This window comes from Streptomyces sp. SM11 (assembly GCF_002910905.1).
Taxonomy (GTDB): domain Bacteria; phylum Actinomycetota; class Actinomycetes; order Streptomycetales; family Streptomycetaceae; genus Streptomyces.
This window is the reverse complement of the sequence record NZ_NEUE01000293.1, coordinates 1-54,953: the sequence shown is the minus strand read 5'-3', so window position 1 is coordinate 54,953 and position 54,953 is coordinate 1. Positions and strand designations below refer to the sequence as shown.

Genomic DNA, 54,953 nt, shown 5'->3' with positions numbered 1-54,953 from the left:
CGACGGCTGGGGCTCGGACAACAACATCGAGAACCTCTCCTCGTACGTCTTCGCCGAGCAGGCGCCCTTCGGAGCCGAGCACGTCCGGCAGGCGTACACCCTGGCGGGGGACACGATCGCCCTCGTCGTGCACGAGCGCGCCGGGAAGCGGGAGACGGCCCGCATCCCCTTCCATCAGACGCTGATCCTGCAGCACCAGCTGCTCGTCTGAGACCCGCGGCAGCGGCCCGCGGCCGACACCTGGACGAGAGGGCCGGGCCCCCACCCATTAGGCTGGGGGCCCGGCCCTGCTACTGCCGCCACCCGCTCGTCACGAGGAGCCCCCTGTGCTTGAGGCATTCTTCTCCGCCCTGCTGATCCTGGTCTGCGTGGGCGTCACCGCCTTCGCCGCGCTCACCGTGAAGAAGCTGTACCAGGGCCAGCGCTGACCCTCGTCGTACCCGGCCCGCACCCGGTCCGCACCGGACCGTTCCGCCCCTCCCTCACAGATCGTCTGAGCCGTTCATGATCGAGATTCCGTCCGACCTCCACCCGGACCTCGTCCCGCTGGCCTTCCTCCTCGGCAACTGGGCGGGCGCGGGCGTGTCCGACTTCCCCGGCGCCGAGAAGTGCAACTTCGGCCAGGAAGTCACCTTCAGCCACGACGGCCGTGACTTCCTGGAGTACGTCTCCCGCACCTGGGTCCTGGACGAGGAGGGCAAGCAGGTCCGGCCGCTGGAGACGGAGACCGGCTACTGGCGCATCGACAAGGACCGCAAGGTCGAGGTCGTCATGGCCCGCGACCAGGGCGTCATCGAGATCTGGTACGGCGAGCTGGCCGACCAGAAGCCGCAGATCGACCTGGTCACCGACGCGGTGGCCCGCACGGCGGCCTCCGGCCCGTACAGCGGCGGCAAGCGGCTCTACGGGTACGTCAAGAGCGACCTCATGTGGGTCGGCGAGAAGGCCACGCCCGAGGTCAAGCTGCGCCCGTACATGTCGGCACACCTGAAGAAGGTCGTCACCCCGGAAGAGGTCGCCGAGATGGCGCGGAACCTCGATGACATGCCGGACGACGGCATCGCGTTCTTCAAGTAAGGAGCCCGTCCCGGACGAGCACTGCTGGCAGGTGCTCACCCCGCTCTACACTGGGCCTGTGGTGAGCACCGACTGGAAGACCGATCTTCGGCAGCGCGGTTACCGGCTGACGCCCCAGCGTCAGCTCGTCCTTGAGGCGGTCGACGCCCTGGAGCACGGGACGCCGGACGACATCCTGTGCGAGGTGCGCAGGACCGCGTCCGGCGTGAACATCTCCACGGTGTACCGGACCCTGGAGCTCTTGGAGGAGCTCGGTCTGGTCAGCCACGCCCATCTGGGGCACGGCGCCCCGTCGTACCACCTGGCCGACCGGCACCACCACATCCATCTCGTCTGCCGGGACTGTGCGGACGTCATCGAGGCGGATCTGTCCGTCGTCACCGAGTTCACCGCGAAGCTGCGCGCCGATTTCGGCTTCGAGACGGACATGAAGCACTTCGCGATCTTCGGCCGGTGCGCGGGCTGCACAGCCACGGAAGCTGCTGCGAAGGCGGCTGTGGACGGGGCCGCCGACGGGACCGGGGGCGGCGCCGTCGGCTCCGGTACGAACACGCCAGCGAAGGACGCGTCCGCCAAGTCGTAGGCTGGGCGCATGAAGAGCCCCCTGCTGTCCCTGCCCGGCGCCGTTCCTGCCGAAGGCCGCGACGAAGGTGTCGCCGCGCATTACGGCGACCTGTTCCGCGAGCAACGCGCCCTCGCCGACGGCAACGGCTTCGTCGACCTCTCCCACCGGGGCGTCGTCACCGTCACCGGCGGCGACCGGCTGGCCTGGCTGCACCTGCTGCTCACCCAACACGTCAGCGACCTCGCCCCGCACCAGGCCACCGAGGCGCTCATCCTCACCGCCAACGGGCACATCGAGCACGCGATGTACCTGGTGGACGACGGTACGACGGTGTGGATGCACGTCGAACCGGACACCCAGGACGACCTGATCGCCTACCTGGAGTCGATGAAGTTCTTCTACCGGGTCGAGGTCGCCGACCGCACCGGGGACATCGCGGTCGTCCACCTCCCCGCCGGCTCCATCGCGGAGGTCCCGGACGGAGTGGCCGTACGGGAGACCCCGCAGGGCCGGGACCTGTTCCTGCCGCGCCCGGACCTGGAGGCGTTCGCCGCCGCGGGCGGCCCCGTCGCCGGGATCCTGGCGTACGAGGCGCTGCGCGTCGAGGGGCACCGGCCGCGCGTCGGCTTCGAGACCGACCACCGCACCATCCCGCACGAGCTGGGCTGGATCGGCAGCGCCGTCCACCTCCAGAAGGGCTGCTACCGGGGTCAGGAGACCGTGGCCCGCGTCCACAACCTGGGGAAGCCGCCGCGCCGGCTCGTCTTCCTGCACCTTGACGGCAGCGAGGTGCATCTGCCCGGACACGGGACGCCGGTGCGGCTGGCCGCCGACGGCCAGGAGGGCCGCCAGCTCGGCTTCATCACCACCTCGGCCCGCCACCACGAGCTGGGTCCGATCGCCCTGGCCCTGGTCAAGCGGAACGTGGCCGTCGACGCGGAGTTGCTCGCCGGGGACACGGCGGCCGCCCAGGAGACGGTCGTCGAGCCGTAGCGGGCCGCCCCCGTCCGCGTACGGCTACACCTCGATGATCACTGTGAACGGGCCGTGATTCGTGAGCGAGACCCGCATGTCCGCTCCGAACCGGCCCGTCTCCACCTGCGCCCCCAGCGCCCGCAGCCGCGCCACGACCTCGTCCACCAGCGGCTCGGCGACCTCGCCCGGCGCCGCGGCGTTCCAGGTGGGCCGCCGACCCTTGCGGGCGTCCCCGTAGAGAGTGAACTGAGAAATCACCAGGAGGGGCGCATTCACATCCGAACAGGACTTCTCGCCCTCCAGGATGCGCACCGACCAGAGCTTGCGGGCAAGCTGCGCCGCCTTCTCCGGGGTGTCGTCATGGGTGACCCCCACCAGCACACACAGGCCCTCACCGACGATCTCCCCGACGATCCCGGGGGTCGAGGGGTCGTCCGTCGCACCGGCGACGGAGACGGTCGCGCCGTCCACTCTCTGTACCACTGCACGCATACAGACCAACCTATCTTGGGCTGAACGGGTACAGAGCACCTGCATCGGCACGGTGCGGAGTGGCACGATGCACGATGTCGGTGTGCCGACGCACCGGTCGAGGGGACGGAACAGCATGAGTACATATGGAGCCGGACAATCTCCCGGTGCCGTACCGGGCGCACGTCACCGCACCAGCATCCTGCGGTCACCCGTACAGCGCAGTCTGCCAGGGGAGAGTCCCGTACCCCTGCCGCCGCCAGCTCAGGGTCCCGTGTCCGGCCCCGTGTCCGGCCCCGTGTCCGGCCCCGTGCCCGGGCCCGCCACCGTGCCCGAGCAGGCCGGCGGGGACGCGGGCTTCGGCGGGCTGCGGCTGCCGGAGCTGCGGACGCTGCGCCGGGACGCCCAGCGCGACGAGGCCGATATCGGCTACGTACGCCGGCTGGTGCAGGGACGGATCGACATCCTCCGAGCCGAACTGGCCCGCCGCCGGGATCCGGAGGCGGGGCCCGTGGAGGACGCGGCGGTGGTCGACCGGCTCTCGGAGATCCTGGCCGACACCCCGTCCCGGCACCGCTCCTCCGCCCGGCACGTCACGCTGAGGACACCGCGCGGCGACGAGTTCCGGCAGCTCGCCGCCGAGACCCTCGCCGAGGTCGAACTGTCCGATCTGGACGCCCGGACGGACGAGGAACTGCACACGGCGATGGGGCGGCTCGTCCGCTACGAACAGCAGGTCTCACGTCGCCGTCACGAGCTCCAGCGCACCGCCGACGATTGCAGCGCGGAGATCGCCCGCAGGTACCGTGACGGGGAAGCACAAGTGGACGACCTGCTCGCCTGAAGCGATCCTTCCGGGCGCGGGTCCCGCACCCCGTCCCCGGAAGGCCACCATGACGTCCATCGACGCCCCGTCCGCCATATCCCCCGCATCCTCCGCCCCGGCCCCCGCCCCGCCCGTCCTGGCCGAGGTCGTGCGTTCCGGGTTCACGGAGGGACACCACCGGGGATCGCTGGTCCTGCTGGCCGCCGACGGCAGCGTGCAGCGGGCGATCGGCGATCCGGCGGCGCCGGTCTTCCCCCGGTCCTCCAACAAGCCGATGCAGGCCGCCGCGATCCTCCGGGCCGGCCTCGACCTCTCGGGCGAACGGCTGGCACTGGCCGCCGCGAGCCACTCCGGGGAGCCCTTCCACCTCGGCCTCGTGCGGAAGATGCTCGCCGAGCACGGACTGAGCACCGCCGACCTCCAGACCCCGCCGGACCTGCCGCTGGACGCGGTGGAGGCGGAGGCCTACCTCGCCGCCGGGAACGTACGCGAGCGGATCACGATGAACTGCTCCGGCAAGCACGCGGCCATGCTCGCCGTCTGCGTCCGCAACGGCTGGGACACCGCGACCTACCTCGACCCCGCCCACCCGCTCCAGCAGCTCGTGGGCCAGGTCGTCGCCGAGGCGGCGGGCGAGCCCGTCGCGGCGCTCGGCACGGACGGCTGCGGGGCCCCGCTGATGGCGATCGGGCTGACGGGCCTGGCCCGCGCCTTCCGGTCCTTCGTGCTGGCGGAGCCCGGGAGCGCCGAGCGCCGGGTCGCGGACGCCATGCGCGCCCACCCGGAGTACGTCGCGGGCACCCGGCGTCCGGACACCTGGCTGATGCGCGAGGTACCGGGGACGCTCTCCAAGATGGGTGCCGAGGCGGTCCAAGCGGTGGCCCTGGCCGACGGCCGGGCCCTCGCCTTCAAGATCGACGACGGGGCGGTCCGGGCGCTCGGCCCGGTGCTGGCCCGCGCCCTGGAGACGCTGGGCGTGGACGCCCCGGTGGTCGCCCGGGTCGGACGCTCGCCGCTGCTCGGCGGGGCGGCGGAGGTCGGGGAAATTCGCGCGACATTCTGAGGCGTGCGTGCGTAGCGTGGAGGAATGAGCCTTGATGTCCGCACCGTCACCGCGTCCGAGACCGCCGACTGGATGAGGGCGGTGGGGACCGGTTTCTTCGAGGCCGGCACCCCGAGCGAGGAGCTCGTCGCGGACCGTTTCGCCGACGCCGATCTCTCCCGTGTGCAGGGCGCCTTCGAGGCCGGGCGCTGCGTGGCGACGTTCCGCTCGTTCGCCCAGGAGCTGACCGTGGTCGGCGGGGCCACCGTGCGGGCCGACGCGATCAGCGGGGTGACGGTGACGGCCACACACCGCCGGCGCGGACTGCTCAGCCGGATGATGGCGACGGACCTGGCGGCGGCCAAGGAGCGCGGCGAGCCGGTCGCCTCGCTGATCGCCGCCGAGTATCCGATCTACGGGCGGTACGGCTTCGGCCCCGCCGCCTGGAACGCCGAGTGGGAGGTCTCCGTGCACCGGGCGGGCCTCGACCCGCGCCGCTCCGGGCAGCCGGCGGGCGGCGGCCGCGTCGAGATGGTGGACGGTGCCGACGTCCGCAAGATCGGCCCCGAGGTGCATGGAGCGCTGGCGGCCCGGCAGCCCGGCGTCGTCAACCGCGGCGAGCGCTGGTGGCGGCAGCGCACGGGGGCCGCGCCCCGCCCGGACCACGAGAAGTGGACCGAGCCCTTCTACGTGGTGCACCGTGCCGCCGACGGCAAGGTCGACGGCCTGATGGTGTACGGCGCGGACGGCAAGTGGGGCGACGGGGGGCAGCCACTGAACACCGCCTCCGTACGGGACATGATCGCGCTGAACCCGGCGGCCGAGCGGGCCCTGTGGCACTACGTCTGCTCGATCGACTGGATCACCACCGTCCGCTCCGGCAACCGGGCCCCCGATGACCTGCTCCCGCTGCTGCTCCCCGACCCGCGCGCGGCCCGGCCGGTCACGAACATGGACTGGCTGTGGCTGCGGATGCTGGACGTGCCGCGCGCCCTGGAGGCCCGGAGCTACGGCACCGAGGCGTCGCTCGTCCTGGACGTCCGGGACGAAGCGTGCCTGGCCGGCGGCCGCTTCCTGCTGGACGCCTCGCCCTCCGGCGCGCGCTGCACCCCGACCACCCGGAGCGCCGATCTGACTCTGGGCGTGGCGGAGTTGTCCACGCTGTACCTGGGCGACGAGTCCGTGCGGCGGCTGGTGGACCTGGGCCGGGCCGAGGAGTCGCAGGCGGGCGCGGCGACGACGGCGGATGCCGTGTTCCGTACGGGGCGGCGGCCCTGGTGCCCGGACGTGTTCTGAGTCCCGCCCGCCGGTGGGTTCGGGTCAGCGTGTCCGGATCCGGAACAGCGTCCCCGAGGTGGCGATCGCCACGGCGAGCAGCCCGGCGGCCCAGGCGAGCGCGGTCCAGGGGGTGTTGCCCACCTCCTGGCCGAGCAGCAGCCCGCGCAGGGACTCGATGGCCGGGGTGATCGGCTGGTGGTCGGTGAAGCCGTGCAGCCAGTCCGGCATCTTCTCGGTCGGGACGAACGCGCTGCTCGGGTAGGGCAGGAACGACATGAAGAACGTGAAGCCGCTCGCCGCCTCCGGAGTCCGGGCCAGCAGGCCGATCGCCGCCGAGATCCAGGACAGGGCCACGATGTAGGCCACCAGCACGACAGCCACCAGGAGCCAGCCGCTCCAGGTGGCGGCGGGGCGGAAACCGATCAGCAGCGCGACGCCGAAGACCAGGGCGGTGGCGCAGAGATTGCGGACGGTGCTGGCCGCCACATGTCCGGCGAGCACCGGCGTACCGCCCACGTCCAGGGAGCGGAAGCGGTCGATGATGCCGCCCTTCATGTCCTCGCTGACGGCGGTGGCGGTGGTCGCGGCGCCGAACCCGGCGGACAGGAGCAGCACGCCCGGGACGACGTACATGACGTACGAGTCGTAGTCCGTCCCGGTGTCGATCGCGCCGCCGAAGAAGTAGACGAAGATCAGCATCAGCATGATCGGCAGGGCCAGGGACGTGATCAGCGCGTCGGTGTTGCGGCTGCTGATGCGCAGGGCCCGGACGGCCATGACCGTGGTGTGGGTGAGCGGACCGGGCCCGGAGCCCGGGCGCTTCGCGGCCCCGCCGGTCTGCCGGGCCGGGGTCCTGTGCCGAACGGCGGTGTCAGACATGGGCGGATGCCTCCGGGGTCGTGGGCGTCTTCGAGGTCAGGTCCAGGAAGACGTCGTCGAGGGTCGCGCTGTGCAGGCTGAAGCGGTCGATCTCCCGGCCGGTCGGGTCGATCTCGTCGAGCAGGGCACGCACCTGGGACGCCGAGCCGTCGGTGGGGAGGCCGAGCGTCAGGGTCCCGGGGGAGTGGTGGACGGCCCGGCCGGCGAGAGCGGGCCGGACGACCCGGAGTACGAGTTCACCTTCGGCCTGGGCGTGCTGCTGGACGGGGTGGAGGTGCTGATCCGGAAGACGGCCGACGGCTCCCACTCCGGGGGATGACGTCAAGTCCGCTTGAGGTCAAGGGCGTACGCTTCATGGTCATGAGCGGAGAGAAGGCCGGGAGCACGACCGAGAATGACCCCGGGAACGGCGATGACGGGCAGACCGCCGGTCACGCACGGCAGCGCCCCCGGGCCCCGGCGCCGGGCGGTCTGCGGGAGCGCAAGAAGCAGCTGACCTACCAGGCGGTCTCCGAGGCGGCCATCGCGATGTTCCTGGAGCGCGGCTTCGACAAGGTGTCCGTGGCGGAGGTGGCGGCCGCGGCGGACATCTCCAAGCCGACGCTGTTCCGGTACTTCCCCGCCAAGGAGGACCTGGTGCTGCACCGGTTCGCCGACCACGAGGACGAGCCCGCCCGGGTGGTCGCCGGACGTCCTCCCGCCGACAGCCCGCTGGACGCCCTGCGCCGCCACTTCCTCGACGGCCTCGACCGCCGCGACCCGGTGACCGGCCTGTGCGACGCGCCCGAAGTGCTGGCGTTCCTGCGTCTGTTGTACGGAACGCCGTCGTTGGTGGCCCGCATGTACGCCTACCAGGGCCGCTCCGAGACGGCCCTCGCCCGCGCCCTCGGCGGCGGCCCGCCCGAACGGCTCGCGGCCGGGCAGATCATCGCCGTCCTGCGCATCCTGGCCCTGGACAACTGGCGGCGGATCGACGCGGGGGAGAGCGCGGACCGGGTCTACCCGGGCGCGGTGCAGGCGGCCGAACAGGCGTTCGCCCAGCTGCGGGCGGGGCTGGAGCCTCAGCCGCGTCGCTGAGGGGGATTATGGGGGGCGGCGCCCGTCACCGGCGCGCCCCGGCGTACTCCGCGCACGGCCCCAACGCCTTCCGCAAGTCGGCCGGTTCGCGGTAGACAACGCCGGTCATGCCGAGGGCGGCGGCCGCGTCGACGTTCTCCTGCCGGTCGTCCACGAACAGGCACCGGGCTGGCGGTACGCCCGCCCGGTCGGCCGCGATGCGGTAGATGGCCAGGTCGGGCTTGGCCAGCTGCTCCAGTGCACTGCTCACGACCGCGTCGGCCAGGTCGCTCAGGTCCAGCAGGGCCAGGTCGGCGTCCAGTTGGAGGGTCGCGTTGGTGACGAGCACCAGGGGGACGTGAGTCCTCGCCCGGCGCAGCAGGGACACCACCTCCTCGTCGGCCCGGAACGGCGCGTCCGCGAGGGCCCGGCCCAGTTCGCGGGCCCGGACCACGCCCACCCGCTCCGTGAGCCCCGCGGCTATGGACTCCACCCAGGCGTCCGGGGTGATCCGGCCCAGGAGCAGCGGGAGATCGATCTCGGGCGCGTAGGCGACCTCCGTCGTGGTGCCCTCCGGCAGCCCGGCGGCCCGTTCCAGGGCGGCGAGCGGGGCGGTGTCGTAGAAGCGGACGACGTTGTCGAGGTCGCAGAGCACGGCGTCGAAGGCGCGGCCGGCGGGGGCCGGTGCGGGGGTGCGGTCGTCGCCCGGGGCAGGGGCGTATCGCGTGCTCATGGCTGGTCTCCTACGGCGGCTCTAGGGGCGGCGCTGTGGCGTTGCAGTGGTGTGGTGGTGCGGTGATGCGATGCGTGGTCGACCATGAACGGCCGCCGGACCGTTCATGGTCGACCACAGCCACCCCTTTCGGGCGGCCCGCGGGGTGTCACGCGGCACCGTGCGTCCCACACTCGGAGACGGTCAGCCGGTCAGCGCCCGCCAGGTCACCGGGCCCGCCACGCCGTCGACCACCAGGCGGTTGACGCTCTGGTAGGCGCGTACGGCATTGGTGGTGACGGAACCGAATCCGCCGTCGACCGTCAGCCGGGCGCTGCGCCTGTTCAGCGCGGTCTGCAGGGCTCGGACGTGGGACCCGCCGGCACCCTGCCGCAGGGTGTGGACGAGCACCGGCCAGGTGGCCGGGCCGACCTGGCCGTCGGCCGCCAGCCCCTTGGAGCGCTGGAACCGCTTGACCGCCTCGACCGATACGGAACCGTACTGCCCGTCGGCGACCAGCCCGTGGCCGCGCCGGTTCATCAGGTGCTGGATCACGACGACCGTGGCGCCGCTCGCGCCAGGGTCGATCCTCGACCAGCCGCCGGCCAGGTCCACACCCCGGGCGGCCAGGAAGCCGACGGGGTTCACCGTGGCGCCGAGGCGTCCCGAGTGGGTCTCGAAGTGCAGGTGCGGGCCGGTCACATTGCCGGTGGCGCCCATGTCGGCGATGCGCTGCCCGGCCGAGACCCTGGCGTTGAGCGTGACCCGGTAGGCGTTGAGGTGCCCGTAATAGGTGTACTGGTTGTTGCCGTGCGCGATCACCAGGGCGTTGCCGGTCCGGCCCGGCAGCCCTCCTCCCCACGACCGGCGTACGACCGTGCCCGCGGCCGCGGCGTAGACCGCGGTACCCGTGGAGTTGCTGACGTCCTGACCGGCGTGGGACGCGCCGCCTCTGGGCGCGCCGTAGTGGCCGCCGGCCGGGAACCGCCCGCGGGCGGGATTGGCCCATGCCCCGTTCTTGGCCGCTGCCGCTGCCGCTGTCGTCGCTGTTTTCGTTTCAGCTTCAGCTGCTGTTGACGCCGCGGCCGTGGAGGCTCCGGCCGACAGGTTCACGGCGAGCACGCCCAGGCCCAGGCCGGCCAGCAGCCCCCGACGGGACAGTCCCTGGATCGGGCCCTCCGCGGCCACGGGCGTGTCGGCTGGCGCGGTGGTGGTTGCACAGGATCGGCACATGATGTCTCCCTCGAAGCGGGTCGAGCGCGCGGGATGAGCGGGCTGAGTGGGATGAGCGGGCTGAGTGGGCCGAGCGGGATACGAGGATCTACCCGCATAGACAGTAGGTCCGTCCGGCCGTCCTGTCAGGGGCCCACGGGCCCACGGCGGGGCCCAAAGCACGCTCCGGTTACCGGCGTTGTGCGCGTGGACGTCCCGCTGGTGCGCCCCGGCCGGAGTAGCAGGGCCGCGACGACGGAGGCTGTGACGAGAAGCCCCGCGTCGACGGTGAACGCCGACCGGTAGCCCCGGTCAGCGCCTCGGCCGAGGAGAGTCCGGCGGCGTCGAGCGCCTCGGTCCGGCCGGCGGCCAGGGTCGACAGGACGGCCACGCCGAGGGCCGTGCCGATCTGCTGGGTCGTGTTGAAGGGGCCCGAGGCGAGTTCTGGCGTCGCCTCGTACGGCGCGGACGCGCCCCGCCCTACCGTGCGAGTCCGGCCGGCCCCTGTGCCCGGCCGAGGATTCGGGACGCCAGCTTCTCGGCCAGGCGGCCGCCGGTGCCGCGACGGCGGCGGGAGAGGGCCAGGCCCAGATGGCGGCGCGGGCTCGGCTCGGCCAGCGGGAAGTCGACCAGCTCCGGGTCCCGGGTCAGGCCGATCTCGGGAATCAACGCGATGCCGACGCCGGCGCGGACGAGCGACTGGGCGAAGTCGTAATCCGTCGCCGTGCACGAGATCCGCAGTTCGACGCCGACCAGTTCGGCGTGGCCGGCGAGCTGGTCGGCCGACTTCCGGCAGCCCAGGATCCAGCGCTGTTCGGCGAGTTCGGCCAGATGCGGCGGATCCGGGCGGTCCAGGTAGCGCGCCGCGGCAGGGTGACCGCGCGGCAGGACGACCCGCAGCGGGTCCACTCCGAGGGCCGTCCAGTCCAGGCCGGACCGGTCGCCGGGCCGGGCGGGCGGCGGGCCGTCGAAGTGGTAGGCGAGGGCGACATCGGCCCGCCCCTCGCGGACGTAGGGAAGGCTCTCCTCCGGTTCTGCCTCCAGGATCGTCAGCTCCACCTCGGGGTGATCGACGACGAACCCGGAGAGCGCGGTGGGCAGCAGCCTGCGGCCGCCGCTGGCGAAGGTGGCGACGGTGAGCGCGATCCGCTCGGCGGCCAGCCGATCGATGCGCCGCTGGGTGTCGGACAGTTCGGCGGCGATCGAGTCCGCCGCCTCCACCAGCAGGCGGCCCGCGTCTGTCAACGTGACGCCCCGGGTGGAACGTTCGACCGCGGGCGCGCCGAGGCCGCGCTCCAGCGCGGCGATCTGCTGCGAGACGGCCGAGGGCGTGCAGTGCAGCGCGAGGGCGGCCCGATTGAAGCTGCCGTGACGGGCGACCTCGCGCAGGACGGCCAGCCGCTGAACATCGATCAACAGTTCTCCTAATGATGTGGTGCCCTGATCGATACTACCGCCGTTGACCGGGTCTGAGCAGACTGAACACCGATGGCGCAGGACGACGCGGGACCACACAGGGCGACGCGGGACGACGTACGGGAAAGGGGCCGCGGCATGGACGTGTGCGTGATCGGAGGAAGCCGTCACTTCGGGCGCCGGCTGATCGGGGAACTGCGGGCCTCGGGGGCGGCGGTGACCGTCGTGAACCGGGGGTCGGCGCCCGCACCGCACGGCGTGACCCATCTGCTCGCCGACCGCGACGACGAGGCCGCGTTGCGTGCGGCGCTCGGGGGCCGGCGCTTCGACGTCGTGATCGACCAGGTCTGCTACACGCCGCTCCAGGCGGCCGTCGCCGCCCGGGTCTTCGCCGGCCGCACCCGGCGCTATGTGCTGACCTCCACGGTCGAGGTCTACGCCGAACTCGGCCGGCCGGGCGGACCGGCCGTCCCGGAGGAGGCGGTCGACCCGTCGGCCGGGTCGTTCGACCTGGAACTGCCGTGGGCGAAAGGACGGTTCCTGGAGGACCACTACGGCGAGGGCAAGCGCCAGGCGGAGGCACTGCTCACGCGGGAGGCGCCGTTCGACGTCGCTGTGGTCCGTACGGCGCACGTCCTCGGCGGCGCCGACTTCACCGGGCGGCTCGCGCACTACGTGGAACGGATCGAGCAGGGCCTGCCGGTGGTGGTCCACCCCGCACCGCAGCCCGCGTCATTCGTCCACGAGCCGGAGGTCGCCCGCTTCCTGGCATGGGCCGCGGCGGCGGACTTCACCGGACCCGTCAACGCGGCCTCCCGCGGAACTCTAGACGCACGGGAGTTGTGTACGGCGATCGGCGCGGCGATCGAAGTGGAGCCGAGGCTGACCGACGGGCCGGGCGCGCTTCTCTCCCCGTTCTCCTTCGACCGCTGCTACGCCATGGACACCGACCGGGCATCCCGGCTCGGCTTCGGCTTCTCGTCGGTCGCCGACTGGCTGCCGCTGGTCATCAAGGAGGCCCGAGAGCGATGACGATTCCGCCCACTCCGCCCACTCCACCCGTGCCCACCGCCGTCCGCACCATCGGCGGCATGGCGCTGGGATCCATCGGCCTCGGCGCTATGCCGCTCTCCGTCGAAGGGCGCCCGCACGAGGAGCAGGCGGTCGCCACGATCCATGCCGCACTCGACGCCGGCGTACGGCTGATCGACACCGCCGACTGCTATCAGTGGCACCCCGGCGAACTCGGCCACAACGAACGGCTGATCGCCCGGGCGCTGGCCGCCTACGGGAGTGGCTCGGCGGAGGTGCTGGTGGCGACCAAGGCCGGCCGCGGCCGGCCCGGCGACGGGTCGTGGACGGTGAACGGCGACCCGCGCCACCTGCGCCGTGCGGCCGAGGCATCGGCGGTCCGGCTCGGCGTGGAGGCCATCGGCCTCTACCAGCTGCACAAGCCGGACCCGGCCGTCCCCTTCGCCGAGTCGGTCGGCGCACTGCGGGACCTGGCCGACGCCGGCACAATCCGGGCGGTCGGCCTCTCCAACGTCGGCCGTGAGCAGATCCGTACGGCGTACGAGATACTCGGGCCCCGCCTGGTCTCGGTGCAGAACCGCTTCTCCCCGGCGCACCCGTCCAACCGGGACACCCTCGACCTGTGCACCGGACTCGGCCTGGCCTTCCTGCCGTGGAGCCCGCTCGGCGGGATCTCGCGCAGCGCGGTCGACGCCCAGGGAACCGCCGAACCCGCACCGGACACGCCGTTCCACGCCCTGGCCCGTTCGCGAGGCGTCAGCCCGCAGCAGATCTGCCTCGCCTGGCAGCTGGCCCAGTCGCCGGTCCTGATCCCGATCCCGGGCGCCCGCCGGCCGGCCTCCGTCCGCGACTCGGCCGCGGCGGCCGGGCTCACGCTGTCGGCGGCGGAGGTGGCGGGCCTCCACCTCTGACCGGCGTGGCCGGCCGGCCGGGTGCGTCAGCTCACCGTGAGGCCGGCGAGCAGCTCGGCGGCGGGCTTCGGGTGGACGAGCCAGTGCAGATGACTCCCTTCGAGAGTCCGTACGTCGAAGGGATTGTCCGGTGTGAGTGCGTCGGCTTCGCGGATCATGCGGTCCTGCACGGCGAGCGGAAGGCTGGCATCGGCGGCCAGGCGCACGTAGGTCCTGGGAATCCGTCCCCAGGTCGCGGCCTGTGCCCGGTCGGCGGTCGTACCGGCGTCGAGGTTCTCGTCGGGCTGGAAGGTGTTGAGGAAGGTCCGGAACTCGTCGTCGGTCAGGTCGGCGGCGAAGGCGTGCCGGAACGCGGCGAGGGCCGACGGCTCGGCGGTACGGAAGTTGACCCGGAGCAGACCCAGTTCGGCCGGGTTCCCGGCCATGGCCGGAGCGAAGGCGGCCGGGTCGACGTCGGCCATCTCCGGCTCGGCTTAGTAGTCGCCGACGGCCAGGTCGACCGGGCACCAGGCGGAGACGTACGTGATGCGGTCGACCAGGTCGGGCCGCTGGTTGCCGACCGCGGTGACCGTGGCCCCGCCCCGGCTGTGTCCGACGAGGACGGCGGGTCCGTTCCGTTTGGCCCGTTCGAGGGCCTCGATCACACGGGCGGCGTTGTCCGCGAGGGTGACTCCCTTGATGCTCCCCGGCTCCGTGGCGAGGGCGTCGAGATCCTGGGGAGCTTGGTAGGCCGCGGGGTAGGTCGCCTCGAATCCGTGCCCCGGGAGGTCGACCGCGACCGAACGGTGCCCGAGCAGGCCGAGTTCGGCCTGTAGCGGTGCGAAGGAGAGCGAGTTGGCGAAGGCGCCGTGGACAAGGACGAACGTCGGCAAATTCTGCATGCGTCAGCCTCCAACAGGACGATCTTCGGAGCAAGATCCAGGAACAGGGGCCAGGAAAACATCAACGGGAAGACATCAAACGGGGAGACATCAGCGGTGAGACGTGGAACGGGGAAGCCTCAACCCTGAGGAAGGCCGGCCACCGCCGCAGGGAGAAGTGGGACTCGCCGCATCTGCTGAGAACGGGCGACATCCATCGTGCTCAGCCCCACCGATACCGAGCACGGTAGGTGTCGTCATCTTCCCGTCCCGACCTGGCCTTTCGTGAAGCTCTGAGCGCGGCATCTGTCGCCGAACTCGCATCGTTCCGGACGTGATCCGCGCTCTTTGCATGCAAGTTGTCGTCAACTTCGAAGATGGCCCCTCCCAGGGCAGCCGTACGGCTGCCCTGGGAGGGGCGATACCTGGAGCCCTTTGTGGTCCCACCGCTGTACGTGGACGGACCTGCTGGTCCCGGTCGAGCTGGACGCGGGGCGGGGTGGCTTGGACATCTCCGATGGCCGGCCGGACCGGTGGACGGCGACGTGGAAGTACGCCGGGAACGAGATCATGGGCTTGCCACCGGCACCGGCACCTGGGGCAGGTGCCGGTGGCAAGCCGCGGGCCGATGCGGGGATTCACCCGGCGGCGGGAGCAGCGGCACAGGCCCGGTCTGGAGTCACTGGTGTCGACGAGGCCTGCCCGGGGTGCAGCCCGGTCTGCTTGCCCAGGCTGAAGCAGGCGTGACATTCGGGGAGTTGGCGGTCAACCAGACGTACTGGCCGGTGGCACGGGCGTAGTTGCTGCACCTGCTCTGGCACCGCAGGCTCGGGCTCGACCTTGCTCAGCCGTTGACGGACAGGTCGCGGGTGGTGCTGGCAGGAGGCGTCTCATGATGGGGGCGGCGGTGCTGGATCCCTCGCCTGGCGCGGGCGTGGTGCTCGTCGAGGTGCAGTGGCTGGTCGAGAGGCGGGAGCCGCATCTGGGGTACCGGGCCTTGGAGGCCGACGTCACACCCGCCCTCGAATTCGCCAACAGCGTCGGCTGCACCAATCAGTACTTCATCGACCTGCACACCGTCGCCAGCCTGATCACCCTGACCTGGCCGGCAGCCCGGAACCTCGCTCTCAGCGACGAACACGCCGAAATTCTTGAGCAAGATGCCTTGGACAGAGAAGAGCGCAGGAGCCGCCGGAACGGGGGAGGGGGGAAGGCCCACCACTTCCACGCGCTGGCCAGTCCATCCGCCGACGCCAGGGCCTACGTCGCAGCGACGGCCATCGCCCACCGGATCTTGAAGGGGACCGACAGCGGCGCCTTGATCGCGCTCGCCCCGGTCCATGCACACCTGTAGGAAGTCCAAGGGCTCATGAAGACCGCGGGCGACGGAATGCGCAACTCTCCGAGGAACTCCCCGCCGCTGAGGTTCCTCCTCACGCACAGGACTCCCATCACGATCGAGGGAATCCGCCAGCACGCGACCGCGAGTGGCGCTGCGCGGGTCTGCCAATCGAACAGTCCCTCAATCGGCGGGCTCTTGCAACTGAGCACACAGTGCTCGGTAGCCCCAGAGGATTCAGAGCGTGAGTACAGGCCGAGTGGAGAAGTCCTCGCAGAGGTCTTCACCGTCCGGGCCGTACACGAACTCAGCCATGAAGGGGTTGCGGTTGGCAGTAGCCAGGGGCAGCCACGCCAACATGCAGCCGTACCCCCCGCACACTGACTCGCCACCGTCACCGCCATGGGCCGCAGTGACGTCGCTCGTCAGCTCCGTGCGGTAGGTGTCGTAGGCGATTCGCAGGCCGAAGCCGCTCAGCTGCTGATGCGGGCCGGTGCGGTCCCCGTAGGGGATGCGGTCGAGGGGGCAGTCATTGCCCCACCGGAACAGAGTGCCCGTGCCGGCTCCGCAGGCGTGCTCCCACTCGTCGGAGCTCGGCATCCGCAGGCCACGAGCCGCAAGGACGGCCGGCATGTCGGCAGGCGGTTCGGTCAGATTCTCGTCCTCCACGGCCATGAGCACAGTGGCCAAGATGACGCTCCGGCGGAGGCTGAGCACCTGTGCAAGGTGGGCTCGCAGATCGGGGCCATAGCCAAAGCCCTGATCCAGGCTCTCTGCATAGTCGGCGGCCTGTTCAGGCGTCGGCTGCCAGGTGTTGAGATCGAATCCGAGTGTCACTGCGCCGCCGGGTATCAGGGCGAACTCCTGCCCATCCCGCTCGATCCGAACTCGGTGCAGCGGAGCACCGAGATGCTCAATGGTCTCCACGACGGTCACGTGGCCATCCACCTGGTGCGCCGCCTGTTGGGCGATGCGACGTGCGGCAGGCAGCTCGAAGGACCGCCACTGGTCAAGACTGAGATCAGCAAGAGACATGGGTCGCAGTGTCGCACTCAGGTCTGACACGGCTTGCGACCGACGAACCTCGAAGCCGAGCAGCGGTCACAGTTGGTGCTGATTCGGCAAACGCCCACCGGTGACAACAATCGCTGGAAGGTGACGTCTGTCGCTGGAAGTCACACCACCGTCCAGCAGTGGCGCGCGACACTTTTGCAAGCGTGTGCTTGCAAAAGTTAGCAAGGGTGTCGCAGTATCGAGTCATGGCATCACTCAACGTCGGCAATCTCGGTGAGTACCTGCGGGAGCAGCGCCGTGCAGCGCAGCTCTCGCTGCGGCAGCTCGCCGATGCGACCGGGGTGTCGAACCCGTATCTCAGCCAGATCGAGCGCGGTCTGCGCAAGCCCAGCGCGGACGTGCTCCAGCAGGTCGCCAAGGCGCTGCGGATTTCGGCCGAGACTCTGTACGTGCGTGCGGGGATCCTCGACGAGCGGGAGCGGGAGGAGCTGGAGACACGGGCGGTCATTCTGGCCGATCCGTCGATCAACGAGCGGCAGAAGAACGTGCTGCTGCAGATCTACGACTCCTTTCGCCGCGAGAACGGATTCGTCCCCGGTTCCGACGCGAACGCGGATGCGGATGCGGACGTGAAAGCGGACGTGGAAGCGGATGTGGGTATCAAAGCGGACGCCGCCGCCGACGCGGGCGGCGATGCCGGGCCCCGTAACGGCGACGACGCCGGTGCGGACGCCACCGAAGACCAAGACCCTCACAGCTGAACAGCTGGTTCTGATGATCCGGGAGGACCACAGTCATGGCCGTCACCGATGACCTGCGCAAGACTCTCACCGACCCCACCCCCCTCTACTTCGCCGCTGGCACGGCCGACCTCGCCGTGCAGCAGGCGCGCAGGGTCCCGGCGCTGATCGAGCAGTTGCGGGCCGAGGCGCCCGAGCGGATCGACGCCGTGCGCAACACCGACCCCAAGGCCGTGCAGGAGAAGGTGACCACGCAGGCCAAGGAGGCCCAGGCCACCGTGCAGGCGAAGGTCACCGAGGTGTTCGGTTCGTTCGACGCCGCCGACCTGAGGAAGCTGGGCGAGAACGCGCAGGACCTGGCGCTCCGCAGCGTGGGCGTGGCCGCCGAGTACGCGATCAAGGCCCGGGAGGCGTACGAGAAGGTCGCCGAGCACGGCGAGCAGACCGTACGGACCTGGCGCGGCGAGACGGCGGAGGAGATCGTCGAGATCGCCACCGTCATCGAGGCGGAGCCGAAGGCCGAGGCCAAGGCCGCGCCCACCGAGGTCAAGGCCGCGCCCACCGGGACGAAGGCCGCGTCCGCCGCGACGAAGACCGCGCCCACCGAGGCCGGGCCCGCCGCCCGGGTGAAGTCCGCCGAGGCCAAGTCCGCGCCCGCCAAGAAGACGCCAGCGCCGCGTAAGCCCGCGGCCAGGAAGACCCCGCCGGCCGACGGCAAGTGATCCCACGGGTCCTTCCGGGGCACGGTACGCGTGACCGGGGCGCGGGGCGGGCACCTTTACGGGTGGCCGGCTCGTTGTCCCGGTACCTTGGCCCTCTCGGCCGAAGGGCGCTCATCCACTCACTAGGCGGTACACAGCATGTTGCTCTCAGGATTCGGCACGATTCTCCAGCTGCTCTATCTGGCGATGCTGGTGCTGGCCGTGGTCGCGTTCGTCTTCGCGGCGACCGCCCGTGAGGACGCCTACCGTGCCGCCGACAAGAAGAAGAAGTCCTTCTGGCTGGTGATCCTCGGCGTCGCCGTCGCCGTGAACCTGCTGATCCCGATGCTCTTCCTGCAGCTCGCGGGCGTCGTCGCGTCGATCGTGTTCATGGTCGACGTGCGCCCCGCGCTCAAGGAGGTCTCGGGTGGCGGCGGCGGTGGCGGTCGCAGGGGCGGCTCCAGCAGCGACGGCCCGTACGGTCCCTACAACGGCGGGCGCTGAGCCCTCACCGCTCTCGCGGGCGGGGACGGTGGCCGGTCGACGGACGCGGGGTGGGAGCGCGGTGCGCTGCCGCCCCATCGTCGTATCCGCTCCGGATCGCGGCCCAGCAGCAGGACCGCCACATCGTCGGTCAGCTCGCCGCCGTTCAGTTCCCGCACCTCGGCGACCGCCGCCTCCAGCAGCTCCTCGCCCGCCAGGCCCTGCTCCAGCCGGCTGTTGACCATCGCGACCATGCCGTCCTGGCCGAGCCGCTCGCTGCCGCCGGTTCCCACGCGCCCCTCGATGAGCCCGTCCGTGTACATCATCAGGCTCCACGTGCCGCCCAGCTCGACCTGACGGCGCGGCCAGCGGGCCCGCGGCAGCAGCCCCAGGGCCGGGCCGCCGTCCTCGTACGGGAGCAGCCGGGCCGGCCGTCCGTGGCGGGCGAGCAGCGGCGCGGGGTGTCCGGCCAGGCAGAGTCCGGCCCGTCGCCCGTCGGGCGCGATGTCGACGGTGCAGAGCGTCGCGAAGATCTCCTCGCTCTGCCGTTCGTGCTCCAGCACCTGCTGGAGCGTGGAGAGCAGCTCGTCCCCGCACAGCCCGGCCAGGGTCAGCGCCCGCCAGGCGATCCGCAGCTCGACGCCGAGCGCCGCCTCGTCCGGGCCGTGTCCGCAGACGTCGCCGATCATCGCGTGCACCGTGCCGTCCGGGGTGCGGACGACGTCGTAGAAGTCGCCGCCGAGGAGGGCGCGGCTGCGGCCGGGGCGGTAGCGGGCGGCGAAGCTCAGGCCGGAGCCGTCCAGCAGCGGGGTGGGGAGCAGGCCGCGCTCCAGGCGGGCGTTCTCCTGGGCGCGCAGCCGGGACTCGGTCAGCTGCTGCTGGGCGATGTCGGCACGCTTGCGCTCCACGGCGTACCGGATGGCGCGGCTCAGGACACGCGCGTCCAGCTCGCCCCGGAAGAGGTAGTCCTGCGCCCCGACGCGTACCGCCTCGGCCGCCAGCTCCGTGTCGTCCTGCGCGGTCAGCGCGAGGACCGCGTGCAGCGGAGCGATGCGGAGTACGTGGGTGAGGGCCGCCAGCTCGTCTGCCCGCCCGGAGACGGGCTCGGGCCGGGGCCCGCTGCCACACGTTCCGCTGTCGGGCGTCCCGGCGTCGGCGGTGGGCGTACCGGGACCGGGACCGGTCCCGGTGACCGGCACCGCGAGGTCCAGCAGAATGCAGTCGACGTCGTCGGTGAGCAGCCGCGCGGCCTCGGTGAGGTTGCGGGCGGTACGGATACGGACCCGGGTCCCGGCCGCTGCCGAGAGCTCGGGGACGGTGATGGTGGTGCCCGCCGGGTCGTCCTCGATCACCAGCAGGGTGAGGTCGCCGTGCGAAGTCTCCGCAGCGGGAACGGATCGCTGCTGCGGTACGGGTACGGGCATCGGTTCGGGTTCCTTCCCTCCCCCCGAGGGTGCGGCGGTTCGACGATCGACGATCCGCCAGTCGGGGACGATAGCGGTCCGCGGTGGGGGAACGGAATGGCGCACAGGGACCGTCCCCTGTCGTACGCGGCGTCATAAGCCGCGTCCCGACACGGATCCGACGTGATGGGCCGCCGTACGGGCGGGGAAGCGCCCATGACAAACATCACGCGCCCGCGAACGGCGGCGTGGCCCTGCTCGCGCGGCTCGGGCCGGGGGGCTGCGCGTTTCCGGTTCTACTTGTCCGGGCGGACCACGCCGAGGATCTTCATCGAGCCCGCGCCCGCCAGCGTGACGTCGCGGCCGGGGCGCGGGGCGTGGACGATCGAGCCGTCGCCGACGTACATCCCGACATGGCTGGCGTCGGCGTGGTAGATGATCAGGTCGCCGGGGCGCATGTCCTGGATGTCGATACGCGGCAGCAGCCGCCACTGCTCCTGCGAGGTGCGCGGGATCGGCCGCTTCGCCGCCAGCCAGGCCTGTGACGTCAGACCGGAGCAGTCGTACGACCCGGGGCCCTCGGCTCCCCAGACGTACGGCTTGCCGATCTGGGCCGTCGCGAAGGCCACTGCCGCCGCTCCGCCCTCGCTCGCCTCGCCGCTGACGTCCTTGACCGAGCCGGAGGAGAGCCAGGCCGTCTGCGCCTTGTCCGCGGCGTCCCGCTCCAGCTGGCGGAGCCGGTCGCGCTCTTTCTTCTCCAGCTGCGACTCAAGCTTCTCCGCCGCCCTGATCTGGGCGTTGATCTTCTTCTTGGCCTTGGCCTGCTTGACCCGGTTCGTCTCCAGCTTCTCCCAGTTGGCGCTGGCGTCCTGGGTGTACGTCTCCAGGTCCTCCTGCGTCTGGTTGAGGTCGGTCAGGAGCGACTTGGAGGCATGCTGGCTCTGGCGGACCTTGTTGATCCCGTCCAGGAAGAGCTTCGGGTCGCTGCTCAGGGCCAGCTGCGCGCCGGGCGGGAGGCCGCCGCTGCGGTACTGCTCGCGGGCCTGGGCCCCGGCCTGGTCCTTCAGTGCGGCGATGCGCGCCTGGCCGTCGACGATCGCCTTGGCCAGCTTCACGATCTCGCCGGACTGCTTCTCCGTCTGCTCCTCGGCGAGGTTGTACGCGTCCGTCGCCGCGCCCGCCTTCCGGTACAGCGTCTCGATCTGCTCGCGGACCTTTTCGAGGTCCGCGTTGGAGTAGCGGGGCGGCGAGTCGGCGGGGGAGGAGGACGAGGAGGGCGACGGGTCCGGAACCGGGGCGGCCATGGCCTGGCCCGTGGACGTCAGCAGGGCCAGCGCACAGACCAGCGTGATGGCGGCAGTGGCGCAGTGGCGTCGGTTCACGAGCTCCCCCTCCGGGCGATTACTCCGGGCCCGCCTCCGGACGAAGGCGACGAAGACAACGGCTGCGGCGAATACAGCACATGCGAGAAAAACAACAGAAGCCGGATATCGCACATCTGACTTACCGTCAGTAACTTCCTGGTGACGTCGCGATCGTGCCATGTCGTTCCGTAAAGCAACAGAGGTCGACGGCACCTGACACGTCACATACCGACCCCGGTGGGCTACTTCGTCACGGTTTCCCCCTGGCTCGCGCGACGCTCCGCTCCGCGCCCGTCCTCACTCACTGGGACGAATGATGCCGCCGCGATGTTCCCGGAGCGGAGGAGCTCTGCCCTTACGGGCAATGGTTCAGCCCTTGTCGGCGCCTGTTCGGCGACTGCTGGGCCGCAGGGCGTCCCACTCCACGGTGACCTCGCCCTGCCGCCACCGCCGTACCCCGTCCGTCACCGGCCAGTCGGCCGCCACCGCCCGTACGGCCGCGATCCAGCGCTGCCGCGCGCCGAGCGAGGCGTACGGGGAGGCCGTCGCCCAGGCCCGGTCGAAGTCCCGCAGGAACGCGTGGACCGGCTCGCCCGGCACGTTGCGGTGGATCAGCGCCTTCGGCAGCCGTTCCGCGAGGTCCGAGGGGCGCTCCAGCGAGCCGAGCCGGGCCGCGAAGGTGACCGTGCGCGGCCCCTCGGGCCCCAGGGCCACCCAGACGTGCCGGCGCCCGATCTCGTCGCAGGTCCCTTCCACCAGGAGGCCGTCCGGGGCGAGGCGGGAGCACAGCCGTGCCCAGACCTCGGTGACCTGCTCCTCGTCGTACTGGCGCAGCACGTTCGCCGCCCGGATGAGCAGGGGCCGGACGTCCAGCGGGATCTCGAAGCCGCCGTGCACGAAGGTCAGGCCCTCGCGGGCGTACGGCTGTGCGGCGGTGACCCGCTCCGGGTCGATCTCGATGCCCGCCACCACGGTGCGCGGCTCGGCGGTGCGCAGCCGGTCCAGCAGCTCGACGGCGGTCCAGGGGGCGGCCCCGTACCCGAGATCGACGGCCACGGGCGTCCCGGCGCGGCGCAGGGCGGGCCCGTGCGCGTCGGCGATCCAGCGGTCCATGCGGCGCAGGCGGTTCGGGTTGGTGGTCCCGCGGGTGGCGGTGCCGATGGGGCGCTGGCGCATGGGTCGAGCGTATGCGACGGGGCGGGGCGGATACCCGGAGGTTCCGCCCGGGCCGCGCGACGCGCCGCCGGGCAACGTAATGATTTGGCAAAGCGGAAATGAATGCGGAGATTCCGCTGTTCTCGCCCTTCAGAGGACCCCGTGCCCTCTTCCCAGCATGCCCCGAACGAGGAGGACCGACGAGGTGAGCCAGTACGTCTCCCGGCTCGGCTCCACCCGGACGGCCGCGCGCCTCAGGTTCCCCGGAGGCTTCTCCGGGGTCTCCCGCAGGCCGCGCCGCATCGCGATGCTCTCCGTGCACACGTCCCCGCTCCACCAGCCCGGCACGGGCGACGCGGGCGGGATGAACGTCTACATCGTCGAACTGGCCAAACGTCTCGCCGCGATCAACATCGAGGTCGAGATCTTCACCCGGGCCACCACCGGCTCGCTGGCCCCCTCGGTCGAGCTGGCACCCGGAGTCCTGGTCCGGCACGTCGACGCCGGGCCGTACGAGGGCCTGGCCAAGGAGGACCTGCCCGCCCAGCTCTGCGCGTTCACGCACGGCGTGATGCAGGCCTGGGCCGGTCAGCGCCCCGGCTACTACGACCTCGTGCACTCCCACTACTGGCTCTCCGGCCAGGTCGGCTGGCTCGCCGCGCAGCGCTGGGGCGTCCCGCTCGTACACGCCATGCACACCATGGCCAAGGTCAAGAACGCCGCGCTCGCCGAAGGCGACACCCCCGAGCCGGCCGCCCGGGTCATCGGCGAGACCCAGATCGTGAACGCCTCCGACCGGCTGGTCGCCAACACCGCCGAGGAGGCCGCCGAACTTGTCCGCTTCTACGACGCGGACCCCGCCGCGGTCGCCGTCGTGCACCCCGGCGTCAACCTGGACCGCTTCCGCCCCTTCCCCGAGGGCTCCGACAAGCTCCGTCCAGGGGATGCCCCGTCCGCCCGCGCCGCCGCGCGGGCCCGGCTCGGCCTGCCGCAGGACGCGCTGATCCCGCTCTTCGCGGGCCGCATCCAGCCGCTGAAGGCCCCCGATGTGCTGCTGCGCGCGGTGGCCGTGCTCCTGGACCGGGATCCGTCGCTGCGGTCGCGCATCGTCGTGCCGGTGGTCGGCGGCCCGAGCGGCAGCGGCCTGGCCAAGCCCGAAGGTCTGCAGAAGCTGGCCGCCCGCCTCGGTGTCGCCGACGTCGTACGGTTCCACCCGCCGGTGGGCCAGGACCGGCTCGCCGACTGGTTCCGGGCCGCGTCGGTGCTGGTCATGCCGTCGTACAGCGAGTCCTTCGGCCTGGTCGCCATAGAGGCCCAGGCGGCCGGCACCCCGGTCATCGCGGCAGCCGTGGGCGGGCTGCCGGTGGCGGTGCGCGACGGGGTCAGCGGCTTCCTGGTGCCCGGACACGAGCCGGAGGCGTACGCCCGCGTGCTAGGCCGGTTCGCGGACGCGCCGGAGCTGGTCGAGCGGATGGGGGCGGCCGCCGCGGCGCACGCGCAGTCCTTCGGCTGGGACACGGCCGCGGCGGCGACCGCCGACGTGTACACGGCCGCGCTCTGCGACCACCGCCGCCGGGCCCGGGCGCACCACGGCTGACGCCCGTACGGATCACGGCGGAGCCCGTCCCGTGCGACCCGGTGCTCCTGTCGTACGCTCGCTGCATGGCTGACGTACCGGACGAAACTGCAGCGGCCCAGGTCATCGAGGCGACGCTGAACGACGCCGGACTCGTATGGGAGAGCCCGGGGCGCGGCAACTACGTCGTGACGCTGCCCGGCACCCGCAAGCTGTCGACGACCTGTTCGCTGATCGTCGGCAAGCACTCGCTCTCCCTCAACGCGTTCGTCGTCCGGCACCCCGACGAGAACGACGCCGAGGTGCACCGCTGGCTGCTGGAGCGCAACCTCCGCCTGTTCGGGGTGAGTTACGCGATCGACTCGCTCGGCGACGTCTATCTGGTCGGCAAACTGCCGCTGTCGGTGGTCACCGCCGAGGAGCTGGACCGGCTGCTCGGCGTGGTGCTCGAAGCGGCCGACGGGGCGTTCAACACCCTGCTGGAGCTCGGCTTCGCGAGCTCGATCCGCAAGGAGTACGCGTGGCGGGTGGCGCGCGGCGAGTCCACGCGGAACCTGGACGCGTTCAGCCACCTGACCCAGCGCCCGACTACGGGCTGACTCCCGCACCCCACCCCTCGGACTCTCTCGGCGGCGCACGGGCGTACCCCTGGGCCGACAAGACCAAGCCGACCTCGTACACCCCCTACGAATGGCCGGTCCGCGTCACCGGCGTACGCGGGCGCCGGATCACCCTGGAACGCCCGCTTCCGCTCGATCTGCGCCCCGTATGGGACCCCCGGCTGACCACGCTCGTCACCCCGCTCACCGGGTCCGGCGTCGAGGGCCTCACCCTGGAGGCGGTCGAGCGGCCGCAGGCCCCGCACCTGCTGGACCGGGGATAACGGCCTCGCGTTCCAGTGCGCGTACGACTGCTGGGCCGACGACGTCACCGTCCGGCACGTCGACAACGGCTTCGGCCTGATCGGCGCGTCCGCCTGCACCCTGCACCCTGCGCCGTACGAAGGCCGAGGGGCGCGGTGCGCACCACCCGTACTACTGCCGTGAGGGCTCGCACGACAACCTGATCGAGGACTTCACCATCGCGGCGCGGACCACGCCCGCGCCCTCCGGCACCCGGCTCCACGGCATCAACGCCGAGGGTCTGTCCAGCCACAACGTCTGGTCGCGGGGCCGGATGGAGACGGGGACGTTCGACTCGCACCGGGGGATGCCGTTCGCCAACGTGCGTACCGACATCACGGTGAACAACGACGGCGTCCACGGCGGCGACGCGAGCGCGGGACCGCTCTTCGGGGCGCGCTTCACGCACTGGAACATCCGGGTCACCAACGAACGGGCCGGGCTGATGAGGATCGACGGCATCGCCCCGTACAGCGCGACCGTGGGCATCAGCGAGGTACGGGAGTTCGGCCGGATCGACGTCCCCGACTTCACCGGCGACCTGAACACCCGCCTGGAGGCGTACGGGAGACCGGAGGCGGTCCGGCGGGCCAACCTGTACGCGGCACAGCGCGGCGTGTGCGTGCGTTGAGCGCGGCTTCGGGGCCAGCATCGCGGAATGGTTGCACGGCGGCTCCACTCAGTGTGTTCACAGGGTGATCACAGCAGAATCACGATCACGGGAGGGTGCCGCCGGAGCGATCATCGCTCACAGGTTCGATCATAAAGTGTGGGGCACTGCGACGGTACGTCCCAGACGGCGTCGAAGTGCCGTTCGAGGGTCGGGCTGTTGCTTCCGGACCAGAGATTGTAGGAAGTAGAACCATGCGCGCCACTGCTGTACGCCGTACCGCCCTCGCCGCCTCCGCCGCCGCTCTCGCCCTGCTGGCCACCGCCTGCGGCGGCTCGTCGGACGCCGACGCCAAGGAAGGGAAGGACGACAAGGGCGCCGCGGGCGGGAGCAGCTCGGCCCCGAAGGCCCCGGCCAAGGCGCTCACCGCCGCCGAGCTGGAGAAGGCCACGCTCGCCCAGGGCGATGTGGAGGGCCGCAAGGTCACCGAGGCCGGTCCGGACGACGAGGTCCCGGCCGACGGCGTCACCGTCGACAAGAAGGAGTGCCTGCCGGTCGCCCATGCCATGTACGGCGTGGCGCAGGAGGGTTCGGTGGCCACCACGAAGCGCAAGGTGATCGACGAGCCGAAGAAGACCGACGATAAGAAGTCGCTGGAGGACCTGGCGGACCTGGCGGACGGCGAGATCGAGGACGCGGTCATGGACGCCTTCAACCTGACGTCCACGTTCGTCGCGCTGAACTCGTACGAGGGGACGGCGGGCCCGGACGCGTTCGCCGCGCTCAAGAAGGCCGCGGCGGACTGCGCGGGCGGCTTCACCGCCACGGTCGCCGGTGAGCCGATGAAGGTCGCCTCGGTCACCGAGGAGAAGGTCACCGGCGGCGACGAGTCCGCGGCGTGGACGGTCACCTCCGACGACGACGGCGACCAGGCCCCGTTCAAGCTGGTGGCGCTGCGCAAGGAAGGCACCGTGGCGACGTTCTTCGCCTTCAACCTGGCGGCGGCGGGCGGCGACGTGAAGTTCGAGGTGCCGACTGAGGTCGTGGCGGCGCAGGACAAGAAGCTCGCCTGACGGACGTACGCCGTGCCTCTGGCCTGGCGGAGTCAGGGCAGAGGCACGAGGCGCACGACGGTGACGGTCAGGACGGACCGGGAGACGTAGTACAGGACGATGGCCCCGGAGACCGTCGCCTCACGCCGGTCCCGTTCCCTCTTGACGGCGGACGAGGCGTGGCCGTACGGCTCCTCGCCGAGGGTACGGGCCATCTCGTCCCGGAAGGACTCGCCGCCGCGCATCTTGGCCAGGGTGTCGTCGGCGGGCGGTGCGTAGGAGATGCGGAAGCTCAAGCGACGCTCCGCCTCTCGGCCTCGTCCTGCGCCAGCCGGTCCAGGATCTTCTCGGCCTCGGGATCGGGGACGGCCTCCAGCATCCAGTGCCGCATGACGGCCTGAATCTCGTGCACCCCGGCGTCGTTGATCGCGAGATCGAACTCCTCGCGTCTCTCCTCGGGCAGCGCGGCCCGGATGTCCGGGATGCTGTTGGGCACTTCGACCTCGGCACCGCCGACGAAGGTCTTCAGAGACTCACCCATGATCGCTCTCCTCGATCTCCTCGCCCTGGATGCACTGCGCCGGTCACGGGCGCCGCGATCGCCGCGGAACCGGTGAGGCCGTCACGGACGGCATGGGCCCACCGTAGTCCGTACGAGGGGCACTTCGGCCGGTCCGGCGGGGTCACGGATCGGGCACGGATCGAGGCGCGCCGCAGGTGCGCCCCGGCTCAGCCCGCGCTGTCCGACGGCACCGCCGCACGCGCCGCCACCGGGCCCCGCCCGAGCCTCTCCGCGACCCGGTCGCGCAGAACCGCGTACTCCTCCTGAAGCCGCCGCGACCCGGTCACGGGCGGCCGCACCCATGGTGCAAGGGAGTTGACCGCAGCCAATTGCGTCGACAGAGTCCCGAACACCCGGCACAGTGGTCGCCCGTGACGAGCAGCCAGCTGTGGACCCGAGCGACCGCCGACCGCTACGACGCCGAGGAGGCCGAGAACTCCTCGGCCGCCGCCCTCGAACCGGCCCTCGCCTTCCTTGCCGAACTGGCCGGAGACGGCCGGGCCCTGGAGTTCGCCATCGGGACCGGGCGCGTGGGCGTGCCGCTCCGGGAACGCGGTGTTCCGGTGGTGGGCATCGAACTGTCCGAGCCCATGGCGGCGGTGCTCCGCCGCAAGGTGGACGAGGAGACGCTCCCGGTGACCATCGGGGACATGGCCACCACCGTCGTCCCTGGCGAGTTCACCCTGGTCTACCTCGTCTACAACACCATCTCGAACCTGCTCACCCAGGACGAGCAGGTCGAGTGCTTCCGCAACGCGGCCCGGCATCTGGTACCCGGTGGCCGGTTCGTCATCGAGCTGGGCGTGCCGCCGCTGCGGTTCCTGCCGCCCGGTCAGGTCGCGGTGCCGTTCGACGTGTCCGAGCGGCACCTCGGCTTCGACACCTTCGACCTGGTCGAGCAGACCCTCGTCTCACACCACTTGACCCGAGACGGCGACCACAGCCACTACCGCCGAGCCGCCTCCCGGCACCGGTACGCCTGGCCGGCGGAGCTCGACCTGATGGCCCGCATCGCCGGGCTGGAGCGGGAACGGCGCGTCGCGGACTGGGACGGGGCGCCGTTCGCGGAGGACTCCGGCAAGCACATCTCCGTGTGGCGCAAGCCGGCCTGAGGCCCGCCGGTCCGGAGCACCGACGAGCCCCCTGCCTCGCGGTCCGCGAAACAGGGGGCTCGGGGAGAAGGAGAGGGCGGGTTACTTCTTCTTGCCCTGGGTCTGGCGGGCCTGCTTTCCGGCCCTGGTCACTAGGGTGCCCGCCTTATCTGACCTGCGGTCGGGCTGTCGTCGTTGGTCGTCGTTGGGCGTTGCTTGTCACCCTCGGAGGGCCCAGAGAGGGCCCAGCGGAGATGCCCCGGCTGCTGTGTCGCGAAGAGGAGCAGTCACCGCCGATCCACCGACGGCACCGTTCGGACGACTGTCAGTAACGCTGCCATGTCGTCGGTGAGCACATGCCGCGTTATTGCAGCTCGCACAGAACCGAACGTTCAATCGATTTGGGTTCGCCGCTCCTGCGCATGCCGACCCGCGCCTCCATAACATTTGAGTAACGCTCAGTGGAAGTCTGGAGCAACTGCCTACATCGTTCTATTTCATGAAGTCAAGCTGGTCGCTCAACTTTGTCATCGATCATTTGCGCGGTTAGAAACGTCGGGGGTTATGCGTTGCCTGAATACGACTTCTCCACCTTGTCGCCAGTGGATTTTGAAGCGTTGGCTGCCGATGTCCTCAACGCAGAATTTAAAGTGCACGTAGAGTCTTTTGGCCCTGGCCGCGACAAAGGAGTCGATCTGCGGTGTGCATTGGCGGGGGCGGACGTCATCATCCAATGCAAGCACTATCTGCGGGGAGGTCGTAGCGCTTTGCGCCGATCGGTAAAGAAGGAGGTGCAAAAATGGAGAGGCGCACGGGATGTCAGCCGCTACATCCTCGTTACTAGCGCATCGATGACTGTCGAGTTTAAGGAGGAATTGGCCGGTATTCTACGGCAGCACCTTCCTGTCGCGACCGGCGATATCCTCGGCCGAGAGGACCTCAATGCTCTTTTGCTGCGACATTCAGAGGTTGAGCTCAGGCACTTCAAGCTATGGACTTCTTCTGCTGCGGTGCTCTCTCGGATCATCCACAGTGGCTTGTGGAACCGAACAGAGGAACTGCTGGAAAGCATCGAAAGTCGAGCTAAATTCTATGTTTTAACAGATCACTTTGATCGCACGACCCGTGTTCTAGAAGAACACAATCTCTGTGTTGTTACCGGACCTCCCGGCGTAGGAAAAAGCATCTTGGCTGAGATGGTCCTCCTAGCGCACTGGAAAGAGGGGTGGCAAGTTGTGCAAATTAGCGAGGACGTAAAAGAGGGATTTGAACTATGGAACCCACAACAGCCCCAGATTTTCTACTATGATGATTTTCTCGGTCAGACCGACCTGGCTGAAACTACTGGAAAGAATGAGGATCACCGGATTGCACAGTTTGCTGACAAGGTGCGCAGGGCAGCTCCAGGAACCAAGCGCTTCATCCTGACGACGCGCGAGCAGATTCTTCGGAATGCTCAAGAGCGAAGCGACAGAATCAGAAGAGCGGGTGCATCGCTAGTGCCGTCCGAGGTGAAAGTGGAGGATTATTCTGATTACAATAAGGCTTTGATCTTCTACAATCACCTTTATTTCTCGGACCTGCCGCCGGCGGATAGGAAAGCTCTCGTAGACGATCGCGCTTACCTGGACGTAATCAGGCACGCGAATTACAGTCCCCGCATCCTGGAACAGACTCTGCGGTATCAATCGCATGATCTGGATTCCCTTCTGTCCAACTTGCGTTCAAGCCTCGATGACCCGTCAGAGCTCTGGGCAAGTTCGTACAACCACCTCTCACCGGTTGGTCGGAGAGTTTTGTCCATCCTGGTCACTCATCCCCCCAGGGGAATTAGCGAGAGGGAGTTGCGAAAGTGTGTGCAGGCGAAGGAGCCACACACGTATATCCAAGCGCTTAAGGTGTTGGAAGGGACCTGGCTCACGATCTCTAATGAGTCAGTCCAAAGAGCGGCGCTAGCCAACCCGTCATGCCGTGACTTCTTGCTTCATAAAATAAATGGCTCCCCCGCCATGGCGGATGCTGTTCTGGCGGATTTGCAGGATATTCGGCAAGCGCTGATGCTGCTTCGTTACTCCGGGCTTGACAAATATCGCAAGTCCAAGCAAGACGAGCGTATGACCAAGGCCTGGGAAAAATTGGAGTACATGCGAATTGCGCGGGATAGACACGATGTAATGAAAGTCCCAACTGGCGTGGCTAACGAAGGTTTGCGGGAGGCCTTGCTAGAAAATTCTGCTGACTTCATTGCGCAAATCCGTCGCCTCTACGCAGAGCGGGTATCCGTTTGGAAGGCGACAGTGGGAAAGAAGCGAAATGGCTACAGAGTAATGACTCCAGACCCGCGCCCGGAGATGCTATCTACTGTTATTCATTTCATCTCGGATCATGGCACGCCAGATGACATTTCATGGTGCCGATCAGAGGTGGGAAGTCAAGTGTCTGCAGAAGGTGGATCTCCTATCGCCACTGTTGAATCTTACGTGACGTTGGCTGCAAACGTGCAGGTTCATCCGTTCGGCTTTGAAGATCTAGTGCAGGGAATCCTGAAAAGATCATTCGAAGAATTCTTTGATCCGTCCGACGTGGAGCTCTTTTTCGATATATTTGACCCGGCGGAATTTAGTGATGAAATGCGGAATGCTGCGTACGCAGCATTCATGACTTTTGCGGAAAGCGAGTTCGACCATTGGCGCACTGAGTCGGACTATCAGGAATCTAGAAATGCGGCAGACTTCGTGGAGGGTATGGCGGAGAAATTTGACGCTCCTGTGCAGAGCATGCTTGAGGCGTGGAGACAGTCGGCAGATGAGCGAGAGGCTGATGAGGAAGAGTCTCAACGATTCGCTGAAAGCCCCGGATCCTGGGCCACGGGTAAGAGTTCAGCGGCAGACGGTGGTCGAATTGCGGATCTCTTCTCGACCCTCGTAGAGGATTAGGGGGTTAACTTCGCAGTGCAAGGTTGGTGGAACGGCTTTGGGGTGGTGCTGCTTCGGTGCGAGTGATCATGGCCCCGTAAGCTTCCGGCGCGTTGGGTAGTCTGCCAACCTGCCCGGTAAAGCACGACGTTGGGGCCATGATCTTTCGAGGCTCGCGCCAAAGTGGCTCCGCAAAGCTGCAGAGCCGACCGCTCCAGCCACGACATACCCTTTCTCTGGGCATCAGGTGGCTATCTGCTTTTGAGCGCGATATGGGCGCCGGGCGGGCTGAAGCGGGGCGTTGACAGGAGCGCAAGCCCGGCCGGGGGCCGTGCCGCGCTCGGGGAGCGGAGCGACCCGCCTTGATAAGGCAGAGAATCCTGCAACTGGGTCTCGCTCACATGCTGTTGTCAGCCACCGACCCGGTCGACCGCTGGAACAGGGCGCCTGATCTGCGGTGCGGGAGATCCACGATGCGGAGGAGCGTGAACCCCGCGCCTTTGTAGAACCGGTGCAACCCGTTGTTTTCCTTCCAGGCGTCCAGCCGCAACCATCGCTTGCCCTGTGCTGAGGCACGTTCCGACGCCCAGTCGAGCAGCAGGCTGCCGATACCCGCGCCGGAAGCCGCGCGCGTTACGGCCATGCGGTGAACGTAGAGGGCCGCATCTGGCTGATCCTCCGGGGTCCAAAACTCAGGGTCCGCGAAGTTGTCAACCTGGATGGTCGCGATCGGCTTACCGTCCTCGAACGCGAGGAAGCACACTCCCCGCTCAAGGGCCTCCGTGATGCGGTCACGGTGCGGCGGGTACTGCCACTGGTCGATGCTGCGCGAGGCGAGCCAGGCTGATGCCTCGCGCAGCATCGATTCCACCACGCCCAATTCGTCAGGGCGGCCGGCGCGGACGAGCAGGTCTTTCATGCGTCCTCGTTCGGCTCTTCGCGCTGTCGCTCGTACGAGATCACATGCCTGTCGCCCGGGAGCACAGTCACTGCGACTCTCACAGGTTTCCCCTCGGCTGTGTGGCCGGTGACAACATGAATCCCGACCGGCGTCCCGGGGCCCAGGTCGAGTCGATGCACCTGCTCTGGGGTGGGCATGCGGACGTACAGCTCATCTAGGGCTCGCTCCTGCCGGTACCCGAGCTCGGCTAGAACCTGGTTGGCGCCGCGAGCGATGTCCTCCGGGCGCATGATCTCCGAATCCCGTACGAGGGCGAGTGGGAAGTAGCTGTCGTTGATGTTGAACGGCTCCCCGTCGAGGTAGCGCACTCGTTTCCGCACCGCGACCAGCTCGCCCGGTTCCAGCCGGAGCCTCTTGGACACTTCATCCGGTGGCTCCACGATGGCCACCTCGATCTCCTGCCGTGGCTCGCGTCCCTCAGCCGCGTACTCGGTCGTGAAGGCGTCCATCTCCGGCGAGTACGGCCGCTTCCGGAACTCCGCTTGGGGGCGGAACACCATTGGCCGCCGGCGGCGGACGAAGTGGCCCTGCGGACGCGCCGATACGACGAGCCCCTCGTTCACGAGCAGAGCGAGCGACTTGCGCACGGTCTCTCGTGACACGCCGTACTGCTCGCGCAGCTCAGCTTCAGTCGGGAGCTTCGCATCTGGTTCGAGCTTCCCGGACGTGATCTGCTCCCGCAGCGCGTCCGCGATCTGCTGATACATCGGGTTCCGCCCGAGACGAGTCACTGTCATGCCTCCCATGGAAGCCGCTTGTCGGCTCCATTGTCTAGTCAATGTGGCCAATGCCCTTGCGGTCCGCTAGCCGCTCTGCCAACATCCTGTCTGTAGCCATTGTACGGACAATGGCTACAGCGCATCGGGCATCTCTGTGCTTGTTCAGGGCTGCTCGGGGCGAAGGGGCCCGGGACGGATCGGGCCGAGGGTCCCGGATCCCTGGTCAACCGGAGGGCTTAGACCGAAAGGTCACGTCTCCATACGCCTACCCGGGAGCTCGTGTTCCCGAAGGAGACATCCGCACGTCAAGACCATCCGCAGTGCCCATGACCGCTGCGGCCGGTTGCCTCCCCCGCCCGTCCGCCCCTCTGGGGTCGTACGGGCGGGGCTGAGGGGAGCCGGTTCCTGGTTCCAACGGCGAGAACCCCCGGAGCAGCAACTCCGGGGGTTCGTGTTGAGCCGTTCCTTCCTGAGAGGAACAGACCCATGAAGAGCATCGCAGCACTTCAGGCGGCCGTTACGGCCGCCGCCCCGTTCGAGGGTGAGCCGTCGGACGCGGAGCTGGACGCGATCGACAGGGAGATGCCGCTGATCCTGGCGGACGTCGTTCTGCTGGACGCGCAGATCATGACCATCGACCGCACTCCGACCGAGCTGGACGAGCGGCGTATCCGCCGGGCCCGCCGGCGGGTGCTGGCCGCCCGCCGGGACCTGGCCAACCGTGCCGTTCAGGCGGGCGGTGCGGCATGAGCGCGGCTGACGCGCTCACGGCGCTGATGTCGGTGAGCCGGACCACGGGCCGGTGGCGGCTGTTCGTTGTCGTTCTCGGGGTGCCGGTCTCCCAGTGGCCCGAGTACGTCCTTGACGGGGACGCGGTGCCGAGCGTTCAGGACCGTTCGCGGGCGCTGGAAGCGCTCGGCTACGCGTTCACGGACGCTCCCGGCTGGGAGTGGACCGAGGACCACCTTCCGAGTGACGACGCTGCCGGGCCGGTGCGCCTGATCGCTGCGGCACGGGTGCGGGAGGTGGCGTCGTGAACGCTGTTCAAATCCGTTCAGCGGAGAAGGCGCTGTCGGTCGGCACGTGGCTGATCGTCGGCGGCGCGATGCTGTTCTCCATCCTCACGGTGACGCCGCTGATGGAGCGCCACAGCCCCAAGGGATGGGAGTGGACGGCCCCGATCCTGCCCCTCGTCGTGGACGCGGCGGTGGTGATCGTGGTGCGGCTGGATGCGGTGCTGGCCGGGATGGGCGGGCACGGTGGCCGGTGGCCCATCGCTCTGCGGTGGATGACCGGCTTCATGACGCTGGCCCTGAACGTCGCGGACTCCGCGCTGAAGAAGGACCTGGTCGGGGCCGCTGTCCACGCGGTCGCACCGCTCCTTCTGATCGTTACCGCAGAGACAGGGCTCGCCTACCGGCGGGCCATCACCACCGCCCAGGCGGCCCGCGAAGCCCAGCTCAAAGCCGAGCGCGCTGAGCGCGAGCGGGCCGCCACCGAGCGGCGTGAGGCGCAGGAGCGGCGGGTCCGTGAGGAGCGTGAGCACGCGGCGCAGTTGGCCCGTGAGCAGCGTGAGCATGAAGCGCTGATCGCCCGTGAACAGACCGCCCGAGAAGAGGCGATGCGGCGGGAGGAGCGCGAGCGGGCGGAGGCGCGGGAGCGGGCTGAGCGTGAGGCCCGTGAACGCCGTGAGCAGATGCGTGAACAGCAGCAGGCCGAGCGTGAACGCCTTGAACGCGAGGCCGCCCAGCGCCGCGAACGCGACCGGCTGGAGCGCGAGCAGGAGGCGCGCCGGCAGCAGCAGGAGCGGGCCGAGCGGGAGGCCCGTGAACGCGCGGCGCTCCTCGCCGCTGGTCCGGTGAACGAGAAGCTGCCCGAGGACAAGGCCCGGCGCGTCGTTCACGCCTCGTTCGGTGAAGGGCTGCCCGTGCGGGCGGCTGCGGACCTGTGCGGCTGGTCGATCGGGTGGGTCTCCGCCCGCTACCAGGAACACCGCGACGGCGCCGGACTCGTGCTTGAAGGCGCGTCGTCGTGAGCGCGCTGCCCTGCTACCGGTGGCGTCTCGCCCCCGACGGACTGGCCACCCGCCGTCAGCTCCGCGCGCTGGGGCTGCGGCCGGGTGGTCAGGACGTCGTCGCCGAACTCCACCGGCCTCGGCGTCGCCGGGGCCCGCTGGTCGCCTACCTCTACCGGCTCGACCGGGCCAAGCCCGTACGCCCCATGACCCCCGCCCGCGCCGCTGCTCTGGCTGCGGCGATGCTCGCCCGCCGCACCTGCCCCAACTGCCGCACGGACGTGGGGTATTGCATCCCGCGTTCGCTCGGCATGTGCGTCACCTGCCACGACACCCCGCCCATCCGGAAGGACACCGCCTGATGAACGCCGCCGAGTACCGCGCCGCCGCCGAACGCCTCCTCGCCAAGGACCGGGACCGCTACCAGGCCATCACCCCCTACGACTTCCGCAAGGCCGAGATCCTCGCCCAGCTCGCCGTGTCCGCCGCAACCTCCGAGGCCACCGAGACGCGCACCTCGCAGCCGACGGACGCCTGACCAGCACCGCCCCGGCCACCCGACGAACGCGGGGGTGGTCAGCCGGTTCGACTCCGGCCCGGGGCACTCCCGCACCGCCCAACCGACCAGATCGGAGAAAGGCCATGCAGCACCTCCCCACCCCCGCCCTACAGGTTCCGCCCGGCTGGCCCACCGCGCCGGCCACCCCCACCACCGGCACGGTGCAGCTCCACTCCGAGCAGACGGGGACGGTCGTCTACGTCCCCGGCCCGGACGGGACCATGGTGGCCGTGCTCCGCGAGCACCTGCCCACCGCCACCGCCGTCTACCAGCCGCGCGACCTGACCCCGCAGCTGTTGTTCGACCCGCGCGCCCAGCGCATCGCCGCCGGTGGCCTGCTGGCCGGTGGCGCGGGCTGGGGCGCCGGTCAGCTCCTCCTCGGGGCCGGTCAGCTCGTCAGCGCCGCCGCCGGTCTCGGGTCGCTCGTGATGTGGGCAGCAATCGCCGTCGTCGCCTCCCGCATCGGGTCCGTCGTGCTGAGTGGCGGGCGACCCGCGACGGTGCATCACACCACCGTTCACAACCGGTGGTTCGGCCGCTCCACCCACTGAAACCGCCCAGCGCCCCGCAGGGCGATCGGGGCTCCTTCCGGGTGGGTTGAGACCCCCCGGGCCCTGTTCGGCCGCCAGGACCCCCGTAGCGACGCAGGGTGACGGAAGTTTCCCGTCTCGCGCGCACACGCGTAGGGGCCCCGCCGGAAACCAGGAAACCGGAAACTCCATCACCGCGCGTACACACACCCGCGTGTGGGGGCGGGCCATGCCGGGCCCGCCCCCACCGACTCATAGCCCTTGGAGAGGAACCCGTGAGTCAACCGTCAGCCTGGCAGACCCACCGTCAGTACGCAGCCACCGCCGCCCGCTGGACCGTCGACCGCTGGGCCAAGGAATCCGTCCGCCGCCGCACCCTGCGCGCCGACCGCAAACCGCTCGTCCGCGACGCCCGGCGGGCGCTCGCCAACGCACGGGCGATGGACCCCAACGGCATCACCACCGCCGTCCACACCGCCGAACGCGCCCTGGCGACCACGAAGCGATCGGTGCCCGACCCGCTGTGGCTGTTCGCCTCCAAGGGCGTCATCGTTGCCGCGGTCGGCGCGTACATCGGCCTGCCCCTCGTGCCCGGTCGGGTGTGGGCGTGGTCGGCGCTCGCGGTGACCGTCGCCGCCGTCGGCGCGATCGTCTGGGCCGTCACCCATCGGCCGCCCGCGCCGGACATCGAACCGACCGCCGAGGAAAAGGCGTTGATGAAGCGGCTCCAGCCCGAGCACTGGCGCGAGCACGCCGAACACCGCGGCCTGTCCGGCACGCTCACCGCCCGCCCCACGCTCACCGAGTCCGGCATCGTCTGCGCGATCCGCCTCGACGGCACCTGGACCGCGACCAAGCTCCGCGGGGCCGACGACCACGTCCGGGCGCTACTGGGGGCCCGCACGGATCTCCGCATCGAGACCAAGGCCGGGAAGAAGGGCGGGTGGGCCGAACTCACCATCCGCACCCGCTCCGCCGCCGACGGCATCGACCTGACCGGGTGGGAGCCCGGGGCCCCGTGGGGCATCGACGCCGTGACCGGTGAAACCGTGATGGTGCCGCTCGGCCGGCGGATGCTCATCGCGGGCACCTCCGGATCAGGCAAGAGCTGGTCCACCCGCGCGATCCTCGCGGAAGGATCGGAGTACCCCGACCACCGCCTTGTCGTCCTCGACATGAAGCGCGTGGAAGCCCTGAACTGGGAACACCGGGCCCGCACAGCGGTCGCCCCCGACGACATCCTGACCGTCACTGACGAACTCGTCGCCGAGATGCACGAGCGCCTGGCGCTCATCCCGCGCGGTCACGACGTCGTGGCGATCAGCCCCCAGCGGCCCCGCATCACGGTGTTCGTGGACGAGGGCGGGGAGCTGATCGCAGCCTCCTCCGCGAACAAGGCTCACGGCCGGATCATCGAGAACCTGCGAACCCTGGCAAGGATGGCGCGAGCCGCGGAAATCATCCTCGTGTGGGCCACCCAGAAACCCACCATGTCCGGCGCCGGGGCCGGTATCGACTCCCAGGTCGCAGGACAGATCACCTACCGCGCCTCCCTCGCCCTCAGCACCTCCGGTGAGGCTCAGGTCGTCTTCGGCAGCGACGCCATCGAGAAGGGATGGCACGCACACGAACTCCCCATGCCCGGCGTAGCACTGCTGCGCTCCTCACCCAAGGCCCGGCCCCACCACATCCGCACCCGGGCCTTCTCACCCGCCGACGTCATCGCCCTACCCAACCGGCCCATCTGGTCCCGTGCTACGGCGGCAACCAGCCCCGTGCCCGCGGCGCCGCTCACGCTCGTCAAGCCGCCCGCCCCCGCTCCGGCCGTGCCGGTGGCGACTGCACCGGCCGCGGGCAGCGTGGACGACCGCGTACTGACCGCGCTCCGGGCCGGAGCGGTCCGCCAGGCCGACATCGCCACCGCCACCGGCCTGCCCAAGGGCACCGTGTCCAAAGCCGTCAAGCGCCTCACCCTGGCCGGACACATCACCCGCAACCCCGACGGCGCACTCACCACCAACCGCGCCGCCTGACCCGACCCCCAGGCACGACCGAGGGCGGCCCCCATCTCGCCAAAGAACCGGGGCCGCCCTCGTCTGCCAGTGCTTCTCACAGAACTGGAGAACCCCAGCATGACCCAACCCACCACCATCCCGCGAGCATCTGGCCACAAGTCGCCCTTACCCCGTCATCTGTCCGTTGCCCTCGACCTGGCACAGCACGGCGTTCCGGTCCTGCCCTTGCGGGCCGGGAAAGTCCCGTTCGGGAACTGCCCCGCCTGCCGGGGCAACACGTGTGGCGGTCGGCCGAACATGAAGACCCCCGGCCCGTGCGACTGCCCGCGGCCGTGCCACGCCTGGGCCGCCGCCACCACCGACCCCGCCACCATCACAGGGCCCGCATGGGTACCGGCCTGGAGGCAGGCGGCGGCGGTGGCCTACCACCCCGGCGGTACCGGGCTGACCGTGGTCGACCTCGACCACGCCGACGCCGTCGCCTGGGCCCGCCGGTCGCTCCCCGCCACCCGGACAGTGCCGACCACACGGGGTGAACACTGGATCTACCGCGGGGCCATGCAGTCCGCGAACGCGGTCCGTGACGGCGTCGACATCAAGTCCACGATGGTCTACGCCCGTTGGCTCGGGCCCGGCAACGGCACCATGGCCGCCCTGCCGGACACCGTACGCGCGCTGATCGTCAAGGAACCGTCGCCGGTCCGGTCCATTCCGCGCAGCGTCACGGTGCCCGCCCCGGTCGGTGGCGGGGACTGCCCTCACCGGGTCCCCACCTATCTGGACCGCGGCATTGCCATGGCAGAGCAGCGCATCACCGGGGCAAGCAGCGCGGTCCACGCGACCGTCTACCGGACGTTCCTCGCGGTGCTGTCCGCGCACGGCCGGTGCGGCTGCCTCACCGAAACCCACATGGCGCGGCTGTTCGCCGCCGCGCAGGCCAAGGGCGAGAGCCCCCGGCACTGCACGGACGCCTGGGCCAATGCCCTCACCCGGTTGGGACTGTGACCATGGCTGACGACGAGAAGAACCCCGCCCGCGAGATCATCACCGACTACGCGCAGTCGCACTTCCGGTACTTCCGCACCGCCGACGGCACCGTCTACGCCCAGCGCAACGGGCACCCGGTCGCCCGGCCGATCCGCTCCCAGGGCACCACGGGAAGCCACCGGCAGGAACTCATGGTCGGCATGTTCAAAGACGGGGTCGGCGTCTTCAACGGCACCGCGCTGAAAGAGGCGCTGGACCTGATCGAGGCGCTGGCGCTGACCGAGGACACCCAGGCCGTGAACATCCGCGTCGCCCCTGGCTTCGACGGGGCCACGTGGCTGGACCTGGGCCGTGACGACGGGCAGTCCGTCCGCATCCACCCCACCGGCTGGGACATCGCCATCCCTGACCCGCGGGAGGTGTGCTGGCGGCGCACCCAGCTCACCGGAGAACTCCCCCTGCCGGCCAAAGACACCGACGGCAAGGGAATCGACCTCCTGATGCGGCTGTGCAACTTCGCCAACGCCGAAACCGAGTGCCTGGCCATCGCCTGGCTGATCGGCTGCCTGGGCCCGTCAGTGCCCGTCCCTGCGCCGTTTCTCACCGGGCCGCAGGGCGCGGGGAAGTCCACGGGTGGGCGGATGCTGGTGCGGATTATCGAAGGGATGAGCGGGGACCTGCGGCGGGCGCCGAAGGATGAGGAGAACCTGATCGCGGCCGTGGCCGCCGGGTGGGTCACGGCGCTGGACAACCTGTCCCACATGAGCCCGGAGCTGTCCGACGCCATGTGCTGCATCGTCACCGGAGCCGAGTCCGTGAAGCGCGCCCTGTTCACCGACGGCGACGTCTTCCGCGTCGGCTACCGCCGCCCCCTCCTCCTCACCGGCATCGACGTCGGAATCATCCGCCCCGACTTCGCAGAGCGCCTCCTGCCCCTGCGACTGGAGCGGCCGACCGTCCGGCGCACTGAGGCGGAACTGTGGGCGGAGTACGCGGAGGTGTTGCCCGTCGTCCTCGGCTCGCTCCTGGACCTCACGGTCAAGGTGCGTGCCGCTGAGGCGGAGACGCCCACCGATCTGCGGATGGCGGACTTCGCGCACCTGTGCGCGCAGCTGGACACCGCCACCGGGCTTGGTGCGCTGGCCGCGTACCGGGCGAGTCTGGACGACCTGAACGACGACGTCATCGAAGGCGACCTGTTGGCGCAGACCGTTCTGCAGCACGCCGACACCATGGCGCCCGGCGCAGAGCAGCGGATGACGTCGACGGAGTGGCTGCACTGCCTCAGCCGCCTCTACTGCGGCGACGAACTACGCGCTCTGCCGAAGGGGTGGCCGACCACGGGCAAGGTGCTCTCCGACCGTCTCAAGCGTCTGCAACCCACTCTGGCGGCCCGGGGCGTCCTCATCGACAGCGGACGCACCAAGGCGGGCCGGTACCTCGAAATGACCCGCCAGTCCGCGTCCCCGCCGCCCGAGCAGGCAGCCGCGTTCTGACACGTACCACCCGGTCGACCCGGACAAGCAAGAGGAGCACTCCGCGCCGGGTGCTCCTCTTGCTGTTCGGCGGAACGCCGCCCAAGAGGCGTGCCCGAAGGGCCCCTCACTTCGACTGAAGGATCACTGCCACTACTACAGACGCCCCCCTCTTTTTCCTAAGTAGGGAAGCTCTGCGTCACCTGCGTCACCCGGGACGGAAAACGGCCTCTGAGCTGCACCAACAAGGGTGACGCAGACAGTCATTCCTGCGTCACCCCTGCGTCACCCGCGTCACCCGGTGACGCAGACGATGACGCACCGGTGACGCACCCTCGATCGACTGCGTCACCGAAATCCCCAGGTCACAGGCCCAGATGACGCTGGTGACGCGGTGACGCAGAAATCCGCACCTCGGACAGACACGCTCCCCGACGAGGAGACGCAGTGGCCATGACGACTGCCCCAGACCCTCGCGCGACCCTCCGCAGAGGGCTGCCCGACCGCTACCTCACCCCGGGCGACATCGCCGAGATCTTCGGTGTGCCCCTCGAAACCGTCTACCAGTGGCGCAGGAAGCGCACCGGGCCTCCCGGCTTCCGCATCGGCAAGCACGTGCGCTACGACCCTGCCGAAGTGCAGGCCTACGTCATCCAGCTCAAGAACGTCGACTGCGTCGCGGCCTGACGCAGCCGAACGCACCGCCAGGGGTGGCCGGTCACCGGCCACCCCTGATCCATGTCGAGAAGGGACTCGCCTCCGATGGCAGGCAGCATCCAAGACCGCTGGTTCAAGACCGAGACCGACGCCGACGGCAAGACCGTCCGCGTTAAGACCGAGCGCTACGGGTCCGGCCTGCGCTACCGGGCCCGCTACTTCGCGCCCGACGGAAAGCGCAAGGGGAAGTCCTTCCCCGACGGACAGAAGCGGCTCGCCGAGCAGTGGCTGAGCAAGGTCACGGCGGACGTGGCCCGCGGCGACTACATCGACCCGAACGCGTCCCGGAAGTCGTTCCAGGAGTTTGCCGAAGGGTGGCTTGCGAGCCAGAGCGGGGACCCGAACACCCGGGCATCGATGCAGTCTCAGCTCAAGTTGCACGCCTTCCCGCGCATTGGGACCCGACCCTTGGGATCCTTCCAGCCCAGCCACATGCGCGAGTTCGTGACGCAGCTCGAAGAGTCCGGCATGTCCGGCGCTTACGCCCGTGTGATCTTCTCCAACGTCCGCGCCATCCTCTCCGCCGCTGTCGAGGACGGCTACCTTCGCCGGAACCCCTGCCACTCGCGAACGGTGACACTCCCGGAAATGGGGACCCGCCGAGTTGTCCCGTGGCAGCCGGACCGCGTCTTCGCCATGCGAGGTGCCCTGGTCGAGCGCTTCCGGCCCATGGTCGACATGGGTGCCGGGTGCGGCCTCCGGCAGGGCGAGATCCTCGGACTGTCCGTGGACGAGCTGGACCTCGACAGCGGCATCCTGCACGTGGTGCAGCAGCTCAAACTCAGTCTGAGCAAGCCCGTCTTCGCACCGCCGAAGGGCGGCAAGCTCCGCGATGTCCCGCTTCCCGAGCCCGTAGCCGAAGCGCTCAAGGAGCACATCAAGCGGTTCCCTCCCGTTGAGATCACGCTGCCGTGGATGCGCGCGAACGGCCGGCGGGTGACCAAGCGTCTGATCTTCACCGGGCCCAACGGTGGGCACGTCTGGCGCACCTCACTCAATGAGGACCACTGGAAGCCCGCCCTGGCCGCCGTCGGTGTCATCCCGAAGGCCAAGAGTCGGGAGCACACAGCTGCCCGGGAGCACGGCATGCACGCGCTGAGGCACTTCTACGCCTCCGTTCTGCTGGACGCGGGGGAGAGCATCAAGGCCGTCAGCGAGTACCTCGGGCACTCCGACCCTGGGCTGACGCTGAAGGTGTACGCGCACCTCATGCCGAGCAGCCGGGACCGGGCCCGGAAGGCACTCGGGCAGGCACTTCGGCCGCCGCAGGATTCGGCGCGCTGAGGTCCCACAGTGGGCCCAGGTCGTGAAAATGCCCCCGATCCGCGCCGTATGCGCAGGTCGGGGGCATGATCAGCGAACCTACTTCTTCTTGCCCTGGTTCTTCACGGCCTCGATGGCGGCCTTCGCCGCATCCGGGTCGAGGTACGTGCCGCCCGGCTTCAGCGGCTTGAAGTCGGCGTCCAGCTCGTAGGAGAGCGGGATGCCGGTCGGGATGTTGAGGCCCGAGATCTCCTCGTCCGAGATGCCGTCCAGGTGCTTCACCAGACCGCGCAGGCTGTTGCCGTGGGCGGCGACCAGGACCGTGCGGCCCGTGAGGAGGTCCGGGACGATGCTGTCGAACCAGTACGGGAGCATGCGGACGACGACGTCCTTCAGGCACTCCGTGTCCGGGCGCAGCTCCGGGGGGAGGGTCGCGTAGCGCGGGTCGTCGAACTGGCTGTACTCGTCGTCGCGGGCCAGCGGCGGCGGCGGGGTGTCGTACGAGCGGCGCCACAGCATGAACTGCTCCTCGCCGAACTCGGCGAGCGTCTGCGCCTTGTCCTTGCCCTGGAGCGCACCGTAGTGGCGCTCGTTCAGGCGCCAGGAGCGGCGGACCGGGATCCAGAGGCGGTCGGCGGACTCCAGGGCCAGCTGGGCGGTCCGAATCGCGCGGCGCTGGAGGGAGGTGTGCAGGACGTCGGGGAGCAGACCGGCGTCCTTGAGCAGCTCACCGCCGCGGACTGCTTCCTTCTCGCCCTTTTCGGTGAGGTTGACGTCCACCCAACCGGTGAACAGGTTCTTCGCGTTCCATTCGCTCTCGCCGTGGCGGAGGAGGATCAGCTTGTACGGTGCGTCGGCCATGAGTCCGAGCGTAATCGAACCCGTGCGGCCTCCGCGCGCCCGCCCGCAACGCGGACAGGGCCGGGCCGGAAGGGCCCGACGGCCGGACGATTGACGGCGGGCGTCAATCCGGTGGCGGGCGGGGGCCGGGCTTCGTAATGTCTCGAAGGCTGTCGGGAGTGTTACCCCGAGGCCCTCGTTCCGTACGTCCCGTGGGGGGAATCCTTATGTCCGTCGCCGGTCTGCGCACAGCCGCCCGGGAGACCGTCTCCGGGATGCCCCGCGAGTTCTGGTGGCTGTGGACCAGCACACTGGTCAACCGCCTCGGGGCGTTCGTCGCGACCTTCATGGCCCTGTATCTGACCCTGGACCGGGGCTACTCCGCCTCGTACGCCGGGCTCGTCGCCGCCCTCCACGGGCTCGGCGGGGTCATCTCCTCCCTCGGCGCGGGCGTGATGACCGACCGGCTCGGGCGGCGGCCGACCATGCTGATCGCCCAGGTCTCCACCGCGGTGTCGGTGGCGGTGCTCGGGTTCATGGTGCATCCCTTCGCCATCGCCGCCGTGGCGTTCTTCGTCGGCATGTCGAGCAACGCCTCCCGCCCCGCCGTCCAGGCGATGATGGCGGACATCGTGCCCCCGAAGGACCGGGTCCGGGCCTTCTCGCTCAACTACTGGGCCATCAACCTCGGCTTCGCGCTCTCCTCCGCCGGGGCTGGGTTCATCGCCGAGTACAGCTACCTGGCCGGCTTCATCGGCGAGGCCCTGATGACGCTCGTGTGCGCCGTTCTCGTCTTCCTGAAGGTGCCGGAGTCACGGCCCGAGGAAGCAGCCGTGAAGGCCGTCGGCGGCAAGCGGCCGAAGGACGAGGTGCGGCTTACCACCGTCCTGCGCGACGGGCGTTTCATGGGTGTCGTGGGGCTGTCGTTCCTGGTGTCGCTGATCTTCCAGCAGGGCTATGTGGGGCTGCCGGTGGCGATGGGGACGGACGGGCTCTCCAGCTCCGACTTCGGTACCGCCATCGCCGTCAACGGCGTGCTGATCGTGGTCCTCCAGATCCCCGTCACCCGCTTCATCCAGCACCGCGATCCGCGCCGGCTGCTGATCATCTCCTCGCTGCTCGCCGGGTACGGCTTCGGGCTGACGGCGTTCGCCGGGTCGGTCGCGGCGTACGCCCTGACGGTGTGCGTCTGGACCCTGGCCGAGATCGTGAACGCGCCCACCCAGACGGGACTGGTCGTGCAGCTGTCGCCCGCCCGGGGCCGGGGCCGCTACCAGGGCATGTACACGATGTCGTGGTCGGTGGCCGCGCTCGTCGCGCCGCTGATGTCCGGCTTCGTGATCGACCACTACGGCGCCGCCTGGCTCTGGGCCGCCTGCGCCGTGATCGGCACGGTCGCCGGCCTCGGCTACTGGCTGCTGATGCGCAACCTGCCGCGCGAGGAGCACGACGGGGCGGACGCCCTGCCCGAGCCCGCACCCGTCCCGGCCGAGGCCCGGCCGGACCAGGCCGAGCCGGAGGCCGCACCCGCGGCGGCGGCGGAACGGGCCTGCTGAGCCGGGAGGCCGGTACACGGAACCCGTACGCGGACGGGCCCGGCCCGCGCCCGGGACGCCGGAACCCGTATGCGGACGGCGCCCGCCCGGAGGAAGAACCGGGCGGGCGCCGTCCGTTCCGTACGTGGTGCGGGTCTGCCGGATCAGCCGCCGCACTGGCACGGGGCACCGGACTGGCAGCCGCACCCGCAGCCCGAGCCGCAGCCGCAGGCGCCGAGCACGGTCAGGTGCACCACTTCGGTCGGGGGCTCCTGCTGGGGTTCGGTCATGGGGGAATCGGCCATGGTCCCTCCTCAGGGCGTGCGGCTGGGGCGGCGGTCGGCATGGTGCACCGCCCCATCCCATTGCATGCCCAACCCGGCAGGCGCATCAACGGCGCACGCGCGCAGGAACGTATGTGCGACTCGCGTACGCCGGTGACGCGCCGGTGACGCTCCGGTACGACGTCGCCGTACCGGAGCGGGCCGTTACGCGCCCTCGACCGGTGCCGCCGCCTGGATCTCGTCCGCGTGCTCGCCCGTCACCAGGTAGACCACGCGCTTGGCGACCGACACCGCGTGATCGGCGAAGCGCTCGTAGTAGCGGCCCAGCAGCGTCACGTCGACGGCCGTCTCGATGCCGTGCTTCCAGCGGTCGTCCATCAGGTGCTGGAACAGCGTGCGGTGCAGCAGGTCCATCTCGTCGTCGTCCTGCTCCAGCTGGAGCGCGAGATCGACGTCCTTGGTGATGATGACCTCGGCCGCCTTGGCCATCAGGCGCTGGGCGAGCTGGCCCATCTCCAGAATGGTGGCGTGCAGGTCGTGCGGGACCGCCGCCTGCGGGAAGCGCAGCCGGGCCAGCTTCGCTACGTGCTGGGCGAGGTCGCCCGAGCGCTCCAGGTCGGCGCTCATCCGCAGCGAGGTCACCACGATGCGCAGGTCGGTCGCCACCGGCTGCTGGCGGGCGAGGAGCGCGATGGCACGGGCTTCCAGATCGTGCTGGAGGTCGTCCACCTTCTGGTCGCCGGCGATCACGTTCTCGGCCAGCGTCAGGTCGGCGTCGAGCATGGACGTGGTCGCCCGTCCGATCGCCGAGCCGACCAGCCGGGCCATCTCGACCAGGCCCTCTCCGATCGAATCGAGTTCCTCGTGGTAAGCGTCGCGCATGGGAAGTCCCTCTCCAGTTCCAAACTGAGGCCGGGGTCTCGGACCGACCCCCACGGTTACACGGTGGGGCCGTAACGCGTCCGTATCCGTCCCCCTAAGTGAACCGGCCCCTACCCCTCGGTGAACTCTGGGCGACGAGTGTTCGAGATGGCACTCGGACGGCTGGGAGGGAGTCGTCGCACCCGCATAACCTTGAAGCATGGACGTGAACGCGGCGGTCGCCGCAGCTGCAGCGATCGCCGGGCTGTGCACCGGTGTGATCGCCATGCTGGCGTTCCGCTGGAGCGAGCGCGATCTCAAACGGCCCACGCGTACGTCCCTGCGGCCGGACAGCAACGCCTCCCTTCCCCCCGGGGTGGACACCGTCCTCTCCGTCCTCAGCTCCTCCGCCGTCGTCCTCGACGAGAGCGACAGCGTGGTCAAGGCCAGCTCCGCGGCGTACGCCCTGGGCCTGGTCAGGGGCGGCCGACTGGCCGTCGAGCCGATGCTCAACATGGCCAGGGACACCCGGCGGGACGGGGAGATACGACAGGGCGAGCTGGACCTTCCCCGGCGCGGAACGGGCCGGGGCGACACCCTCGCCGTCTCCGCCCGGGTCGCCCCGCTGGGCTCCCGGCTGGTGCTGCTGCTCGTCGAGGACCTCACCGAGGCCCGCCGGATAGAAGCGGTACGGCGCGACTTCGTCGCCAACGTCAGCCACGAGCTCAAGACGCCGACCGGGGCGCTCTCCCTGCTCTCCGAGGCGGTCATGGACGCCTCCGACGATCCGGAGGCGGTGGAGCGGTTCGCCGGGCGGATGCAGATCGAGGCGACCCGGCTGACCAACCTCGTCCAGGAGCTCATCGACCTCTCCCGGGTGCAGAACGACGACCCGCTGGAGGACGCCGAACCGGTCAAGGTGGAGACGCTGGTCGCCGAGGCGATCGACCGCTGCCGCCAGCAGGCCGGCTCGAAGCAGATCACCATGGCCTCCGCGGGAGCCGAGGGCCTCACGGTCTGGGGCAACCGCGGCCAGCTCGTCGGCGCGCTCGGCAACCTCGTCGAGAACGCCGTCAACTACAGCCCCGCCCACACCCGCGTCGGCATCGCCGCACGCCGTATGGCATCGCCCGGCGGGGACCTCATCGAGATAGCCGTCACCGACCAGGGGATCGGCATCTCCGAGAAGGACCGCGAACGGGTCTTCGAACGGTTCTACCGCGTCGACCCGGCCCGCTCACGGGCCACCGGTGGCACCGGTCTCGGCCTCGCCATCGTCAAACACGTGGCCGCCTCGCACGGCGGGGAGGTCACCGTCTGGAGCTCCGAGGGACAGGGCTCCACCTTCACCCTCCGGCTGCCCGAATCGGGCGCCACGAGGGAGCGCACCACCGGCGGACCGCTTATCGTCAACGGCGACGACGAGGGGCCGTACGAGACCGACACCTTTGACCCCTTCCCTGCCCCGGAGGCTCTTCCGTGACCCGAGTGCTTGTCGTCGAGGATGAGGAATCCTTCAGCGACGCCCTGTCCTACATGCTGCGCAAGGAAGGTTTCGAGGTCGCCATCGCGGCGACCGGCCCCGACGGGCTGGACGAGTTCGAGCGCAACGGCGCCGACCTGGTCCTGCTCGACCTGATGCTGCCCGGTCTGCCCGGCACCGAGGTGTGCCGCCAGCTCCGCAGTCGCTCCAACGTTCCGGTGATCATGGTCACCGCCAAGGACAGCGAGATCGACAAGGTCGTCGGGCTGGAGATAGGAGCCGACGACTACGTCACCAAGCCCTTCTCCTCCCGGGAGCTCGTCGCCCGCATCCGGGCCGTCCTGCGCCGCCGCGGGGAGCCGGAGGAGGTCACCCCGGCCGCCCTGGAGGCGGGCCCGGTCCGGATGGACGTGGACCGCCACGTGGTCACCGTCTCCGGCGGCAAGGTCGACCTCCCGCTCAAGGAGTTCGACCTGCTGGAGATGCTCCTGCGCAACGCGGGCCGCGTGCTGACCCGGATGCAGCTCATCGACCGGGTCTGGGGCGCGGACTACGTCGGCGACACCAAGACGCTCGACGTCCACGTGAAGCGCCTGCGCGCCAAGATCGAGCCCGACCCCGGCGCGCCGCGCTACCTCGTCACCGTGCGGGGCCTGGGGTACAAGTTCGAGCCGTAAACCGCGGGTCCGCATGTGCCGAAGGGGCGCTTCCCGGCCGGGAAGCGCCCCTTCGGCGTGCGTGCTGCGTGCGGTGTGCGCCCGCGTTACGGGGCCGGGGGCCGCCGCGTCAGTTGGCCGCGGGCACCGAGGCGGCGTCGCCCGCGTCGCCCTGCGTGCCCGTCTCGCCCTGGGCGCCCTCGGTGCCGACGCCGTTCGCCGGCGTACCGGACGTCTCGCCCTCGGTCGCGCCGGGGGTCTCCTCGTTGCCGGACGTGTCGTCGGACGGCTTCGGCGCGGGCGCCTCCGCCTTCGGGCTGGGGCCGAAGTCCTTGAAGAAGCCCTCGGCCGGGAAGACGCTGGCGCCGAGGCCGACGTCACCGGTCCGGCTGAGCTTGAAGACGACCTGCTGGACGTCGCCGTTGCGCGCGGCCTCGCCGCTGTTCTCGATCACGGCGGCGGCGTTGCCCTTGCCGCCGATGATGACCTGGCCGCCGGCCGGGACCACGATGGGACCCTTGCCCTCGGCGGCCTGGAGCTTCACCTCGACGTCGCTGCCGGGCAGCGTGACCGCCTCTAGCACCTCGCGCTCGGTGCCGCCGTTGAACAGCGTCGCGGCGACGACGGCGGAGGCGTCCGCACCGCCCTCGGGCTGCGTGAGCACGTTCACGTTCTGGATCTTGATGTCGCCCACCGCGGTGGCCGGGTTGTCCGGCCTGACCTTGAGCGTCTCGGCGTTGTTGCCCGCCGCACAGGCGGACAGGGAGACGATCGAGAGCACGGTGGCGGTGGCGGCGAGGGCGCCGTGTCGAAGGCTGCGGCTCACGGCGGCGGCAACTCCTTGAACGATCGGATCTGCGGGCTTCGGACGTCGGGCGGTGGTGTGAAGCCGCCCCAAGGGTGTGTCAGCGGCCTCAGGCTACCGAGCCGCCGCGCCTGGCCCGCACCCGACCCGCCTCTAGGCGGTTTCTCGTCGATCGGGGTCCGGCCCGCCCTCCTGCGGCAAGCCCGCCGAACGGTCCGCGGGCTGTTCTCGCAAGGTGTTCTACCGGCCGGTACGCCATGTGCCGTTCACATAATCCGCGTGATCAATTCTTCCGCCCGTGTCGTGGCTTCTTCTCCATTCCCCGCTTCGCGGCGGAAAGGTGCCGGGAGGCGCCTGGCTTGATCAATTTCATTGCGGCCCGGCAGTTACGCCCGTACGGGTGAGCGGTCATCGAACGAAGTGCGGAATGATCGCCATCAGCAAACCGACAAAACGGGACTTTCGCCCTCTTCTGTAGGGCTTCCGGACGGTGTGACGTGGATGTTTCGCTCCGGGTGCACAGTGGCTCCGACCTGCGAATACCGTCTTCCGGAAGCCTTCCGCAGCACGTACGTGTCGCTGTTGTCAAGCCCCGAGATATGCCCTGACCTGCGAAAACGCCATTCAGGAGATGCCGTTCTCGTGTTACTCTGGATAGCCACGGAAGGGGTACCTGTCACATGACGTTCAAGGTTGGCGACACCGTGGTCTATCCCCATCACGGGGCCGCGCTGATCGAGGCTATCGAAACTCGCCAGATCAAAGGCGTGGACAAGACCTACTTGGTGCTCAAGGTCGCCCAGGGCGACTTGACGGTTCGTGTGCCGGCGGACAATGCGGAGTTCGTGGGCGTGCGCGACGTGGTCGGGCAGGACGGGCTGGACCGGGTCTTCGAGGTGCTGCGCGCACCGTATGCCGAAGAGCCGACGAACTGGTCGCGGCGGTACAAGGCAAATCTCGAAAAGCTCGCCTCCGGCGATGTCATCAAGGTCGCCGAAGTAGTGCGTGACCTGTGGCGTCGGGAGCGCGAGCGCGGTCTCTCCGCCGGAGAGAAGCGCATGCTCGCCAAGGCCCGCCAGATCCTGGTGAGCGAGCTCGCCCTCGCGGAGAACACGAACGAGGACAAGGCCGAGGCTCTGCTCGACGAGGTCCTCGCGTCCTGAAACCGGATCACACCGGTCGTATGAATATGCCGCGGTGCCCGCTGACCAGCCGTTTTCTCGCTGTGTCGTCGGGCGCTGCGGCATGTTCGGACCCGGATCCACCTGCGTCCCGGATCCATCTGCTCGGACCCGCGTCCGCATCCGGTGCCCGACTGCCGGTCATCCCTCGTGCCCGCGGTGCGACCCGCGTATCCGGTGACCGTCGGTGAGCGGCGGCCCCGGTGCTGCGTGAGCGCCCGGTGCGGCCTGTGCTCGACCGGGTGTCACGGAAGGGGCCCGGTGCGAGTCAGGGCGTCACGCCCGGCTCGCTGGGCCCCTACCCATGTGGGTCGGGCGAACAAACCTGCCGAACCTTCGGACCTTCCCCCTCGGATCTTCCCCCTCGGACCCTCGGACCCTCGGACCCTCGGAGTGCAACCGATGTCATCGACGCCACCCCTGACCGACCGGCCGCGCCCTCCCCGTACCGCCGCGGTGATTCCCGCCGCCGGGCGGGGCGTGCGGCTCGGGCCGGGCGCGCCCAAGGCCCTCCGGGTGCTCGGCGGGACGCCCATGCTGATCCACGCCGTTCGCGCCATGGCCGCGTCCCGCGCCGTCTCCCTCGTGGTGGTCGTCGCCCCGCCGGACGGCGCGCCCGAGGTGAAGCACCTCCTGGACGAGCACGCGCTGCCGGAGCGCACCGACTATCTGGTGGTGCCGGGCGGTGAGACCCGCCAGGAGTCCGTGCGCCTGGGTATCGACGCGCTGCCCGAGGACGTCTCCGTCGTCCTGGTCCACGACGCCGCCCGCCCCCTGGTGCCGGTCGACACGGTCGACGCGGTCGCTGCCGCCGTACGGGACGGAGCGCCCGCCGTCGTTCCCGCGCTGCCCCTCGCGGACACCGTCAAGGAGGTCGAGCCCGCCGGGACGCCCGGGGAGCCGGAGCCGGTGCTCGCCACCCCCGTACGGGCCAGGCTGCGCGCGGTGCAGACGCCGCAGGGCTTCGACCGGGACACGCTGGTGCGGGCACACACCGAGGTCGCGGTCGACGGCGAGGGTGCCACGGACGACGCGGGCATGGTGGAACGCCTCGGGCGGCCGGTGGTGGTCGTCCCCGGCCACGAGGAGGCGTTCAAGGTGACCCGGCCGCTCGACCTCGTTCTGGCCGAAGCGGTACTCGCCCGCAGGAGGGCCAACGATGGTTTCTGAGCAGCGCGCGGCGGGAGCCCCCGCCGCACCCGTCATTCCGCTCGTCGGGATCGGCACCGACATCCACGCCTTCGAGGAGGGCCGCGAGCTGTGGTGCGCGGGCCTGAAGTGGGAGGGTGAGGGCCCCGGTCTCGCCGGTCACTCGGACGCCGACGTCGTCGCGCACGCCGCCTGCAACGCGCTCTTCTCCGCCGCCGGCCTCGGCGACCTCGGGCAGCACTTCGGCACCGGCCGCCCCGAGTGGTCCGGGGCCGCGGGCATCACCCTGCTCACCGAAGCCGCCCGGATCGTCCGCGCCGGGGGCTTCGAGATCGGGAACGTCGCCGTCCAGGTCGTCGGCCTCCGCCCGAAGATCGGCAAGCGGCGCGAGGAGGCCCAGCAGGTGCTGTCCGCCGCCGTGGGCGCCCCGGTCTCGCTCTCCGCCGCCACCTCCGACGGGCTCGGCTTCACCGGCCGCGGCGAGGGCATCGCCGGCATCGCGACCGCCCTGGTCTACCGGACCGGCTGACGCGTAGAGGCCGCCCGGGACCACGCCTGCCGCACATCACTTGCACGTACGCTGCAGTCGCAAGTGATGTGCAGTACGAGGCGGGAGGGGTTCGGGTGACCAGCGCGACCACGGTGATGACGGGAACGGTGGCCGGCCGGACCCGGGCCGACACCGACGGGGGCCACGAGGGTGCCGGATACGTCCTGCGCACCGCCACCGCCGGTGACCTCGGCGGGGCCCGGGCCGTGATGCTCGACACCGTCTACCGCGACCTGAAGTCCGGCTACGTACCCCGCTGGCACGCCGACATCATCGACCCCGAGGCCGCCTACCTGCGCCCGGAACGCTGCACCCTGCTCGTCGTCGAGCACCGCGGCGAGATCGTCGCCACCGGCGCGGTGCGCGACCGGGGGCCACAGGCGCCGCCCAATCCGCAGTGGGTCGCCGACCGCTTCCCCTCCGGGACCACCGCCCAGCTCTGCCGGATCTATGTGCGCCCCGAGCACCGCAGGCACGGGTTGGCCCGGCAGCTGGTGCGCGAGCTGGGGGAGTTCGCCGCCCGGGCCGGGGGTTACGAGGCGCTGTACCTGCACACCGACCCCGCCGTCCCGGGCGCGGAGCCCTTCTGGCGTTCGCTGGCCCACGAGGTGTGCGACGAGCGGACGCTGCCCGGCGGCGGGCAGGGGATCGTCCACTTCGAGCTGCCGATGCCCGGGGTCGCCCCGGTGGCCGGCGGTGTCCCGGGTTCCGGCACGACCACCACCCCTGCCGGTTAGATGACAATCATTTTCATATATGGTGGTCGCCGTGCCCGCCTCCCGTCCCCACCCCCACCTCCGCCGTGCCGCCCCTTGCCGCCGCCGCACTCCTCGTGCCCGCCGCCACCGCCTGCACCTCCGCCGGAGGAACCGGAAACTCCGGCGGAGCCGACGGGGACCAGCGGCTGAGGGTGGCCATGGCCTTCCCGTCGGCCCTGGCCATGTCCCCGTACGGCGACGACGCCGTCATCCTGAGCCGGCTCGCCGTCGTCGAAGGGCTCACCCAGCTCGACCGCGACGGAGAGGCCAAGCCCGCGCTCGCCGCCTCCTGGAAGCGCGACGGCGACCGCGCCTGGGAGTTCACGGTCCGCGAGGACACCGTCTTCCAGGACGGGACGAAGTTCGACGCCGCCGCCGTGGTCCGCTCGCTGGCCGCCGAGCAGAAGGCGTCCCCCAAGCCCCGGGTGCTCTCCGACACCACCCTCGCCGCGACGGCCGAGGGCGCGGACACCGTACGGATCACGACGAAGGACGCCGACCCGCTGCTGCCCCAGCGGCTCGCCAACCCCTCCCTCGGCATCCTGTCCGCCGCCGCGTACGAGGAAGGCTCCAAGGTGAACCCCGCCGGGCACGCCACCGGCCCCTTCACCCTCGCCGAGGTCAACGGCGCGGTCAGTGCCACCCTGGAGCGCAACGACACCTACTGAGGCTCCAGGGCGAAGGCCCCCGGCGTGGACGTGAAGTTCGTCGCCGACGGCACCGCCCGCGCCAACGCGCTGCGGACCAGGGACGTCGACGTCGCCGAGTACGTACCGATCTCGCAGGCCCCGCTGCTCGGCGACGGGCTCGTCCACGAGTTCCCGTCCGCCCGCACCAACGGTCTCTCCCTCAACACCGAGCGCGGTGTCTTCGCCGATCCGGCGATGCGCGCCGCCGCCCGCGAGGCCATCGACCCCAAGGCCCTGGTCGACGGCGTCTACGAGGGCCGCGCCGACACCGCTCAGGGGCTGCTGGGCCCCGGTGTCCCCTGGGCCGCCGACCTGCGCGCCGCCCCCACCGGCCGCGCGAAGGCCGCCGCCCCCGCCGAGGTCGCGAAGACGCGGCAGATCGTCCTCGCCACCTACACCAACCGGCCCGAGCTGCCCGAGGCCGCCACCGTCGTCCAGCAGCAGCTGGAGAAGCGCGGCTTCACCGTCAAGCAGGTCGTCCGCGATTACGCGCAGCTGGAGGCCGACGCGCTGGCCGGGAAGTACGACGCGTTCATCCAGGTCCGCAACACCCTCCTGGACACCGCCGACCCGGTCTCCTACCTCGTCTCCGACTTCACCTGCGACGGCAGCTTCAACATCACCCAGCTCTGCGCGAAGCCCGTGGACGCCGCCGTCGACCGGGCCGCCGCCCTCGCCGACACCGACGCCCGCCACCAGGCCGAGATGACCGCCGAGGCCGCGATCCTCGGCTCCGACGCCCTCGTCCCGCTCGTCCACGAACGCTTCGTGCAGGGGTACGACGACACGCGCTTCCAGGGCGTCTCCCTCGACCCGATGGAGCGCACCCTCATCACCGCCGACACCCGCGTCGGGTGACCACGTGAAGTACCTCGCCGGACGGCTCGGCACGCTGCTCGCCGTCGTCGCGGTGCTCGGGCTGCTGCCCTGGCTGACCCGGACCGACCCGGCCCGCACGATCCTGCACGCCCGCTACGCCGACCGGGCCCCCACGCCCGAGACCCTCGCCGCGATCCGCACCGAGACCGGGCTCGACGGCGGACCGCTCCATGTCCTCGGCGACTGGCTGGGCGGGCTCGTACGCGGCGACCTCGGCACGTCCTGGGTCTCCGGGCAGCCCGTCGCCCCCGATGTGACCGCCGCTCTCGGCAACTCCCTCACCCTGATGGGCGTCTCGCTCGCCGTCGCCGTGCTCCTCGCCCTCGCGCTGAGCGCGGCCACCCTGCGGCGCGGGGCCGCGCGCCGGATCGTCCGGGTACGCGCCGGAGCGGGCGCGGCGGTACTCGCCGCGCTGCCGGAGTTCCTGCTCGCCGCCGTGCTGGCCACGGTGTTCGCCGTGCACCTGGAGTGGTTCCCGGTGCTCGGCTGGGGCGCGCCCGACCAGCTCGTGCTGCCCGCGCTCGCCACGGGCGTCCCCGCAGGGGCCCTGCTGGGCCGGCTGCTGGACGACGCCCTGCCCGGCGCGTTCGCCGAACCCTGGGCTCGGTCCGCCGCCGCGAGCGGCATGCCGCGCCGCCGGATCGCCCGGCACGCCCTGCGCCGGGCGCTGCCGGGCCTGCTGCCCCAGCTCGGCCTGATCGTGGTCGGGCTGACCGGCGGAGCGGTCGCCGTCGAGACGCTGTACGCGATCCCCGGCCTCGGCGGTACGGCACTGGCCGCCGCCCTCGCCCAGGACCTGCCCGTCCTCCAGGCGACCGTCCTGA

General features: G+C 70.3%; 55 protein-coding genes and 5 pseudogenes (1 of these 60 running past the window's edge). 41 read left to right on the top strand and 19 right to left on the bottom strand.

Translation table 11 applies throughout. The features are described from left to right. From B9S58_RS32400 to B9S58_RS32380, 4 genes are all read left to right on the top strand, one after another. Positions 1 to 211, top strand: the 3' end of a protein-coding gene (locus B9S58_RS32400) for a hypothetical protein (protein ID WP_103535464.1). Its footprint begins 680 nt before the window's first position; 211 of the gene's 891 nt are visible here — the last part of the coding sequence; its start codon lies off the left edge, out of view; its stop codon occupies positions 209 to 211. A 293-nt stretch (positions 212 to 504) separates the two neighbouring features. Continuing rightward, on the top strand, positions 505 to 1,077 hold the full coding sequence (locus B9S58_RS32390) for an FABP family protein (protein ID WP_103535462.1): 573 nt from the start codon (positions 505 to 507) through the stop codon (positions 1,075 to 1,077). 58 nt (positions 1,078 to 1,135) lie between these two features. Beyond that, positions 1,136 to 1,660: a Fur family transcriptional regulator gene (locus B9S58_RS32385; RefSeq protein ID WP_103535497.1), complete on the top strand. Its 525-nt coding sequence runs from the start codon at positions 1,136 to 1,138 to the stop codon at positions 1,658 to 1,660. 9 nt (positions 1,661 to 1,669) lie between these two features. Continuing rightward, a complete protein-coding gene (locus tag B9S58_RS32380) occupies positions 1,670 to 2,635 on the top strand; it encodes a folate-binding protein YgfZ (protein WP_103535461.1) in 966 nt (321 codons plus the stop codon). Between the two features lie 24 nt (positions 2,636 to 2,659). Here the strand turns inward: B9S58_RS32380 and dtd are convergent, their stop codons facing one another. Further along, positions 2,660 to 3,109 (bottom strand): D-aminoacyl-tRNA deacylase, encoded by a 450-nt coding sequence (gene dtd, locus B9S58_RS32375; protein WP_103535460.1) that lies wholly within the window; start codon positions 3,107 to 3,109, stop codon positions 2,660 to 2,662. A 115-nt stretch (positions 3,110 to 3,224) separates the two neighbouring features. Between dtd and B9S58_RS32370 the strand changes: the two genes are divergently transcribed. The 3 genes from B9S58_RS32370 to B9S58_RS32360 are packed head-to-tail and all read left to right on the top strand — an operon-like array spanning position 3,225 to position 6,252. Then, complete coding sequence (locus B9S58_RS32370; protein WP_258045166.1) at positions 3,225 to 3,932, top strand: ABC transporter substrate-binding protein; 708 nt, start codon at positions 3,225 to 3,227, stop codon at positions 3,930 to 3,932. 49 nt (positions 3,933 to 3,981) lie between these two features. Next, a complete protein-coding gene (locus B9S58_RS32365; protein ID WP_103535459.1) occupies positions 3,982 to 4,977 on the top strand; it encodes an asparaginase in 996 nt (331 codons plus the stop codon). Positions 4,978 to 5,001: 24 nt separating this feature from the next. Next, on the top strand, positions 5,002 to 6,252 hold the full coding sequence (locus B9S58_RS32360) for a GNAT family N-acetyltransferase (protein ID WP_103535458.1): 1,251 nt from the start codon (positions 5,002 to 5,004) through the stop codon (positions 6,250 to 6,252). A gap of 24 nt (positions 6,253 to 6,276) precedes the next feature. Here the strand turns inward: B9S58_RS32360 and B9S58_RS32355 are convergent, their stop codons facing one another. Together B9S58_RS32355 and B9S58_RS32350 are read right to left on the bottom strand one after the other, a co-directional pair. Continuing rightward, complete coding sequence (locus tag B9S58_RS32355; RefSeq protein WP_103535457.1) at positions 6,277 to 7,113, bottom strand: ABC transporter permease; 837 nt, start codon at positions 7,111 to 7,113, stop codon at positions 6,277 to 6,279. Next, positions 7,106 to 7,321: pseudogene (locus tag B9S58_RS32350) on the bottom strand (ABC transporter); the annotation flags it as partial. The pseudogene B9S58_RS32350 and the gene B9S58_RS32355, both read right to left, overlap by 8 nt. Here B9S58_RS32350 and B9S58_RS39700 point away from each other — a divergent pair. Together B9S58_RS39700 and B9S58_RS32340 are read left to right on the top strand one after the other, a co-directional pair. After that, positions 7,322 to 7,432, top strand: a pseudogene (locus B9S58_RS39700) (TetR/AcrR family transcriptional regulator); the annotation flags it as partial. It lies immediately after the preceding pseudogene. A 35-nt stretch (positions 7,433 to 7,467) separates the two neighbouring features. After that, positions 7,468 to 8,190, top strand: a complete 723-nt coding sequence (locus tag B9S58_RS32340) for a TetR/AcrR family transcriptional regulator (protein ID WP_103535495.1) — start codon at positions 7,468 to 7,470, stop codon at positions 8,188 to 8,190. 25 nt (positions 8,191 to 8,215) lie between these two features. Here the strand turns inward: B9S58_RS32340 and B9S58_RS32335 are convergent, their stop codons facing one another. From B9S58_RS32335 to B9S58_RS32325, 3 genes are all read right to left on the bottom strand, one after another. Further along, on the bottom strand, positions 8,216 to 8,902 hold the full coding sequence (locus tag B9S58_RS32335) for an HAD-IA family hydrolase (protein ID WP_103535456.1): 687 nt from the start codon (positions 8,900 to 8,902) through the stop codon (positions 8,216 to 8,218). Between the two features lie 183 nt (positions 8,903 to 9,085). Then, positions 9,086 to 10,114 carry a peptidoglycan-binding protein gene (locus tag B9S58_RS32330; RefSeq protein WP_181009533.1) on the bottom strand — a complete coding sequence of 343 codons (1,029 nt, stop codon included), beginning with the start codon at positions 10,112 to 10,114 and terminating at the stop codon, positions 9,086 to 9,088. A 459-nt stretch (positions 10,115 to 10,573) separates the two neighbouring features. Next, positions 10,574 to 11,509 (bottom strand): LysR family transcriptional regulator, encoded by a 936-nt coding sequence (locus B9S58_RS32325; protein ID WP_103535455.1) that lies wholly within the window; start codon positions 11,507 to 11,509, stop codon positions 10,574 to 10,576. 138 nt (positions 11,510 to 11,647) lie between these two features. Here B9S58_RS32325 and B9S58_RS32320 point away from each other — a divergent pair, with 138 nt between their 5' ends. Both B9S58_RS32320 and B9S58_RS32315 read left to right on the top strand, forming a co-directional pair. Then, complete coding sequence (locus B9S58_RS32320; protein ID WP_103535454.1) at positions 11,648 to 12,541, top strand: reductase; 894 nt, start codon at positions 11,648 to 11,650, stop codon at positions 12,539 to 12,541. Further along, positions 12,538 to 13,452 (top strand): aldo/keto reductase, encoded by a 915-nt coding sequence (locus tag B9S58_RS32315; protein ID WP_258045165.1) that lies wholly within the window; start codon positions 12,538 to 12,540, stop codon positions 13,450 to 13,452. Before B9S58_RS32320 ends, B9S58_RS32315 begins: the two co-directional genes overlap by 4 nt. Positions 13,453 to 13,478: 26 nt before the next feature. Here B9S58_RS32315 and B9S58_RS32310 read toward each other — a convergent pair. Then, a pseudogene (locus tag B9S58_RS32310) lies at positions 13,479 to 14,333 on the bottom strand (alpha/beta fold hydrolase). Between the two features lie 871 nt (positions 14,334 to 15,204). Between B9S58_RS32310 and B9S58_RS32300 the strand changes: the two are divergent. Further along, entirely contained in the window at positions 15,205 to 15,666 is a 462-nt protein-coding gene (locus tag B9S58_RS32300; protein ID WP_103535453.1) for a hypothetical protein, read from the top strand. Between the two features lie 222 nt (positions 15,667 to 15,888). On the opposite strand, the gene B9S58_RS32295 is transcribed toward B9S58_RS32300, so the two are convergent. Beyond that, positions 15,889 to 16,686 carry a hypothetical protein gene (locus B9S58_RS32295; protein ID WP_103535452.1) on the bottom strand — a complete coding sequence of 266 codons (798 nt, stop codon included), beginning with the start codon at positions 16,684 to 16,686 and terminating at the stop codon, positions 15,889 to 15,891. Between the two features lie 224 nt (positions 16,687 to 16,910). On the opposite strand from B9S58_RS32295, the gene B9S58_RS32290 reads away from it, so the two are divergent. From B9S58_RS32290 to B9S58_RS32280, 3 genes are all read left to right on the top strand, one after another. After that, complete coding sequence (locus B9S58_RS32290) at positions 16,911 to 17,426, top strand: helix-turn-helix domain-containing protein (RefSeq protein ID WP_103535451.1); 516 nt, start codon at positions 16,911 to 16,913, stop codon at positions 17,424 to 17,426. 35 nt (positions 17,427 to 17,461) lie between these two features. After that, positions 17,462 to 18,127 (top strand): hypothetical protein, encoded by a 666-nt coding sequence (locus B9S58_RS32285; protein WP_103535450.1) that lies wholly within the window; start codon positions 17,462 to 17,464, stop codon positions 18,125 to 18,127. Between the two features lie 138 nt (positions 18,128 to 18,265). Next, positions 18,266 to 18,610: a DUF2516 family protein gene (locus B9S58_RS32280; protein WP_030590517.1), complete on the top strand. Its 345-nt coding sequence runs from the start codon at positions 18,266 to 18,268 to the stop codon at positions 18,608 to 18,610. On the opposite strand, the gene B9S58_RS32275 is transcribed toward B9S58_RS32280, so the two are convergent. The 3 genes from B9S58_RS32275 to B9S58_RS32265 form a co-directional block, all read right to left on the bottom strand. Further along, complete coding sequence (locus B9S58_RS32275) at positions 18,592 to 20,013, bottom strand: PP2C family protein-serine/threonine phosphatase (RefSeq protein WP_103535449.1); 1,422 nt, start codon at positions 20,011 to 20,013, stop codon at positions 18,592 to 18,594. The genes B9S58_RS32280 and B9S58_RS32275 overlap by 19 nt on opposite strands. Positions 20,014 to 20,288: 275 nt before the next feature. Further along, positions 20,289 to 21,374, bottom strand: a complete 1,086-nt coding sequence (locus B9S58_RS32270; protein WP_103535448.1) for a C40 family peptidase — start codon at positions 21,372 to 21,374, stop codon at positions 20,289 to 20,291. A 351-nt stretch (positions 21,375 to 21,725) separates the two neighbouring features. Then, entirely contained in the window at positions 21,726 to 22,532 is an 807-nt protein-coding gene (locus B9S58_RS32265) for an SAM-dependent methyltransferase (RefSeq protein ID WP_103535447.1), read from the bottom strand. 184 nt (positions 22,533 to 22,716) lie between these two features. Here B9S58_RS32265 and mshA point away from each other — a divergent pair, with 184 nt between their 5' ends. The 4 genes and pseudogenes from mshA to B9S58_RS32245 all read left to right on the top strand — a co-directional run bounded on the left by mshA (position 22,717) and on the right by B9S58_RS32245 (position 26,672). Further along, the gene (gene mshA, locus B9S58_RS32260) at positions 22,717 to 24,108 is read left to right on the top strand and encodes a D-inositol-3-phosphate glycosyltransferase (RefSeq protein WP_103535446.1); all 1,392 of its coding nucleotides are present in this window, start codon (positions 22,717 to 22,719) and stop codon (positions 24,106 to 24,108) included. A 65-nt stretch (positions 24,109 to 24,173) separates the two neighbouring features. Then, positions 24,174 to 24,686 (top strand): YbjN domain-containing protein, encoded by a 513-nt coding sequence (locus tag B9S58_RS32255; protein ID WP_103535492.1) that lies wholly within the window; start codon positions 24,174 to 24,176, stop codon positions 24,684 to 24,686. Between the two features lie 32 nt (positions 24,687 to 24,718). Next, positions 24,719 to 25,620, top strand: a pseudogene (locus B9S58_RS32250) (hypothetical protein); the annotation flags it as partial. Positions 25,621 to 25,853: 233 nt separating this feature from the next. Beyond that, a complete protein-coding gene (locus B9S58_RS32245) occupies positions 25,854 to 26,672 on the top strand; it encodes a hypothetical protein (protein ID WP_103535445.1) in 819 nt (272 codons plus the stop codon). A 32-nt stretch (positions 26,673 to 26,704) separates the two neighbouring features. Here the strand turns inward: B9S58_RS32245 and B9S58_RS32240 are convergent, their stop codons facing one another. After that, positions 26,705 to 26,947, bottom strand: coding sequence for a hypothetical protein (locus B9S58_RS32240; protein ID WP_103535444.1), 243 nt, complete (start codon positions 26,945 to 26,947; stop codon positions 26,705 to 26,707). Next, entirely contained in the window at positions 26,944 to 27,192 is a 249-nt protein-coding gene (locus tag B9S58_RS32235; protein ID WP_103535443.1) for a hypothetical protein, read from the bottom strand. Before B9S58_RS32235 ends, B9S58_RS32240 begins: the two co-directional genes overlap by 4 nt. 392 nt (positions 27,193 to 27,584) lie before the next feature. Here B9S58_RS32235 and B9S58_RS32225 point away from each other — a divergent pair, with 392 nt between their 5' ends. Both B9S58_RS32225 and B9S58_RS32220 read left to right on the top strand, forming a co-directional pair. Then, complete coding sequence (locus B9S58_RS32225; RefSeq protein ID WP_103535441.1) at positions 27,585 to 28,325, top strand: class I SAM-dependent methyltransferase; 741 nt, start codon at positions 27,585 to 27,587, stop codon at positions 28,323 to 28,325. Positions 28,326 to 28,906: 581 nt separating this feature from the next. Beyond that, entirely contained in the window at positions 28,907 to 31,240 is a 2,334-nt protein-coding gene (locus tag B9S58_RS32220; protein WP_181009532.1) for a restriction endonuclease, read from the top strand. Positions 31,241 to 31,616: 376 nt separating this feature from the next. On the opposite strand, the gene B9S58_RS32215 is transcribed toward B9S58_RS32220, so the two are convergent. Together B9S58_RS32215 and B9S58_RS32210 are read right to left on the bottom strand one after the other, a co-directional pair. Further along, the gene (locus B9S58_RS32215; RefSeq protein ID WP_103535439.1) at positions 31,617 to 32,138 is read right to left on the bottom strand and encodes a GNAT family N-acetyltransferase; all 522 of its coding nucleotides are present in this window, start codon (positions 32,136 to 32,138) and stop codon (positions 31,617 to 31,619) included. Continuing rightward, positions 32,135 to 32,887, bottom strand: a complete 753-nt coding sequence (locus tag B9S58_RS32210; RefSeq protein WP_103535438.1) for a GntR family transcriptional regulator — start codon at positions 32,885 to 32,887, stop codon at positions 32,135 to 32,137. Before B9S58_RS32210 ends, B9S58_RS32215 begins: the two co-directional genes overlap by 4 nt. A 498-nt stretch (positions 32,888 to 33,385) precedes the next feature. Here B9S58_RS32210 and B9S58_RS32205 point away from each other — a divergent pair, with 498 nt between their 5' ends. From B9S58_RS32205 to B9S58_RS32160, 11 genes are all read left to right on the top strand, one after another. Beyond that, positions 33,386 to 33,649 carry a DUF6284 family protein gene (locus tag B9S58_RS32205; RefSeq protein WP_103535437.1) on the top strand — a complete coding sequence of 88 codons (264 nt, stop codon included), beginning with the start codon at positions 33,386 to 33,388 and terminating at the stop codon, positions 33,647 to 33,649. Then, complete coding sequence (locus B9S58_RS32200) at positions 33,646 to 33,936, top strand: DUF6303 family protein (protein WP_103535436.1); 291 nt, start codon at positions 33,646 to 33,648, stop codon at positions 33,934 to 33,936. Before B9S58_RS32205 ends, B9S58_RS32200 begins: the two co-directional genes overlap by 4 nt. Beyond that, entirely contained in the window at positions 33,933 to 34,934 is a 1,002-nt protein-coding gene (locus tag B9S58_RS32195; protein WP_103535435.1) for a DUF2637 domain-containing protein, read from the top strand. Before B9S58_RS32200 ends, B9S58_RS32195 begins: the two co-directional genes overlap by 4 nt. After that, entirely contained in the window at positions 34,931 to 35,275 is a 345-nt protein-coding gene (locus B9S58_RS32190; protein ID WP_103535434.1) for an RRQRL motif-containing zinc-binding protein, read from the top strand. The genes B9S58_RS32195 and B9S58_RS32190 overlap by 4 nt, the downstream gene beginning before the upstream one ends. Then, positions 35,275 to 35,451: a hypothetical protein gene (locus tag B9S58_RS38320; protein ID WP_181009531.1), complete on the top strand. Its 177-nt coding sequence runs from the start codon at positions 35,275 to 35,277 to the stop codon at positions 35,449 to 35,451. The genes B9S58_RS32190 and B9S58_RS38320 overlap by 1 nt, the downstream gene beginning before the upstream one ends. Before the next feature lie 104 nt (positions 35,452 to 35,555). Continuing rightward, on the top strand, positions 35,556 to 36,023 hold the full coding sequence (locus B9S58_RS32185) for a hypothetical protein (RefSeq protein ID WP_103535433.1): 468 nt from the start codon (positions 35,556 to 35,558) through the stop codon (positions 36,021 to 36,023). A gap of 254 nt (positions 36,024 to 36,277) precedes the next feature. Beyond that, the gene (locus tag B9S58_RS32180) at positions 36,278 to 38,035 is read left to right on the top strand and encodes a helix-turn-helix domain-containing protein (protein ID WP_103535432.1); all 1,758 of its coding nucleotides are present in this window, start codon (positions 36,278 to 36,280) and stop codon (positions 38,033 to 38,035) included. A gap of 99 nt (positions 38,036 to 38,134) precedes the next feature. Then, positions 38,135 to 39,022: a bifunctional DNA primase/polymerase gene (locus tag B9S58_RS32175; protein WP_103535431.1), complete on the top strand. Its 888-nt coding sequence runs from the start codon at positions 38,135 to 38,137 to the stop codon at positions 39,020 to 39,022. A 2-nt stretch (positions 39,023 to 39,024) separates the two neighbouring features. Further along, positions 39,025 to 40,500 (top strand): ATP-binding protein, encoded by a 1,476-nt coding sequence (locus tag B9S58_RS32170; RefSeq protein ID WP_103535430.1) that lies wholly within the window; start codon positions 39,025 to 39,027, stop codon positions 40,498 to 40,500. 432 nt (positions 40,501 to 40,932) lie between these two features. Then, positions 40,933 to 41,166, top strand: a complete 234-nt coding sequence (locus B9S58_RS32165) for a helix-turn-helix domain-containing protein (RefSeq protein ID WP_103535429.1) — start codon at positions 40,933 to 40,935, stop codon at positions 41,164 to 41,166. 75 nt (positions 41,167 to 41,241) lie between these two features. Further along, complete coding sequence (locus B9S58_RS32160; protein WP_103535428.1) at positions 41,242 to 42,480, top strand: tyrosine-type recombinase/integrase; 1,239 nt, start codon at positions 41,242 to 41,244, stop codon at positions 42,478 to 42,480. A 78-nt stretch (positions 42,481 to 42,558) separates the two neighbouring features. Here B9S58_RS32160 and B9S58_RS32155 read toward each other — a convergent pair whose 3' ends face one another. Then, positions 42,559 to 43,320, bottom strand: coding sequence for a phosphoglyceromutase (locus tag B9S58_RS32155; RefSeq protein ID WP_103535427.1), 762 nt, complete (start codon positions 43,318 to 43,320; stop codon positions 42,559 to 42,561). Positions 43,321 to 43,526: 206 nt separating this feature from the next. Here B9S58_RS32155 and B9S58_RS32150 point away from each other — a divergent pair, with 206 nt between their 5' ends. Then, complete coding sequence (locus B9S58_RS32150) at positions 43,527 to 44,855, top strand: MFS transporter (protein ID WP_103535426.1); 1,329 nt, start codon at positions 43,527 to 43,529, stop codon at positions 44,853 to 44,855. Positions 44,856 to 44,998: 143 nt separating this feature from the next. On the opposite strand, the gene B9S58_RS38315 is transcribed toward B9S58_RS32150, so the two are convergent. Together B9S58_RS38315 and phoU are read right to left on the bottom strand one after the other, a co-directional pair. Next, the gene (locus B9S58_RS38315) at positions 44,999 to 45,139 is read right to left on the bottom strand and encodes a hypothetical protein (protein WP_181009530.1); all 141 of its coding nucleotides are present in this window, start codon (positions 45,137 to 45,139) and stop codon (positions 44,999 to 45,001) included. Between the two features lie 183 nt (positions 45,140 to 45,322). Then, positions 45,323 to 46,000: a phosphate signaling complex protein PhoU gene (phoU, locus tag B9S58_RS32145; protein ID WP_030590483.1), complete on the bottom strand. Its 678-nt coding sequence runs from the start codon at positions 45,998 to 46,000 to the stop codon at positions 45,323 to 45,325. 199 nt (positions 46,001 to 46,199) lie between these two features. Here phoU and B9S58_RS32140 point away from each other — a divergent pair, with 199 nt between their 5' ends. Beyond that, complete coding sequence (locus B9S58_RS32140) at positions 46,200 to 47,462, top strand: cell wall metabolism sensor histidine kinase WalK (protein ID WP_103535425.1); 1,263 nt, start codon at positions 46,200 to 46,202, stop codon at positions 47,460 to 47,462. After that, complete coding sequence (locus B9S58_RS32135; RefSeq protein WP_003968183.1) at positions 47,459 to 48,139, top strand: response regulator transcription factor; 681 nt, start codon at positions 47,459 to 47,461, stop codon at positions 48,137 to 48,139. Before B9S58_RS32140 ends, B9S58_RS32135 begins: the two co-directional genes overlap by 4 nt. A 109-nt stretch (positions 48,140 to 48,248) precedes the next feature. Here B9S58_RS32135 and B9S58_RS32130 read toward each other — a convergent pair whose 3' ends face one another. Further along, positions 48,249 to 48,944: a DUF461 domain-containing protein gene (locus B9S58_RS32130; protein ID WP_103535424.1), complete on the bottom strand. Its 696-nt coding sequence runs from the start codon at positions 48,942 to 48,944 to the stop codon at positions 48,249 to 48,251. Positions 48,945 to 49,603: 659 nt separating this feature from the next. On the opposite strand from B9S58_RS32130, the gene B9S58_RS32120 reads away from it, so the two are divergent. The 6 genes and pseudogenes from B9S58_RS32120 to B9S58_RS32095 all read left to right on the top strand — a co-directional run. Further along, complete coding sequence (locus B9S58_RS32120) at positions 49,604 to 50,086, top strand: CarD family transcriptional regulator (protein WP_003953493.1); 483 nt, start codon at positions 49,604 to 49,606, stop codon at positions 50,084 to 50,086. A gap of 420 nt (positions 50,087 to 50,506) precedes the next feature. Continuing rightward, the gene (gene ispD / locus B9S58_RS32115) at positions 50,507 to 51,274 is read left to right on the top strand and encodes a 2-C-methyl-D-erythritol 4-phosphate cytidylyltransferase (protein ID WP_181009529.1); all 768 of its coding nucleotides are present in this window, start codon (positions 50,507 to 50,509) and stop codon (positions 51,272 to 51,274) included. Further along, entirely contained in the window at positions 51,264 to 51,782 is a 519-nt protein-coding gene (gene ispF, locus B9S58_RS32110) for a 2-C-methyl-D-erythritol 2,4-cyclodiphosphate synthase (RefSeq protein ID WP_103535422.1), read from the top strand. The genes ispD and ispF overlap by 11 nt, the downstream gene beginning before the upstream one ends. Before the next feature lie 116 nt (positions 51,783 to 51,898). Next, on the top strand, positions 51,899 to 52,540 hold the full coding sequence (locus B9S58_RS32105) for a GNAT family N-acetyltransferase (protein WP_103535490.1): 642 nt from the start codon (positions 51,899 to 51,901) through the stop codon (positions 52,538 to 52,540). A gap of 17 nt (positions 52,541 to 52,557) precedes the next feature. Further along, positions 52,558 to 54,108, top strand: a pseudogene (locus B9S58_RS32100) (ABC transporter substrate-binding protein). 4 nt (positions 54,109 to 54,112) lie between these two features. After that, a partial coding sequence (locus B9S58_RS32095) for an ABC transporter permease (RefSeq protein ID WP_146063596.1) occupies positions 54,113 to 54,953 on the top strand: 841 nt, incomplete at its 3' end.

What these genes read in the sequence shown, in the direction of transcription:
- B9S58_RS32200 (WP_103535436.1), top strand. Translation starts at nt 33,646, where the DNA reads ATGAGCGCGGCTGACGCGCTCACGGCGCTGATGTCGGTGAGCCGGACC.
- B9S58_RS32265 (WP_103535447.1), bottom strand. Translation starts at nt 22,532, where the DNA reads ATGCGCCAGCGCCCCATCGGCACCGCCACCCGCGGGACCACCAACCCG.
- B9S58_RS32340 (WP_103535495.1), top strand. Translation starts at nt 7,468, where the DNA reads ATGGTCATGAGCGGAGAGAAGGCCGGGAGCACGACCGAGAATGACCCC.
- B9S58_RS32160 (WP_103535428.1), top strand. Translation starts at nt 41,242, where the DNA reads ATGGCAGGCAGCATCCAAGACCGCTGGTTCAAGACCGAGACCGACGCC.
- B9S58_RS32255 (WP_103535492.1), top strand. Translation starts at nt 24,174, where the DNA reads ATGGCTGACGTACCGGACGAAACTGCAGCGGCCCAGGTCATCGAGGCG.
- B9S58_RS32155 (WP_103535427.1), bottom strand. Translation starts at nt 43,320, where the DNA reads ATGGCCGACGCACCGTACAAGCTGATCCTCCTCCGCCACGGCGAGAGC.
- B9S58_RS32365 (WP_103535459.1), top strand. Translation starts at nt 3,982, where the DNA reads ATGACGTCCATCGACGCCCCGTCCGCCATATCCCCCGCATCCTCCGCC.
- B9S58_RS32360 (WP_103535458.1), top strand. Translation starts at nt 5,002, where the DNA reads ATGAGCCTTGATGTCCGCACCGTCACCGCGTCCGAGACCGCCGACTGG.
- B9S58_RS32185 (WP_103535433.1), top strand. Translation starts at nt 35,556, where the DNA reads ATGCAGCACCTCCCCACCCCCGCCCTACAGGTTCCGCCCGGCTGGCCC.
- B9S58_RS32355 (WP_103535457.1), bottom strand. Translation starts at nt 7,113, where the DNA reads ATGTCTGACACCGCCGTTCGGCACAGGACCCCGGCCCGGCAGACCGGC.
- B9S58_RS32300 (WP_103535453.1), top strand. Translation starts at nt 15,205, where the DNA reads ATGATGGGGGCGGCGGTGCTGGATCCCTCGCCTGGCGCGGGCGTGGTG.
- B9S58_RS32370 (WP_258045166.1), top strand. Translation starts at nt 3,225, where the DNA reads ATGAGTACATATGGAGCCGGACAATCTCCCGGTGCCGTACCGGGCGCA.
- B9S58_RS32120 (WP_003953493.1), top strand. Translation starts at nt 49,604, where the DNA reads ATGACGTTCAAGGTTGGCGACACCGTGGTCTATCCCCATCACGGGGCC.
- B9S58_RS32205 (WP_103535437.1), top strand. Translation starts at nt 33,386, where the DNA reads ATGAAGAGCATCGCAGCACTTCAGGCGGCCGTTACGGCCGCCGCCCCG.
- ispF (WP_103535422.1), top strand. Translation starts at nt 51,264, where the DNA reads ATGGTTTCTGAGCAGCGCGCGGCGGGAGCCCCCGCCGCACCCGTCATT.
- B9S58_RS38315 (WP_181009530.1), bottom strand. Translation starts at nt 45,139, where the DNA reads ATGGCCGATTCCCCCATGACCGAACCCCAGCAGGAGCCCCCGACCGAA.
- B9S58_RS38320 (WP_181009531.1), top strand. Translation starts at nt 35,275, where the DNA reads ATGAACGCCGCCGAGTACCGCGCCGCCGCCGAACGCCTCCTCGCCAAG.
- ispD (WP_181009529.1), top strand. Translation starts at nt 50,507, where the DNA reads ATGTCATCGACGCCACCCCTGACCGACCGGCCGCGCCCTCCCCGTACC.
- B9S58_RS32320 (WP_103535454.1), top strand. Translation starts at nt 11,648, where the DNA reads ATGGACGTGTGCGTGATCGGAGGAAGCCGTCACTTCGGGCGCCGGCTG.
- dtd (WP_103535460.1), bottom strand. Translation starts at nt 3,109, where the DNA reads ATGCGTGCAGTGGTACAGAGAGTGGACGGCGCGACCGTCTCCGTCGCC.
- B9S58_RS32290 (WP_103535451.1), top strand. Translation starts at nt 16,911, where the DNA reads ATGGCATCACTCAACGTCGGCAATCTCGGTGAGTACCTGCGGGAGCAG.
- phoU (WP_030590483.1), bottom strand. Translation starts at nt 46,000, where the DNA reads ATGCGCGACGCTTACCACGAGGAACTCGATTCGATCGGAGAGGGCCTG.
- B9S58_RS32150 (WP_103535426.1), top strand. Translation starts at nt 43,527, where the DNA reads ATGTCCGTCGCCGGTCTGCGCACAGCCGCCCGGGAGACCGTCTCCGGG.
- B9S58_RS32295 (WP_103535452.1), bottom strand. Translation starts at nt 16,686, where the DNA reads ATGTCTCTTGCTGATCTCAGTCTTGACCAGTGGCGGTCCTTCGAGCTG.
- B9S58_RS32235 (WP_103535443.1), bottom strand. Translation starts at nt 27,192, where the DNA reads ATGGGTGAGTCTCTGAAGACCTTCGTCGGCGGTGCCGAGGTCGAAGTG.
- B9S58_RS32285 (WP_103535450.1), top strand. Translation starts at nt 17,462, where the DNA reads ATGGCCGTCACCGATGACCTGCGCAAGACTCTCACCGACCCCACCCCC.
- B9S58_RS32105 (WP_103535490.1), top strand. Translation starts at nt 51,899, where the DNA reads ATGACGGGAACGGTGGCCGGCCGGACCCGGGCCGACACCGACGGGGGC.
- B9S58_RS32170 (WP_103535430.1), top strand. Translation starts at nt 39,025, where the DNA reads ATGGCTGACGACGAGAAGAACCCCGCCCGCGAGATCATCACCGACTAC.
- B9S58_RS32175 (WP_103535431.1), top strand. Translation starts at nt 38,135, where the DNA reads ATGACCCAACCCACCACCATCCCGCGAGCATCTGGCCACAAGTCGCCC.
- B9S58_RS32390 (WP_103535462.1), top strand. Translation starts at nt 505, where the DNA reads ATGATCGAGATTCCGTCCGACCTCCACCCGGACCTCGTCCCGCTGGCC.
- B9S58_RS32380 (WP_103535461.1), top strand. Translation starts at nt 1,670, where the DNA reads ATGAAGAGCCCCCTGCTGTCCCTGCCCGGCGCCGTTCCTGCCGAAGGC.
- B9S58_RS32245 (WP_103535445.1), top strand. Translation starts at nt 25,854, where the DNA reads ATGCGCGCCACTGCTGTACGCCGTACCGCCCTCGCCGCCTCCGCCGCC.
- B9S58_RS32140 (WP_103535425.1), top strand. Translation starts at nt 46,200, where the DNA reads ATGGACGTGAACGCGGCGGTCGCCGCAGCTGCAGCGATCGCCGGGCTG.
- B9S58_RS32335 (WP_103535456.1), bottom strand. Translation starts at nt 8,902, where the DNA reads ATGAGCACGCGATACGCCCCTGCCCCGGGCGACGACCGCACCCCCGCA.
- B9S58_RS32275 (WP_103535449.1), bottom strand. Translation starts at nt 20,013, where the DNA reads ATGCCCGTACCCGTACCGCAGCAGCGATCCGTTCCCGCTGCGGAGACT.
- B9S58_RS32165 (WP_103535429.1), top strand. Translation starts at nt 40,933, where the DNA reads ATGACGACTGCCCCAGACCCTCGCGCGACCCTCCGCAGAGGGCTGCCC.
- B9S58_RS32215 (WP_103535439.1), bottom strand. Translation starts at nt 32,138, where the DNA reads ATGAAAGACCTGCTCGTCCGCGCCGGCCGCCCTGACGAATTGGGCGTG.
- B9S58_RS32330 (WP_181009533.1), bottom strand. Translation starts at nt 10,114, where the DNA reads ATGTGCCGATCCTGTGCAACCACCACCGCGCCAGCCGACACGCCCGTG.
- B9S58_RS32210 (WP_103535438.1), bottom strand. Translation starts at nt 32,887, where the DNA reads ATGTATCAGCAGATCGCGGACGCGCTGCGGGAGCAGATCACGTCCGGG.
- B9S58_RS32280 (WP_030590517.1), top strand. Translation starts at nt 18,266, where the DNA reads ATGTTGCTCTCAGGATTCGGCACGATTCTCCAGCTGCTCTATCTGGCG.
- B9S58_RS32315 (WP_258045165.1), top strand. Translation starts at nt 12,538, where the DNA reads ATGACGATTCCGCCCACTCCGCCCACTCCACCCGTGCCCACCGCCGTC.